The following is a 55,641-nucleotide window of genomic DNA, read 5'->3' on the forward strand; positions in this document are numbered from 1 at the left end:
GCTGGCCAGCGCGGTGATCGGCCGCCCTGACGCGCTGCGCGGCCAACAGCCGGTGGCCTTCGTCGTGCTCAAGCCCGGCCGCAGCGAAGATGCCGAGACCCTGACCGCGTGGTGCAGGGAGGCCATGGCCAGCTACAAGGTGCCGGAAATCCGCGTGGTCGCGGCGCTGCCGATGACCGCCACTGGCAAGGTGAAGAAGAACGAACTGGAGAGTCTGCTGTGAGTGCGCCCTTTCAAGCCATGCTGATTGCGAACCGCGGCGAGATCGCCATTCGTATCGCCCGCGCCTGCGCCGACCTGGGCATTCGCTCGGTGGCGGTATTCGCCGAAGACGACAGCGCCAGCCTGCATACGCGTCAGGCCGATCTCGCCGTGCCGCTGCGCGGGCGTGGCGTAGCGGCCTACCTGGACATGCAGCAGCTGATCGACGTGGCCCGTGCCCAGGGTTGCGAGGCGATCCATCCCGGCTACGGCTTTCTCGCCGAGAACGCCGAGTTCGCCAGGCGCTGCCAGGCTGCCGGCCTGACCTTTATCGGTCCGCCGCCGGAGGTGCTCGAACTGTTCGGCGACAAGGCCGCCGCCCGCGCGTTGGCCGAACGCTGCGGCGTACCGCTGGTTGGCGGCATCAACCGTGCGGTGACCCTCAGCGAGGCGCAGGCCTTTCTCGCCGAGCATGGTGCGGTGATGCTCAAGGCGCTGGCCGGCGGCGGCGGGCGTGGCATGCGTGCGGTCTTCGAGCCGGCCGAGCTGGACGCGGCCTATGCGCGCTGCCAGTCGGAGGCGCAGGCGGCGTTCGGCAACGGCGCCCTGTATGTCGAGCAATTGGTAGGCCAGGCGCGGCATATCGAGGTGCAGGTGCTCGGCGACGGCAGCACGGTCAGCCATCTGTGGGAACGTGACTGCAGCCTGCAGCGGCGCAACCAGAAACTGCTGGAAATCGCCCCCAGCCCCGACCTCGATGCCGAGCTGCGTAAGGCGATCATCGACTGCGCCCTGCAGCTGGCCGGCGCGCTGAACTACCGAGGTATTGGCACCTTCGAGTTTCTCCTCGATGAGCGTCAGCCCGGCACGTTCTACTTTATGGAAGCCAACCCACGGGTACAGGTGGAGCATACGGTGACCGAGCAGGTCACCGGCGTCGACCTGCTGCATGCGCAAATCCGCTTGCTGGCCGGCGCTTCCCTCGACCAGCTGGGCCTGCGCCAGCCGCCGGCCGTGCAGGGTTGTGCCGTGCAGCTACGCATCAACCTGGAAACCCTGCACCCCGACGGCAGCACGCGCCCGGCTGTCGGCACCCTCAGCGCTTACCAGCCACCCAGCGGCCCTGGTCTGCGCGTGGACGGCTACGGCTACGCCGGTTACCCGGTCAGCCCCAGCTACGACTCGCTGCTGGCCAAGCTGATCGCCACTGCGCCCGACTACCCGGCCGCCCTGCGCCGCGCCTACCGCGCGCTGTGCGAGTTCCGCCTGGACGGCGTGGCGAGCAACCTGCATCTATTGCAAAACCTGCTGCGTCTGCCCGAGGTGCAGGGCAATCAGGTCAGCACGCGTTTTGTCGAGAGCCGCCTGGACGAGCTGCTCGCTGCCCAGCCCGAGGCGCACGCCCACCACTATTTCGCCGCCGGCCAGGCACCGGCCACGGCCGGCCCGCGGGCGGTCGACGCGCCGCCTGGTAGCCAGCCGCTGAACACGTCGAGCAGCGGCGTGCTGGTGTGCTTTGAGGTGGCCGAGGGCGATGCGGTGGCTGTCGGCCAGATCGTCGCCGTGCTGGAAGCGATGAAGATGGAGTTTGAGGTGCGTGCCAGCCATAGCGGCATCGTCCGCGCCTTGGCCGCCCAGCCGGGCGATGCCCTGGCCGAAGGCCAGGTACTGTTGTTCCTTGAGCCGGCCGAGGTGGCCGCCGAGCAAGGCCTCAGCGAACAGAGCCTGGACCTGACGCATATCCGCGCCGACCTGGCGGAGGTGCTCGAGCGCCACGCGCGTCTCACCGACCAACGCCGCCCGCAAGCCGTGGCCAAGCGGCGCAAGACCGGCCAGCGCACGGCGCGCGAGAACCTCGCCGATCTGCTGGATGACGGCAGCTTCAGCGAATACGGCGCCCTGGCCCTGGCCGCACAACGTCGCCGGCGTTCGGCCGAGGAACTCATGGAGCTCAGCCCGGCCGACGGTCTGGTCGCTGGCATCGGCACGATCAACGCCGCCCAGTTCGGCACGCACAGGGCGCGCTGCATGGCCCTAGCCTACGACTACACGGTGTTTGCCGGCACCCAGGGGGTGATCAACCACAAGAAGACCGACCGCATGCTGCAACTGGCCGAACAGTGGCGCCTGCCGTTGGTGCTGTTTGCCGAGGGCGGCGGCGGTCGCCCGGGTGATAGCGACTTCGTCGGCGTGGCCGGGCTGGACTGCCACACCTTCGTGGCCATGGCCCGCCTGTCGGGGTTGGTGCCTACGGTGGGCATCGCTTCCGGGCGCTGCTTTGCCGGTAATGCCGCATTGCTGGGCTGTTGCGACGTGATCATCGCCACGGATAACGCCAGTATCGGCATGGCCGGTCCGGCGATGATCGAAGGTGGCGGCCTCGGCAGTTTCAGGCCCGAGGAGGTGGGGCCGGTGTCGGTGCAGGGGCCCAACGGGGTGATCGATGTGCGGGTGGCCGACGAGGCTGAAGCCGTCGCTGTAGCCAAGCAGTACTTGTCCTACTTCCAGGGGCCGCTGGCCGACTGGGCGTGCGCCGACCAGCGCGAGCTGCGCCAGGTGATCCCGGAAAACCGCCTGCGCGTCTACGACATCCGCCGGGTGATCGAGCTGCTGGCCGATCGCGACTCGCTGCTGGAGCTGCGCCGCCAGTTCGCCCCGGGGCTGATTACCGCGCTGATCCGCATCGAAGGGCAGCCATTCGGCCTGATCGCCAACAACCCCGCGCACCTGGGCGGGGCCATCGACGCATTGGCCGGCGACAAGGCCGCGCGCTTCATGCAGCTGTGCGATGCCCATGACCTGCCGATCCTGTCCCTCTGCGATACGCCCGGCTTCATGGTCGGTCCGGAGGCGGAGCAACAGGGCACGGTGCGCCATGTCGCGCGCATGTTCGTCGCCGCCGCCAGCCTCAGCGTGCCGTTCTTCACTGTGGTGCTGCGCAAGGGCTACGGTTTGGGCGCGCAGGCCATGGCCGCCGGCAGCTTCCACTCGCCGCTGTTCACCATCGCCTGGCCCAGTGGCGAATTCGGCGCCATGGGCCTGGAAGGCGCGGTGCGTTTGGGCTTTGCCAAGGAACTGGCGGCTCAGCCAGACGCCGCGGCACAACAGGCACTGTTCGACACGCTGGTGGCCAAGGCCTACGCAAACGGCAAAGGACTGAACATGGCCAGTTACCTGGAGATCGATGCGGTGATCGACCCGGCGGAAACCCGCGCCTGGTTGCGCCGTGGTCTGCAGGCAGCCGGTCAGCCGACCGTGCGTACCGGCAAGAAGCGGCCCTGCGTGGATACCTTCTAGAGCGAATAGGCACGCTGGCGCCGGCGCCGGCTGGCGATCTGCGTTTCCAGCTCCAGCAGGTTGTCCCAGCCTTGCTGGCGCGCCTTGCTGAACAGGATCAGCGCCAGTTCGGCGGTGACCAGCGCGTCGGCGCTGGCAGTGTGGCGTTGCAGGACCTGCAGGCCGAAATGGCTGATCCAGTCGTCCAGACCGCCACGCCCCACTTGTGCCTGCGGGCAGAGGATGGGCGCCAGCTCGGCCAAGTCGATAAAGTGATGGCGCAACGTGTAGCCCAGGCTTTGTTTGAGGGCGCGGGCCAGCATGCGCTGGTCGAAGGGCGCATGGAAGCCCAGTACGGGGCTGTCGCCGAGGAACTCCATGAAGTCCAGCAGCGCCTCGCAGGGCTGCAGGCCGGCGGCGATGGTGCTGGGTGCCAGGCCATGGATGAGGATGCTTTCGCTGACCTTGTGGTCCTGTTGCAGGGTGCTGGCGTACTGGCAACCGAGGTCGATGGCGCCATCTTCGATGACCACCGCGCCGATCGACAGTACCTGGTCGCGCTGGGTATTCAGCCCGGTGGTTTCCAGATCCAGTACCACCAGGCGCTGCTCGCGCAGAGGCCGCCGATCAGCCGCCTGGGCTGGCGGCAGGGCGTCGCGGCGGGCACGCTGCTGCTCGTCGAGGTCGGCGCCCTGGCGCCCGCTGAGCCAGTCGAAGAACTGTTTCATAGCTGGTAGCGCAAGGCCAGGCTGCTTTGCAGGCGTTGTGCCTGGCGAAAGGATTCGCGCAGGATGCGCCTGTCCAGATGGTTGAGGTCGTCCGGGTCGATGCGGTTGGAGTACGCCTGAGCGGCACGCGCCTGGGCCTGGTGGTGCTGCATGCGGATCAGCTGGATGTAGTGATAGGCCTCCTCATAGGCTGCGCCGTCCTGCGCCTCGATGATGCCGCGCTGGGTCAGCTGGCGCAGGCGCTCGAGGGTGCTGATGGCCTCTACGCCATGGGCCAGGGCGAGCAGGCGGGCACCGTCGACGAAAGGGGTGAGGCCCTGCACCTTGAGGTCCAGGGTGTCCTTTTCCGCCCCCTTGCGCGCCACGCTGAAGTCGCGGAACAGGCCGCCGAGCGGTGGTTTCTGGCGCAGCGCGTTCTCGGCCAGCATGCGCTGGAACAGGCTGTTGTCGCCAACCCGCTGGAGTAGCTCATGGCGCAGTTGCTGGCAGCCTTGTTCCGGCCCCCAGACCACGCGCAGGTCAAAGTAGATGCTGGAGGCCAGCAGGTTTTCCGGGGTGGCGGCATCGACAAAGCGTGCGAAACGCTGGCTCCACTCCTGACGCGACAGGCACAGCTCGGGGTTGCCGGCCATGATGTTGCCCTTGCACAAGCTGAAGTCGCATTGCGCGAGGGCCTGGTTGATGCGTTGGGCGAGTGGCAGCAGGCGCTGGCGGATCGCTTCGGGCGTTTCCCCTTCTGGCGTTTCGAAGAGGATGCCGTTGTCCTGGTCGGTGTGCAGGGTCTGTTCGCGGCGCCCCTCGCTGCCGAACACCAGCCAGCTGAACGGCAGGCCGGGGTCACCCTGTTCCTCGATGCACAGCTCGATGACCCGGCAGACCGTGTGGTCGTTGAGCAGGGTGATCAGGTGGGTGATCTGCGCCGAGCTGGCGCCATGGGCGAGCATGCGGTCGACCAGTTGGCGGATGTCGCTGCGCAGTGCGGCGAGGGTTTCGATGCGCCCGGCATGGCGGATGGTGCGTGCCAGGTGCACCAGATCGACCCGTTGCAGGGAGAACAGATCGCGTTCGGAGACCACGCCGCACAACTGCCCGTCCTGTACCAGGCAGACGTGGGCAATGTGTCGCTCGGTCATCGCGATGGCCGCGTCGAAGGCGCTGGCCTGCGGTGGCAGGTGGAAGGGGTTGGCGGTCATCAGCTGGCTGATTGGCTGCTGCAGGTCGATACCGCTGCGTGCGATGGCGCTACGCAGGTCGCGCAAGGTAAAGATGCCCAGCGGATGTTGCACGGCGTCGACGATGACGATGCTGCCGACTTGCTGTTCGTGCATCAGACGCACGGCCTCCTGTAGCGGCTGCTCGGGGCTGCAGGTCAGCGGCTGGCGCATGGCCAGCTCGGCGAGGCTGGTTTCCAGCGAGTACTGTGCGCCGAGACTTTCCGCCGCGCGCAGCTGCACCTGCTGGTTGACCTGGTCGAGCAGGCTGCTGACGCCGCGCAGGGCAAAGTCGCGAAAGGGATTGGAGCTGGCGAACAGTTTGATGAAGGCCGGTTTGCCCAGCAGCAGGCAGAAGGTGTCTTCGGCAGCCAGGTGCTCGGTGCGGGTGGCACGTTCGCCAATCAGCGCGGCCAGCGGGAAACATTCGCCGGTGGTGATCTCGAAGGTGGTCTCCGTACCGCGCTTGGCGGTATGCGGGCGTTCGCCATGCACGCGGCCCTGCTTGACGATGTAGAAGTGCTCCACGGTGCCGTCGCTGGGCTTGATGATGGAGTCCCCGGCGGCATAAAAGCGCAGCTGGCAGTGTTCTACCAGGTAGCCGAGGTGGGCGACATCCATCTGATTGAAGGGCGGGAATTTCTGCAGGAACTCCAGGGTGCCCTGGATATTCTGCAGCACGGCCTGCCGGCCGGCTTCGGCAAACGCATCCGTCTTGCTCATGCAGTGCATCTCCCGCTGCTGTTTGTCACTATGCTCAATCCGTCGTGCCCGGCGGGCCATTACACCTAAGTCTAGTCGGTCGAGCACGGTGCGGGCTGCGGGTACAGCGCCCATGAAAAAGGCCGATGCAAGCATCGGCCTTGGGACACGCCAGGACGCTGCTCAGGGCAGGGTGAACAGCACCTTGACCGAGTCGTTGACCGCAGCGGCGTCGACGTAACCGATGGCATCGGCTTCGCCGGCGACCTTGGCAACGACGTCGGCATCACCGCCGACACTGGGCAGCGGCTGGCCCTTGCCGGTGAACACCAGGCCCGACCAGTAGGACTTCAACTGGGCTTCGTTCTTGCTGGTGACCTTGGTGTAGAAGGCTTCCTTGGTGGCATTCCAGCCAGCCTGGTCATAACCCTTCATGGACTTGTCCTTGCCCAGGAAGATGTTGGCGACTTCGGCCTGGGAGGGTGCCTTGGCGGCGCCCGGGTTGACGATGACCGCGACTTCGGCCTGGGCCAGGCCGGCCAGGGCCAGGCCCAGAGCGGCGCTGAGGAGACGAACGGACTGCTTCATGGACTGGCTCCTCAGAATACGAAGTCGACGCCGACGGAGATGATGTCGCCGTCGTAGTTGCGGGCCGGTACGCCGGCCAGGCCGCCGCTGCGCTCGAAAGCTTCGTTCTCGAACAGCTCCTGCTTGCCGCGCACGAACACGCCATCGTAGCCGCCGCTGGTGTCGACGCGCTTGTACTCGGTCTTCAGCACCACGGTGGGGGCGATGTTGTAGTTCAGACCCAGGGTCCAGGAGTTCTGCCGGCCTTCGTTCTCGTCGAGCTGGGCATAGGTGACGTGGGCCAGGAAGTCGCCGAAGCGGCGGCCACCCATCAGGTAAAACGAGTCGATGCTGGCATTGTTGTCATTTTCGGTGACGCGGGTGGTCCACTCGTTGGCGGTCAGCCAGGTACCGTTGTCGTACTGGTAGCCGATCGACGTGAACTTGCCCTTGTCTTTCTTCAGCTCAAGCAGTTGCAGGTAGGTAGGGGTGCCGGAGGCGTTGACCACGCCATCGATGGTGGTGGAGATGTCCGCCTCGACATAGCCAACCCGGAAGGTCCCGTAATCGTTGGTAGCCAGGCTGACGTTAGCGCCAAACAGCTTGCCGTAGTCGATGCTGAACAGGTCGTCATAGGCGAAGTAATCGCGGTTCTTGGCCTGGCCGGCGGCGACCTGGAAGGTCACCGAGCCGTAGGACAGCGGCAGGGTGTAGACGACGTCGGCCCCTTCGTAGTTGCTCAGCTGGACCTGGCTGTAGACTTCATCAGGCAGGCGCAGCCAGGGGTAGCTGAAGCCGACATCGAGGCTTTCCGAATACATGTACACCGGGCTGCGCAGGCGGCCGGCACGCACCATCAGCTGGTCGTTGGCCTGCCAGGACAGGTAGGCCCACTCCAGGTTGGCCTGCCACTCGTCCTGCAGCGGTTTGGCGGTAGCCTGCAGGGTTACGCCAAGGGTATCGGTCAGGCCATAGTTGAGCTGGGCACCGAACTTGGACAGCTGGTCGCCGCGCCAGGAATCGGTGGTTTGTCCGCTCACGCCATAGCTGCGGCCCTGATCTTCGCCGCCGAGGTGGGTGATGCCGACGCTGCCGAAGTAGTTGAGGCGATACTCGCCCTGCTCCAGGGCGAATACCGGTGCGCTGGCCAGGCAGATAGCCAGCGGCAGCAGTTTCATTTTCATCATGGGGGTCATGCTCCTGTGTTTCAGGTTAAACGCGAAATTGCGCCGTTGCCGCGCGCAGGTGATCTCCGGTGTTGACCAACTGCTCACCAAGGCGTGCGGTGGCTTCGGCGCCATGGGCGGTTGCTTGGGCATCCTGCTGCAACACTTGGGTGTCTTGCTGGATCGACGCGGACAGGCCGATCTGCTCATGGGTGAACTGGGCAATCCCGGCATTCAGTTCATTGATCTGACTGACGGCCTGGGCGATGGCTTCCAGTAGCTCGGTGGCTTGCGCCGAACGTTCGATGCTATGGCGGGCTTTCTCGCCATTGCTGGTCATTACGTTGAGCACGTTGTTGGCGCTGTTCTGCAGGCGCTGGATGATTTGCTGAATTTCCGCCGTCGATGCGGCAGTTTTCTGCGCGAGGTTGCGTACCTCGTCAGCCACCACGGCGAAGCCACGACCCTGCTCGCCGGCACGCGCTGCCTCGATGGCCGCGTTGAGCGCCAGCAGATTGGTCTGTTCGGCGATGCTGCGGATTACGGTGAGTACCGAGCCAACCTGCTGGGTTTCTTCTTCCAGCTGCTCCATGGCCTGTACGGCGCCCATCACGCTGTTGCCCAGGTCGTTGATGCTGCTCGACAGGCTGCCGATATTGTCGCGTGCGCTGCTGGCTTGGCGGCTGGCCGCGCCGGCCTGTTCGGAAGCCTGCTGCGAGCGCTGCGCGACTTCCTGGATGCTGCCGGTCATGGTCTGGATATCACGCCCGATGGATTCGGTATGGCCCTGCTGCGAGCGTGAATTGCCCTGGGCTTCCTGGGTCAGCTGGTAGAGCTCCTTGGATACGTTGCCGAGCGGTGCCGCGGCGTCGATGATCTGCCGGATGGTGCCCTGCAGCTTGTCGAGGAAGCCATTGAACAGTTCGATCATGGCGCCGATTTCGTCATGTGCCTCGACGGTCACACGGCGAGTCAGGTCGCCATCGCCCTGGGCAATGGCGCGCAGTGAGGCGATGACCCCATGTACGTTGGCCATGATGCCGCGGATCACCAGCAGAGCACCGGCGCTGACCACCAGCACCAGCAGCACGGCCAGTATGATGCCGGTGCGAGTTGTGCTGGCATTGCCTTCGCGGGCCTGGGCCAGGGTATGTTGGAAGTTCTCCAGAGCCTGCTGGCGGAACTGCTCGGCAACGCGTTGGGCCGCTTGCAGGTCGCTGGACATGCGATCCAGGTTGGGGCGCAGGTCTTCGAAATCGGCACTGCCGGCAATCAGTTGCTCCGAGGCGGCCAGGGCATTGTCGGCGTAGCGTTTTACGGCGGCCTGCCAGTCCTGTAGCCCCTTGCTGAGCTGTGCGTCATCCTGGGTCAACGGCTTGAGGCTGTCATGCAGGCTGGCGATTTCCTTGAGCACGCCGCGCGCCTCGTCCAGTGTGGTCAGCTCGCCCGCGGCCACGGCACTGTTGAGCAGTGCGGGAAGGCGCGAGAACTGGAAGATCGCCGCGTCGGCCCGCTCCAGCGTCGGGTAACTGGTGCTTTCCAGGGCCAGCAGGCGTTGGTCGTTGTGCGACAGTTGCAGCGCGGTGTAGACCACGAAAAGCAACAGGCCGAGCAGGGCAATGGCCGGTAGCAGGGTCAGCTTCAGCGACAGGGAGAGGTTCTTCAGCATGGCAGTGCTCGCAAAGGGACGACGGGCCTTCAGGTGACTAAAAGGTCGTTCAGGGTCATTCCCTAACCTTTCTCGCCTGCCATGGACATGCCCATCGTAGCCTGAATCGTGCCTATTGCTATAGCCCAACTCCCCTGGGTATGCCTTTTTTTTGGGCCTTTTTGCTACGAAAGTGCAAGCGACTGCCCCTTCATGGGGCAGTCAAGGTGGTGGTGCGGGTACCTTGGGCTAATCGGCAAGCTCCAGCAGTTGTGTGATTCGCTGCATATCCAGTACGCCGGAGAGCGCCTGTTGTCCGCCGTGTCCGTCGAACAGCAGGGTGCGTGGCAATTCGCCGCGCCAGCGTGGGTCGAGGGCGTAGGCCATGGCCTCGGGAGCCTCGTCGGCATAGGCGTAGTGCTGCCCGTCCAGGCCATGGCTGGCCAGCAGTGCGGCATGCTCGGCAAGCCGCGGCTCGCTGGCCACGGTGATCAGCCGTAACTGCGGGTAGGCCTGCTGGGCTTGGCGGAAGTGGGCGAGGTTCTGCTTGCAGTAGCCGCACTCCAGCGACCACAGGGCGATCAGCGTGGGTTGCTGATACTGACTGGCCTCGACCAGTGCGGCCGCCTGCTGGCGGTCGAGGGTGTCGACGCGCGGGGCGGCGAGCAGCGGCAGGTTGCACAGAGCGAGCAGCAGGCCGGCAGGAAAAAGACGCGACATCATGGCAATGGGTACCCCTTGAGGCCGTGATCGGTGCTGTGCCAGACCGGCAGCAGCTGGTTGCCGACCCGGAGCAGGCGTGGGTGGTCGGACGGGCCCTGGCTGCTGGCCAGGGGTACGCGGCGAAAGTGTTCGCCGCCATCCTCGGAAATTTCCGCGAGCAGCTGGGTACGCTGGCCGTCAAACTCTTTCCACAGCAGGACTACGCGCTGGCCGAGGCTGGCCACTGCGCCGTGTCCGGCGCGCGGGCCACCGAGGCTGCGCTGGCCGAGCACCTGGCCGTCGGCCAGCTGGCCGTAGAACAGCGGCCCCTGTTCGCCGTGCGGACTGAACCACAGCGCATGCAGCCGGCCCTGGCTGTCTTCGGCCAGGGCCGGGCCGTGGTGCGGACAGGCATCCACTTGCCAGCCGTCGAAGGTGGCGCGGCGCAGCTCGCCTGGCCGCTCGCGGCCCAGTGGCAGTAGCGCGTGATCACGCTGGCCCTGCTCGAACAGCTGGCGCCAGAACAGCAGCAGGCTGCCATCGGCGCGTTCGGCGAGCGCCAGGCGGCAGCACTGGCAGCTGTGGTCGACCAGTTTGTACTCGGCGACGAACTGCCGGCCGCCATCATCCGAGTGGCTGGCATACAGCGCCGAGCCCTGGTAGGCAGGGTTGTCGAGGCGCTCGCGGCCGTCGATCCACACCAGCCAGAGGCGTCCGTTGCGGTCCAGATGCTGGCGCACGAAGCTGTGTCCGGTGAGACGCTGGTCGCGATGCACCGTGCGCGGTGCGCTGAAGTCGCGGCCATTCTCGGCGCGGGCGAAGCGGATATCGCCGGTAAAGCGTTCGGCAAACCGCCGCGACCAGCTGACATACAGCGCGCCCTGCGCGGATACGGACAGTTGCGGGGCGTTCTCGGCGTCATCGGCAATCGCTTCGGCCTGGCTGTTGACCTGGCTGTGTGCCTGCCAGTGCTGACCGAGGTCGTTGCTGCGCAGGATCTGCACATGCCCGTCGCGAACCCGTGCGGCATACAGTGCACCATCGCTGCCGGCGGCCAGGCCGACACCCAGTCCGGGCTGCGGGTTGCCCATGGCCGCGGCCAGCAGGGGGATCGCGCTGAGCAGGCCAGGGGCCAGCCAGCGACAAAACGTTTTCAACATGACGAACTCCTTGTCGGTTTTACCAGCGGAGCTGCAGGCCCAGGGTGACGTTGCGCGGCAGGCCGGCGTTGTAGCTGGGTTCGCCGCTGTTGAGCGCGGAGGTTTCCGCGTAGCGCTTGTCCTGCAGGTTGTTGATGGCGGCATAGACCTCCATCTGCGAGCTGAGCAGGTAGTTGCCGCGCAGGTGCAGCAGGTCGTGCCCGGGATAGCGGCTGGTGTTCTGCGCGTCGCGCCAGTAGCTGCCCAGGCGCTGCCACTCCAGTTCCAGGCGGCCACCGTTGAGCAGCGCCGGGCGGTAGCTCAGGCGGTTGTTGGCGATCAGGCGGGGCGCCGCCTCCATCTCGTTGCCGGTGTAGTCGCTGCTGTTCGACAGCTGCCAGTCTGCATAGCTGTGCTTGGCGTAGGACAGGCTGGCCTCCCAGCGCCAGGCATCGGCCAGTGGCAGGCCCAGACCCAGCTCGACGCCGCGGTGCAGGGTCTTGCCGGCGTTGGTGGCCCGTCGCTGGTTGGTTACCGGGTCCTGGTAGTTGAGGATGTCGTTGCGCTTGGTCATGTGGTACAGCGCCAGCTCGTAGTCCAGCTCAGCCAGGTAGCCGCGCAGACCGACTTCGTAGTTGTCGACGATGATCGGCTTGAGGTCGAGCAGCGCCTCGGCGGCGGCTTGCGCACGGCTCGCCGAGCTTTCCCGCGAACCACGGAACACCTGGCTTTCCGAGGGGGTGCGGAAGGCGTTGCTGTAGGCCAGGAACGCGCTGAGCTGCGGGCTGAAGGCGTAGGTCGCGCCCAGCTTGGGGCTCAGGTGCTGATAGCGCACGGTGCTGCTGGCCGCGTGGCCATACCAGCCATTGCCGGGGAAGGCTCCCGGCACGCCCTGGCTGGCGCTGGCCTGGCCGCCGTTGAAGTGGTTGTCATAGTCGTACTGCATCTGGTCGAAACGCAGGCCGGCGGTGAGGCGCAGGGCCTCGCTGGGCGACAGCTCGCCGTGCAGGTAGGGCGACAGGCTCTGGAAGGTGACGTCGTAATCGTAGATGCGTACGGGGGCACGCTGCGGGTCCAGCTGGTAGTCGATGGCGCCGTAGGCGTTGCTCCGGCGCAGCAGGGCGATGGAGTCTTCTTCGCGCGAACCGGGGCTGTAGTCGTAGTCCAGGCCGACGATCAGCCGGGCTCGCCAGGGCTCGAAGTCCACCCGGTACTTGCTGAGGAAGCCAAAGGAGCGGTTGGCGGTGGTGTACTGGCTGGGGTCGTAGCTCACCGACCAGCTGGGAATGATGTCCATGCTGTTGTCGCGCAGATAGGGGGTGAACGACAACAGGGTCTGCTCGTCGAGCTGGTAGTCGAAGGCGCTGGACAGACGCCAGGCTTCTACCTGGCGGGTGGAGAAGGGGATGTTGTTGTGGCGCGGGTCGGCGTGGTACTGCGCCTGGTTGAGCGTGCCGACATGCGCCTGGTCGATTTGTGAGTAGCTGAAGACGCTTTTCACCCGCAGGGCATCGTTGTGCTGGTGATCCCAGCGCAGCAGGGCGCTTTGCCGGTCATAACCGGCGTGCTCTTGCCAGCCGTCCATGCGTGTCAGGTTGAGGGTGGCACGCAGGCCGTCGCGTGCGTTGCTGTCGCCGGCATCCAGCAACAGGCGCCGCCAGCCGTAACTGCCCAGTTCACTGGTCAGGGCGAACTCGGCTTCGGGCGGCGGTTCCGGGGTCAGCACGTTAACGATCCCGCCGATCGCATCGGAGCCATACAGGGCGCTGCCCGGCCCCTTGCTGACTTCGATGCCGCCGGCCTGCGGCACGTTGATCTCGTACAGCGCGTTATGGTTGAAAAAGCCGGTGGAGCGGGTCGGGATGCCATCCTCGAGAAACAGGTAGACCGGTGCGGTGGTCAGCGGCTGGCGAATGGCCGTGGAGTGGCCTTCGCCGGACAGGTTGCTCAGGCGTACGCCGGGCATGCGGTTGAGCACTTCGCTGGGGTGGCGCGGGCGCTGCTCCTGGATATCCAGGGCGTCCACCTGACTGATGCTGGCGGGGATTTCACTGGTCTTCTGGGCTTCACGGGTGGCCGTGACGCTGATCTGCTCCAGGTGCAGAGCCTGTTCATCGGTATCTGTCGCGGGGCTGGCCTGGGCGCAGCAGGCCATGCCGGCCAGCAGGCCGGCGAGGGAAATCGAACGCATGGAAAATCCTGTCCTTTGGCACACGCACAGGGCGTGGCGGGCATGCAAGCGGGCTCCGGCAGGCCAGGTGCAGGCTGTGCCGGGCGAACGGGGTGCAGCAGGGGTCAGGCGGACAGGTGGGGCGGGGCACGCGACAGCGGTACCGGCCAGTGGCTGGCCTGCTGGTCAGGCGCACGGCTCATGGCCGGGCGGGGTGGGTGCTGCGCAATAAACAGCGACAGACCCAGTCCCAGCTTGCTGTGCGGCAGGCTGGCCAGGCTGCAGTGCAGGCTGCACCACAGGCACGGCAGGCTGTCGCTGAGCGGTGCTGTACCGTCCAGAGCAACCCGTTGATAGCCCTGTGCCGTACACAGCTCGACCCAGGTGGTGCCGCTGCTGTTCGCCGGCATCGGCAACCATGCCGCCAGGAGCAACGCCAGGCAGGCGAAGTAGCAGGTCAGCAGTTGGCGAGGGGCGTGGTTGGCAGGCATGGGCTAAGCCAAATGAGAAGTGCCTGCACTATAGGTAGCTGTTGCGGGCGAGGCAATCGACAGGCTTGTCAGTGATCAAGAAGTGCGGAAAAAACCGCGGCGGCAGGTTCGTCGTTGCCCGGCTAGGCTGTGAAGGACGTGGCTCGATGGAGAACAGGTTATGTACCGCGTGCCCTGGCTGCTGGGTGGTTGGTTCTGTGTGCTGGCGAGTGCGTTTGCCGAGCCGCCTGCAGCGATCCTGCAGCGCGCCCTGGACGAGCTGCAGCCGAGTAGCTTGAGCCGTGCCGAGCAGCAGGCCGAGCTGGAGTGGTTCATCGCCGCAGCGCGTCCCCTGCAGGGACTGCAGATTCGCGTGATTGCCGAGCGGATTGCCACCCACGAGTACGAAGCTTTTGTCCTGGCACCGCTGTTCAGCGAGCTGACGGGTATTCGCGTTATCCACGAGATCAGTGGCGAGGATGACGTGGTCAACAAGCTGCGTGCCCAGCAGCGCACCGGCTTGCCGCTATACGATGCCTTCATCAGCGACAGTGATTTGCTCGGCCAGCACTTCCGCGATGGCCAGGTATTGGCGCTGACCGACTTCATGGCGGGCCAGGGTGCGGCGTTCACGCTGCCCAGCCTGGCACTGGATGACTTCATCGGCCTGCCGTTCGTGACGGCGCCGGATGGCAAGCTCTACCAGTTGCCTGACCAGCAGTTTGCCAACCTCTATTGGTACCGGCAGGACTGGTTCGAACGAGCGGAATTGCGCCAGGCCTTCCAGGAACGCTATGGCTATGCGCTGGACGTGCCGCAGAACTGGTCGGCCTATGCGGACATTGCCGAGTTCTTCAGTGAGCAGGTACGCGAGCTGGATGGGCGGCGTGTCTACGGGCACATGGACTATGGCGCCTACGACCCCTCACTGGGCTGGCGACTGTCGGATGCCTGGCTGGGCATGGCCGGGGTTGCCGACGTCGGCCTGCCCAACGGCGTGCCGGTGGATGACTGGGGACTGCGTGTCGAGGGCTGCCGGCCTGCCGGGGCGAGCATGCAGCGCGGCGGTGCGCTGGATAGTCCGGCAGCGGTCTATGCGCTGCGCCAGTACATCGACTGGTTGCAGCGCTTTGCGCCGCCAGAAGCGCGCCAGATGAACTTCAACCAGGCGGGTAGCGTTGCGGCACAGGGACAGATTGCCCAGCAAATCTTCTGGTACACCGCCTTTACTGCCGATTACACCCGGCCAGGCAGTCCGGTGGTGGACGAACAGGGACTGCCACGCTGGCGCGTAGCCCCTTCGCCACGTGGGGCCTATTGGCGCGAGGGCATGAAGTCGGGGTATCAGGATGTCGGTGCCTGGACGCTGCTCAAGGGCAGCGAACCCGCCCGGCAACAGGCCGCCTGGTTGTATGCGCAATTTGTCGTATCGCGCAGTGTGTCCCTGCGCAAGACCCTGGTAGGGCTGACGCCAATCCGCCGTTCCGATCTCGACTCGCCTGCCATGCAGGCAGCAGCCCCGCGTCTTGGCGGGCTGGTGGAGTTCTATCGCAGTGCAGCCGCACGTCGCTGGACGCCGACCGGCGCCAATGTGCCGGACTATAGTGGCATGGCCAGCCTGTGGTGGCGTTATCTGTATCCGGCGCTGGACGGCCGGCAATCTGCGCAACAGGCCCTGCAGGCGCTGGCCGGAGCGTTTGATGAGCATCTGGCCCGGCTGTCCGGCAGCCAGGCGCATGCCTGTGCGCCGCGCCTGAACAGCCGCAGTGACCCGCAGCACTGGTTGCGTCAGCCGGGGGCGCCCTGGCCGGCGCTGGCTGACGAGCAGCCAGCAGGGCGCACGCTGCCCTATGCGGAGGCCTTGCATGCCTGGGACTGAACGGATCTGGCGCGCGTTATGCCTGCTTTGTGCCTGCTGGCTGGTGCCCTGCGCCCAGGCCGAGCTGCGCCTGTATGCCTGGGAGCGTCCGCCGCTGGTGATGCGTGATGCGCAGGGCGTGGCCCGGGGCCTGGTGCCCGAGTTGCTCGAGGCCATGTTTGCCCGCGCCGGGTTGGCCTATACCGTGGAGTTTTTGCCGTTGCAGCGGGCTCTGCGCCAGGTGCAGCAAGATCCGCAGGCGCGCAGTTGCGTGGTGCTGGTCGAGCGCCAGCAGGAGCGCGAAGCGCGCTTCCTGTGGGTAGGGCCCTTGCTGATTTCGCGCCTGGCACTCTATGCACGGGCCGATGACGCTCTGCAGCTGGCCAGCTTGCCCCAGGCCAAGGCCTGGTCGATTCTCAGTCATCAGGGTTCAGGGGCGGGTGAGTACCTGCAGCGCATGGGCTTGCAGGTGCATTACTCGAATCATGAGGCACTGAATATCGGCATGCTCCGGCATCAGCGCGCACGATTGTGGGCCACCAGCCGTGCGGTGGCGGAGCAGGGGGCGGGTGGCTTGGCGTTGCGTGAGGTGCTGCCGTTTCTGACGCTGATGGAAGACCTGGCCTGCCATCCGCATCTGCCGGACGAACAGCTACAGGCGCTGCGTCAGGCGTTGCAGGCACTCTACGTGGAGGGGCAGGTTCAGGCACTGTATCGTCGGCATGGCGTGGCCCTGCATTGAAAACGCAAGAGCCGCCCCGAAGGGCGGCTCTTGGTGGACGCGCGAGCGAGCTTACAGGCCGTTCTTGGCCTTGAACTCGCGGCGACGGCGGTGCAGTACCGGCTCGGTGTAGCCATTCGGCTGCTTGGTGCCCTCGACGATCAGCTCCAGGGAAGCCTGGAAGGCGATGTTGTTGTCGAAGTCCGGCGCCATCGGCTTGTAGGCGGCATCGCCGGCGTTCTGGCGATCCACTACCAGGGCCATGCGCTTCATGCTTTCCAGCACCTGCGCTTCGCTGATGATGCCGTGACGCAACCAGTTGGCCAGCAGCTGGCTGGAGATACGCAGGGTGGCGCGGTCTTCCATCAGGCCGATGTCATTGATGTCCGGCACCTTGGAGCAGCCAACGCCCTGATCGATCCAGCGCACCACGTAACCGAGGATGCCCTGCACGTTGTTGTCGATTTCGTTCTGGATTTCCTCGGCCGACCAGTTGGTGTCCTTGGCCAGCGGAATGCTCAGGATGTCATCGACCGAGGCGAAGGTGCGCTTGGCCAGCTCCTGCTGACGCTCGAACACGTTGACCTTGTGGTAGTGCAGCACGTGCAGTGCGGCGGCGGTCGGCGAAGGTACCCAGGCGGTGTTGGCACCGGCCAGCGGGTGACCGATCTTCTGCTCGAGCATGGCGGCCATCAGGTCGGGCATGGCCCACATGCCCTTGCCGATCTGCGCGCGGCCGGACAGGCCACAGTTCAGGCCGTGGTCGACGTTCCAGTTCTCGTAGGCAGCGATCCACTTCTCGCTCTTCATGGCGGCCTTGCGCACCATCGCGCCGGCTTCCATGGAGGTGTGGATTTCGTCACCGGTACGGTCGAGGAAGCCGGTGTTGATGAACACCACGCGCTCGCTGGCGGCCTTGATGCACGCCTTGAGGTTGACGGTGGTGCGGCGCTCTTCGTCCATGATGCCGACCTTGAGGGTGTTGCGGGCCATGCCCAGCACGTCCTCGATGCGGTCGAACAGTTCGTTGGCGAAGGCCACTTCTTCCGGGCCGTGCATCTTCGGCTTGACGATGTACACCGAGCCGGTACGGGTGTTGCGACGGCTGGTGTTGCCCTTCAGGTTGTGCAGGGCGATCATGCTGGTGACCAGGCCGTCCATGATGCCTTCCGGTACCTCGAAACCATCCTTGTCGATGATCGCGTCGTTGGTCATCAGGTGGCCGACGTTGCGGATGAACAGCATCGAGCGGCCGTGCAGGCTCAGCTCGCTGCCATCGGCGGCGGTGTAGACGCGGTCGGCGTTCATGGTGCGGGTGAAGGTCTTGCCACCCTTGGCAACGGCCTCGGCCAGGTCGCCTTTCATCAGGCCCAGCCAGTTTTTGTAGGCGATGACCTTGTCATCGGCATCCACCGCGGCAACCGAGTCTTCGCAGTCCATGATGGTGGTCAGGGCGGCTTCCATCAGCACGTCCTTGACGCCGGCGGCGTCGGTCTGGCCGATCGGGCTGCTGGCGTCGATCTGGATCTCGAAGTGCAGGCCGTTGTTCTTCAGCAGCACGCCCTTGGGCGCGGCAGCTTCACCAACGTAGCCGACGAACTTCTCCGCCTGGGCCAGGCCGGTGGTGCTGCCGTCCTTGAGGCTGACGACCAGTTGGCCGTTGTCGACGCGGTAGCCGGTGGCGTCAACGTGCGAGCCGTTGGCCAGCGGGGCGGCTTCGTCGAGGAAGGCGCGGGCGAAGGCGATGACCTTGTCGCCGCGTACCTTGTTGTAACCCTGGCCCTTCTCGGCGCCGTTTTCTTCGCTGATGGCGTCGGTGCCGTACAGCGCGTCATACAGCGAGCCCCAGCGGGCGTTGGCGGCGTTCAGGGCGAAGCGGGCGTTCATGATCGGCACCACCAGCTGCGGGCCGGCCATGGTGGCGATCTCGGCGTCGACGTTCTCGGTGGTGACCTTGAAGTCTGCCGGTTCGGGCAGCAGGTAGCCGATTTCCTGGAGGAACGCCTTGTAGGCTACGGCGTCATGCGCCTGGCCCTTGCGTGCCTGGTGCCAGGCATCAATTTTTGCCTGGATTTCGTCGCGCTTGGCCAGCAGCGCGCGGTTCTTCGGCGCCAGGTCGTGGATGACGCTGGCGGCACCCGCCCAGAAGGCTTCGGCGGCGACGCCGGTGCCGGGAATGGCTTCGTTGGTGACGAAGTCGTAAAGGGCTTTGGCGACCTGCAGGCCACCGACTTGAACGCGCTCAGTCATTGCTTGCCTCACTTGATTGCAAACGGCTTGGAACCTGGCCTGCTTGCGGCCATGTAGTACGGGTCGGCGGATACTACAGGATGACGCGGGAAAAATCAGGGGGCGTGGCCGGGCAATTGACTGTCGGCAGGCCTTTGCCCGGGCCTATACTCGGGCGCATCCACCACTCTGCCACCGAGGATATCGCCATGCAGGTTACCCAGGCCCGACTGGCCGATGAGCCGGCGCTGCGCCCGCTGTTCGCCGCCTATCTGCAGTTCTACCAGGTGCCTCGCGCGGATGCAGAGATTCGCGCGTTCCTCGAGCAGCGCCTGCAGCGGGGCGACTCGCATATCCTCCTGGCGCGTGATGAGCAGGGCCAGGCATTGGGCTTCGTGCAACTCTATCCGCTGTTTTCCTCGCTGGCCATGCGCCCGGCCTGGTTGCTCAATGACCTGTTCGTCGCGCCGCCGGCGCGCCGCCAGGGTGTGGCCCAGGCGTTGCTGCAGGCAGCCCAGGCGTTGGGCCTGGCCAGCGGGGCCTGTGGCCTGCAGCTGGAAACCGCGCGCGACAACCTGGCCGCACAAGCCTTGTACGAGCGGCTGGGGTTTGTTCGCGACGAGCAGTTCTTTACCTACTGGCTGGCTTTGCCGGCCGCTGTTTGCAAGGAGTAGTCCATGGAACATCTGGTGTTGACCGTGATTGCCGCCGACCAGCCCGGCCTGGTGGAAAAGTTGGCCAGTTGTATCGCCGAGCAGGGTGGCAACTGGCTGGAAAGCCGTATGGCGCGCATGGCCGGGCAGTTTGCCGGGATTCTCAGTGTGGCCGTGCCGGCGACGCAGCAGGCGGCGCTGGTCGAGGCCTTGCAGGCGCTGGCCGGCGCGGGTATCCGTGTACAGCTGGCGAGCAGTGGTGTAGCGCCTGAACAGGCGGTGCGACATATCAGTCTTGATCTGCTGGGCAATGACCGCCCGGGTATTGTTCGTGACATCACCCGTTTGCTGAGCAGCCATGCCATCAACGTCGAAGATCTGCAGACCGAGGTGTTGCCGGCACCGATGAGCAGCGATTTGCTGTTCCACGCCGTGGCGCGCCTGGCGGTGCCGCAGGGGTTGACCCTAGAGCAGTTGCAGGCGCAGTTGGAAACCTTGGCCGATGAACTGATGGTTGAGCTGAACCTGCAGGCGGACTGACTATCCCCAGGCGGGGTGGATGAGCTTGTGGATAAGCTGGGGAGTTCGCCGGCCAGCCCGCGATGCTCGGGGGTTGTACGCAACTGGCTGAAAAACGAGCAAATTTTCCGGGTTATCGACAAAACATGGGGATCGTTCTGTGGATAACCGCGGGATGAATCCCTCCAGCCCCGATGCCCCCTGGCCTGGCCGGCATTGCTGGTTTTTTAGCCGCTGCTGCGCGCCTGCAGACCCTGGCGCTTGAGTTGACGCCACAGGTCCAGGCTGTACAGCAGCAGGCCGGCCCAGATGCAGGCAAAGGCCAGCAGGCGGCTGCGGTCGAGCGCTTCCCCATAGACCTGTACGGCCAGCAGCAGCACCAGGGTGGGTGCCAGGTACTGCAGGAAACCCAGTGTGGCGTAGGGCAGGTGGCGTGCTGCAGCGTTGAAGCACAGCAGGGGTACCAGGGTGATCGGGCCGGCTGCAGCCAGCCACAGGGCCTGGCTGTCGCTCCAGAATGCCGGTTGGCTACTTTGCGCCGCAGGGTGCAGATACAGCCAGGCCAGTGCCAGCGGCAGCAGCAGCCAGGTTTCCACGACCAGGCCGGGTAGCGCGGCGACCGGGGCCTGCTTGCGGATCAGGCCGTAGAAGGCAAAGCTCAAGGCCAGTAGCAGGGAGACCCAGGGCAGGCTACCCAGTTGCCAGAGCTGCTGCAGCACGCCCAGTGCCGCCAGCGCCACGGCCAGCCATTGCAGGCGGCGTAGCCGTTCGCCGAGCAGCAACATACCCAGTAGCACGTTGACCAGCGGGTTGATGTAGTAGCCCAGGCTGGCTTCGAGCATGCGGTCGTTGTTCACCGCCCAGACATAGATCAGCCAGTTGCAGGCAATCAGCAGGCTGCTGGCCGCCAGTACCCACCACAACCTGGGTTGTGCGCGTAGCTGGCGCAGCCAGCCGGGGTGTTTCCACAGCAGCAGGAGCAGGGCGCCACCCAGGGCTGACCAGAGCACCCGGTGGACAATGATTTCCAGTGCGGGGATGGCCTGCAGGGTCTTGAAGTACAGCGGGAACAGGCCCCAGATGATGTAGGCGGTGATGCCAAGGGCAAGGCCGCGGCGGGTTGAGCTGGCCATCGGGGATTCCAGTGTGCATGCAGGTGGTCATTCTAGTCCCCGAGCCAGAGCCTTGTCCGGGAGTTTTCCTGGCTGATGCGACAAATTGCCTCTCTGCTCGATTAGTTGGCCTGTTCTTGTCCGGGCGCAAGGATGGACTGTGCGCTTTTGTCGCGTAATACGCGCACTTCAATCCAGCAGGAGCGTGCGTTGTGAATTCAATCAAATACTTGGCCTTGTCCGTGGCGCTGGCGTTTACCGGCCAGGTACTGGCGGATGGGGCCGACGGCCTGTCACGCGTCAAGGTCGATCTGCTGGCGCCGCCGCAGGTGCATGCTCATCAGCAGGTAGCTCCTCAGGAGCCTCGCGTCGTGCAGTTCCGCCTGGTGGTCGAGGAAAAGAAAATGGTCATCGATGACCAGGGCACCACCTTGCAGGCCATGACCTTCAATGGCTCGATGCCAGGGCCGACCATGGTGGTGCATGAGGGCGATTATGTTGAGCTGACCCTGGTCAATCCGGCCAGCAACAGCATGCCGCACAACATTGATCTGCATGCCGCTACCGGTGCTCTGGGCGGCGCCGGTCTGACCCTGGTGGCACCCGGTCAGGAAGCCGTGTTGCGTTTCAAGGCCGACCGTACCGGTACCTTTGTCTACCACTGCGCGCCGGAAGGCATGGTGGCCTGGCACGTGCTGGCCGGGATGAGTGGCACGCTGATGGTATTGCCGCGTGACGGCCTCAAGGACGCCGCCGGTAAGCCGCTGCATTACGACCGTGCCTACACCATCGGGGAATTCGACCTGTATATCCCCAAGGACAAGGACGGCAAGTATAAGGACTACAAGACCCTGCTCGACAGCTATGGCGATACCCGCGCCACCATGCGCGGGCTGATTCCCAGTCACGTGGTGTTCAATGGTCGGGTGGGTGCGCTCACCGGCAAGAACGCGCTGACCGCCAAGGTCGGCGAGTCGGTGCTGTTTATCCACTCGCAGGCCAATCGTGATACGCGTCCGCACCTGATTGGCGGCCATGGTGACTGGGTCTGGGAAACCGGCAAGTTCGACAACCCGCCGCAGAAGAATCTGGAAACCTGGTTCGTACGCGGTGGCTCGGCCGGCGTGGCGCTGTACACCTTCCGTCAGCCGGGTGTGTATGCGTATGTGAACCATAACCTGATCGAGGCCATGGAGCTCGGTGCAGCGGGGCATGTCATGGTGGAAGGCGAGTGGGACGACGACTTGATGAAGCAGGTCAAGGCGCCGGGCCCGATCACCGCTGAGGAGTAAGTCGCTGATGAGTCGCCAGGCGCTGGGCTGGTTTTCGCTGGGGGTGCTGTTGTTGGCCGGTTGCGGCCAGTCCTTCAGCGAGCCGGAGCTGGTCCGGGTGCCTGGTGGTCTGGCGCGCTATCACCTGCCGGGTAACAGCCAGGTGTACGAAGAGCATCTGGCGGGCTTTGCCATCATGCGTCGTCAGGTCAGTCAGGCTGAGTATGCGGCCTGTGTGGCAGAGGCAGCGTGCCCGCCCGCCAGTGCAGAGCGCCCGCTCGCCGACTCGCCAGTCTTGCCGGCGGTAGGGCTTAGCTGGCAGGACGCCCAGGCCTATGCGGCCTGGCTGTCGCGGCGCAGTGGCGAGCATTACCGCCTGCCGCGGCATGGCGAGTGGGTGCTGGCTGCCGCCTCGGCCTATGTCGAGGAAGCGCCGGTTAGCGATGATCCGGACAATCCGGCACGTCGCTGGCTGGCTGAATATGCACAGCGTGCCAGCCGAGAGCGTCTACCCAGGACGCTCAAGGCATTTGGTGGCTATGGGCAGAACGAGCATGGCCTGCAGGACATGGCGGGCAATGTCTGGGAGTGGACAGATACCTGCTTCTCACGCAATGCCGGCGAGTTCTGTGGCATTCGTATTGCGGCGGGTCGCCACCCCAGCGTGCTGGCGGACTTCGAGCGCAATCCGATCAGCGGGGCGTGTTCGGTAGGTCAGCCGCCGACTCACCTGGGCGTACGCCTGGTGCGTGAGACGGTCTCAGAGGAATAGGCGCAGCGGTGGCTCGTCCAGTGCCGCCAGCTGTTCGCGCAGAGTCAGAATCTGCTCACCCCAATAACGCTCGCTGCCAAACCACGGGAAGCTCTGCGGAAAGGCCGGATCGTCCCAGCGGCGCGCCAGCCAGGCGCTGTAATGCATCAGGCGCAGACTGCGCAGGCCTTCGATCAGCGGCAGTTCGCGGCTGTCGAAATCGTGGAATTCCTGGTAGCCCTCGATCAGCTCGGCCAACTGGCCCAGGCGTTCCTCGCGGCTGCCGGCGAGCATCATCCACAGATCCTGGACGGCCGGTCCCATGCGGCAGTCATCGAGGTCGACGATGTGAAAACTCTCGTCGCGGCACAGCAGGTTGCCGGGGTGGCAGTCGCCATGCAGGCGGATGGCCTGCGCCGGATGGGCGGCGAACAGGGCGTCAAGGCGTTTGAGCAGGTCGCGGGCTACCGACTCGTAAGCCGCTAACAGGCTGCGCGGAATGAACCGGCCGTCGAGCAGTGTCTCCAGCGAGGCATGGCCGAAGCTGGCTGCGGTCAGTGCCTCGCGGTGCTCGAAGGGGCGCAGGGCAGCCACTGCATGCAGGCGGCCGAGCAACTGGCCAAGGCGGTACAGCTGGTCGAGATTGCCCGGCTCGGGTGCCCGTCCGCCGCGCCGCGGGAACAGCGCAAAGCGGAAACCCGCATGCTCGAAGAGGCTGCTGCCGTCGAGTTGCAGGGGGGCGACCACCGGGATGTCCAGGGCGGCCAGCTCGGCGCTGAATTGATGCTCTTCGCGAATGGCTGCATCGCTCCAGCGTTGCGGGCGGTAGAACTTGGCGATCAGCGGTGCCTCGCCTTCGAGGCCGACCTGATACACACGGTTCTCGTAGCTGTTCAACGCCAGTACGCGGGCATCGCTGAGGTAGCCCAGGCTTTCCACGGCATCCAGCACCAGGTCGGGAGTGAGGCTGGCAAACGGATGGGACATGTGGCGTGCTCCTTGGGCGCGGGGGCACGCAGTGTAGCGCCTGTCTGCGGTTCAGTCCTGCGGCCTGGGCGTACGCGCCAGGCAATACACGTCTACCCGGCTGGCACCGGCCTGCAGCAGCAGGCGCGCCAGGCAGGTCGCGGTGGCGCCGGTGGTCAGTACATCGTCAACCAGGGCTACCGGGCGGCCGGCCAGCAGGCTGCTCTGTTGCACGCGAAAGGCCTGGCGCAGGTTGCGCCGCCGGGTGTGTGCATCCAGGCCCTGTTGTGCGGGGGTGTCACGGATACGTTGCAGACATTGGCTATTCACCGCGATATGCAGGTGCTGGCCCAGCCATTGGGCGAGCATCTGCGCCTGGTTGAAGCCGCGTTGGCGTTGTCGCTGGCGACTGAGTGGTACGGGCAGCAGCCACTGCGGGCGAGGCAGGCCTTCGTTGAAGGCGTGCTGCAGGTGCTCGGCCAGTTGCTCGGCGAGCAGGCGGCCGTAGTTCCACTGGGCCTGGTGCTTGAAGCGGGTGATCAGGCTGTCGACCGGGAAGGCATAGCGCCAGGCAGCCTGCACTTGGCTGAAGGGGGGAGGGCTGCGCAGACAGGCCGCACAATACTGGCCGCTGCTGGGCAGGGGGAGGGCACATTGCAGGCAGTGGCCTTGCAGCCAGGGCAGTTCGGCCTGGCAGTCGCTGCACAAACCATGGCGACTATCGGTATGGCTGCCACATAGCTGGCAGAATTGGTCGATTTTTAGCCATTGGTTGACTCGCATTGTTCTGCTTGGTTGACAGCTCATCGTGCTTCCTTGACGATTGCTCATCCGTGAATGCCAGTCAGCCTAGCAGTTGTTGCGCGCTGTGCTGGCCAGTCCTGTCTGCCATGAGGAATGTCGCCGCGATGAGCGTCAGCCAGCCTGTTACCCGCCACGATTGGACGCTCGCCGAGGTCAAGGCGTTGTTCCAGCAACCCTTCAACGACCTGCTGTTCCAGGCGCAGAGCGTGCATCGCCAGCATTTCGATGCCAACCGTGTGCAGGTCTCCACCCTGCTATCGATCAAGACCGGTGCCTGTCCGGAAGACTGCAAGTACTGCCCGCAGTCCGGCCACTACAACACCGGCCTGGACAAGGAAAAGCTGCTGGAAGTGCAGAAGGTGCTGGAGGCGGCGGCGGAGGCCAAGGCCATCGGTTCGACGCGTTTCTGCATGGGAGCGGCCTGGAAGCATCCCACGGCCAAGGACATGCCCTATGTGCTGAAAATGGTCGAGGGCGTCAAGGCGCTGGGCCTGGAAACCTGCATGACCCTCGGCAAGCTCGATAGGGAACAGACTCAGGCGCTGGCTGCCGCCGGCCTGGACTACTACAACCACAACCTGGATACCTCGCCGGAGTTTTACGGCAATATCATCACCACCCGTACCTACTCCGAGCGCCTGGAAACCCTGGCCCATGTGCGTGAGGCGGGGATGAAGATTTGCTCCGGCGGCATCCTCGGCATGGGCGAGTCACTGGATGACCGCGCCGGCCTGCTGATCCAGCTGGCCAACCTGCCGGAACACCCGGAGTCCGTGCCGATCAATATGCTGGTCAAGGTCAAGGGCACGCCGCTGGCTGAGGCGCAGGATGTCGATCCGTTCGACTTCATCCGCATGCTCGCCGTGGCGCGGATCATGATGCCGAAATCCCATGTGCGCCTGTCTGCCGGGCGTGAGCAAATGAATGAGCAGATGCAGGCGCTGGCCTTCCTGGCGGGTGCCAACTCAATCTTCTATGGCGAGAAACTGCTGACCACCGGCAACCCGCAGGCCGACAAGGACATGCAGTTGTTTGCGCGTCTGGGTATTCAGCCGGAGGCACGCGAGGAGCATGCCGACGAGGTACACCAGGCCGCCATCGAGCAGGCGCTGATCGAGCAGCGTGATTCCAAGCTGTTCTACTCGGCCGTTTAACGGCAGCAGCAGGCTGCACGGCCCCGGCGCGAGAGTTTGTCGTCTGGGTCGTGGGGCTTGCCGCCTGGAGCTTTTGTAATGTCTTTCGATCTCGCTACGCGTCTCGCCGAGCGCCGCGCCGCCCATCTGTATCGCCAGCGACCGCTGCTCGAATCGCCGCAGGGGCCGCAGGTGCGGGTCGACGGCCGTGAGCTGCTGGCCTTTTGCTCCAACGACTACCTGGGACTGGCCAATCACCCTGAAGTGATCCAGGCCATGCGCGATGGTGCCGCGCAGTGGGGCGTCGGCGGTGGCGCCTCGCATCTGGTAATCGGCCACAGCACGCCGCATCACCAGCTTGAAGAGGCCTTGGCCGAGTTCACCGGGCGGCCGCGCGCGCTGCTGTTCTCCACCGGCTACATGGCCAATCTGGCGGCGGTGACGGCGCTGGTCGGGCAGGGCGACACGGTGCTGGAGGATCGTCTCAACCACGCGTCGCTGCTGGACGCGGGGCTGCTGTCCGGCGCGCGCTTCTCGCGCTATCTGCACAACGACGCGGCCAGCCTGGCCAGCCGTCTGGAGAAAGCCACGGGCAATACCCTGGTGGTCAGCGATGGCGTGTTCAGCATGGATGGCGACCTCGCCGACCTGCCGGCACTGTGTGCCGCCGCACGGCAGAAAGGCGCCTGGCTGATGGTCGACGATGCCCATGGCTTCGGTCCGCTGGGCGCTACGGGCGGCGGTATCGTCGAGCATTACGGCCTGGGGATCGAGGAGGTGCCGGTGCTGGTCGGCACCCTGGGCAAGGGCTTCGGTACTGCCGGGGCCTTCGTCGCCGGCAGTGAGGAGCTGATCGAGACGCTGATTCAGTTCGCCCGCCCCTACATCTATACCACCAGCCAGCCGCCGGCCGTGGCCTGCGCCACCTTGAAGAGCCTGCAACTGCTGCAGACGGAAAGCTGGCGCCGCGAGCATCTCAACCGGCTGATCGCCCGCTTCCGTAGTGGCGCTGCGGAAATCGGCCTGCGCCTGATGGACAGTCCGACGCCTATCCAGCCGATCCTGGTCGGCGACAGCGAGCGTGCACTGTGGCTGTCTGCGCTGCTCAGGGAGCGTGGCCTGCTGGTCGGCGCCATCCGCCCGCCGACCGTGCCGGCCGGCAGCGCGCGGCTGCGTGTGACCCTCTCTGCCGCGCACAGCGCAGCACAGCTGGAGCAACTGCTGGACGCCCTGGCCGAGTGCTGGCCGTTGGTGAGTGAACATGACTGAGCGACTGATCCTGTTGCCGGGCTGGGGCCTGGGCAGCCTGCCGCTGGACGTGCTGGCCGAAGCCCTGCGTGGCCTCGACCCGGCGCTCAGGGTGGAGATCGAGCCGTTGCCCGAACTGCGTCGCGGTGAGCCACGCGACTGGCTCCTGGAGCTGGATGAGCGCCTGCCGCCACACACCTGGCTGGGCGGCTGGTCGCTCGGCGGCATGCTGGCCAGCGAACTGGCGGCGCTGCGCGGCGAGCGTTGTCGCGGGCTGCTGACGCTGGCCAGTAATCCCTGCTTCGTCGCTGCGGAGGACTGGCCCTGTGGTATGCCTGAGGACACCTTCGCGGCCTTCGTTGCCGGCTGCGCCGAGCATCCGGCGGCCACCCTCAAGCGCTTCTGCCTGCTCTGCAGCCAGGGGGCGCTTGAAGCGCGAACGCTGGCCCGGCAACTGCAGAGTGGCGCTCCGCAGCTCTCGCACGAGGTACTGCTAGCCGGGCTGGAGGTGTTGGGCAGTTTCGATGCGCGCAGCGCCTTGCAGCGCTTTGCCGGCGCGCAACTGCACCTGTTGGGCGTTGCCGATGCACTGGTGCCGGCGGAGCTGGCCGGCGCCTTGCGGATTTTGCAGCCCAACAGCCAGGTGGGTCTGATCGACGGCGCCAGCCACGCTTTTCCCCTGGAATATCCACATGAGGTAGCGGCGGCCATGCAAGCCTTTATGCGTGAGGCGGCCGATGACTGAGCATGTGCTGCCGGACAAGCGCCGGGTGGCCGAGTCCTTTTCCCGGGCCGCAGCGAGCTACGACAGCGTGGCGGCTCTGCAGCGCGCGGTGGGTGCGCAGCTCCTGGAATACCTGCCAGCACACCGGCCGGCGCGTTGGCTGGACCTGGGCAGCGGTACTGGACATTTCACCCGTTGCCTGGCCGCGCGTTATCCGGAGGCCGAGGGTGTGGCCCTGGACCTGGCCGAAGGCATGCTGCGCCATGCCCGACCGCAGGGCGGGGCTGGCTGTTTCATCGCTGGGGATGCCGAGCAGCTGCCGCTGCGTGACGATAGCTGCGAGCTGATCTTCTCCAGCCTGGCCGTGCAATGGTGTGGCGACTTCGCCGCGGTGCTGGGCGAGGCCCGTCGCGTACTGCGTCCAAGGGGTGTGCTGGCCTTCAGCAGCCTGTGTGTCGGCACCCTGCAGGAGCTGCGTGACAGCTGGCAAGCCGTGGATGGCTTTGTGCACGTCAATCGCTTCCGACATTTTGCCGATTACCAGGCGCTGTGCGCGGCCAGTGGCCTGCAGGTGCTGACGTTGCAGCAGCAGGCGCGGCGGCTGCACTTTCCTGACCTGCGTGCCCTGACGCATGAGCTCAAGGCGCTGGGCGCGCACAACCTCAACCCAGGACGTCCCGATGGCCTGACCGGGCGTGCGCGGATCCGTGCGCTGGTCGAGGCCTACGAGCAGTTCCGCCAGCCTGCGGGCCTGCCGGCTACCTATCAGATTGTCTATGGCGTGCTGCGGCGGCCCGCCTGAGGGCGGCGTGCCTGGCGATTTCGAGGAGTGACCGTTATGCCACAAGCCTACTTCGTGACCGGCACGGACACCGAGATCGGCAAGACCACCATCGCGGCCGGACTGCTGCACGCTGCGCGTCTGGCCGGGCTGAGCACGGCGGCGGCCAAGCCGGTGGCTTCCGGCTGCGAGCAGACGAGCGAGGGACTGCGCAATGAGGATGCGCTGGCGCTGCTTGGGCAATGCACGCTGGCGCTCGACTATACGGAGGTCAATCCATTCGCCTTCGCGCCGGCCATCGCGCCACACCTGGCGGCACGCGAAGCGGCTGTTGAACTGAGTGTGGCGCGGCTGCAACCGGCTGTGCAGCAGGTGCTGGCGCGTGGTGCCGATTTCACCCTGGTCGAAGGCGCCGGTGGCTGGCGTGTACCGCTGGCCGGGCGTGAGACCCTGGCCGACCTGGCGGTAGCGCTCGACCTGCCGGTGATCCTGGTGGTGGGCGTGCGTCTGGGATGTATCAATCATGCCGTGTTGAGCGCCGAAGCCATCGCCCGCGACGGCCTGCGGCTGGCTGGCTGGGTCGCCAATATCGTCGACCCACAGACCTCGCGCCTGGAGGAAAACCTGGCGACGCTGGCCGAGCGCCTGCCGGCCCCCTGCCTGGGTCGGGTGCCGCGTCTGGCCAGTGCCGTGCCGCACGCGGTAGCCAGTTACCTGCAGCTATCTATGCTTTCGCTATAAACGGTTACACAGCCATAGCACTTTGCTTGTACGAATTTTGAGCAGAGTCTGCTTCAATAGACCTGTGTCCCGTCCTGCATGATCAGGAGCTTCTTATGGAAATTTCCTCCAACGCTTTCAACTCCGGTCTCAACGCCATGCGTGCCGGTCAGCAGCGTATGGATCAGGCCGCCAGTGAAATTGCCCGTGGTGCGGTAGCTCCGCAGGGTGAAGCACAGGGCAGCCCTGCCCAGGCGCTGCCGCCTGCTCAGCCCAGTCAGGCCGCCGAGCGGGTAGATAATCAGGCGCTGGCCGAGAGCCTGGTTGAACTGAAAAGTGCGCGCAACGATGTCGAGGCGGGCGCCCGGGTTGTCGCCACTGCCGACGAAATGCTCGGCACCCTGGTCGATACCCGCGCCTGACACCGCGCCCTGCGTTGTGCAGGGCGGTTCGGTGCCTGGGGGGTCGGCGTCGAGTGACTGATCATGCTGATCGGCAGCCCATTACCCTTAGCCGTGCCATTGGCATCCGGTCTGGACAAGCGTGTTGCAATGACAGCTGGTCCGCCCGCCAGCCCGGCGTTGGCCGAGGACTCTTCCTCTGCTACGGCTGAATCTCCCGCCGCCGTGCAGCGCGCTGCCGGTTCCGGCGACCCCCGCGAACAATCGCCCGGTGATCCGGCCGAGCAGGCGCAACAACAGCGCGAGCTGCTGCAGGTACGCCAGTTGGCCAGTCGTGAGCGCGAAGTGATCGCCCATGAACAGGCACACAGTGCGGTGGGTGGTCGATACGCCGGGGCACCCAGCTACAGCTACACGCGTGGGCCGGACGGGCGCAGCTACATCAGCGGTGGCGAGGTCAGTATCGATGTCAGCCCGGTGCCGAATGATCCTGAAGCGACCCTGCGCAAGATGGAGGTGGTGCAGCGCGCCGCCCTCGCTCCTGCCGAGCCTTCCGGGCAGGATCTGCGCGTAGCGGCCGCGGCGCGGGCCATTGCCGCGCAGGCGCGAGCCGAGTTGGCCGAGCAACAGCGTGCCGAACAGCAGGCTGCCCAGGCGGAGCGCCAGGCCCGTGCCGACGCGGCCGAACAGGCGACGCGTGAAGCTGCCGCCGAAGAGTCGGTCGACGCTCAGCCGGCAATGCGCCTGCCGCCTCCGCCCAGTCTGGAGCTGTATCTGCTGCTTGGACGTCCTCTGGCGCCCGACACTTCGTTTCGCGCACGGGCCTGAGCAGCGTATCGGGCAATTTCTGCTATGTTCAATGGATGCTGCAGAACCTGCCAGGCAGATGCTTGACAGTGGCTTGGCGTAAACGTATGTTTCAAACGCCTGTTTGACTGCCCGTCGAAAGCGATGGTGCGGACATCGAAAAAGTTGTTGCTGACAGTGGCCGGAGTGCCGGTCTTCTCAACCAGAAACCCTTCGCAGAGGTTTACCGATATGCCTGATTACAAGGCCCCCTTGCGTGATATTCGCTTCGTACGTGACGAACTGCTCGGCTATGAAGCGCACTATCAGAGCCTGCCGGCTTGCCAAGATGCTACCCCGGACATGGTTAACGCCATTCTCGAAGAAGGCGCCAAGTTCTGTGAGCAGGTGATCGCTCCGCTGAACCGTGTAGGTGACATCGAAGGCTGCACCTGGTCCCCTGAAGGCGTGAAGACCCCGACGGGCTTCAAGGAAGCCTACCAGCAGTTCGTCGAAGGCGGCTGGCCGAGCCTGGCGCATGACGTCGAGCACGGCGGTCAAGGCCTGCCGGAGTCCCTGGGCCTGGCTATCAGCGAAATGGTTGGTGAAGCCAACTGGTCGTGGGGCATGTACCCGGGCCTGTCGCACGGCGCGATGAACACCATCTCCGAGCACGGTACCGACGAGCAGAAGCACGTCTACCTGACCAAGCTGGTTTCCGGCGAGTGGACCGGCACCATGTGTCTGACCGAACCGCACTGCGGTACCGACCTGGGCATGCTGCGCACCAAGGCTGAGCCGCAGGCTGACGGCAGCTACAAAGTTTCCGGCACCAAGATCTTCATCTCTGCCGGTGAGCACGACATGTCGGGCAACATCGTGCACATCGTGCTGGCCCGTCTGCCCGACGCCCCGCAGGGCACCAAGGGTATCTCGCTGTTCATCGTACCGAAGTTCCTGCCCAACGCCGACGGCACTGCCGGTGCGCGTAACGCCGTGTCCTGTGGCTCGATCGAGCACAAGATGGGCATCCACGGTAACGCCACCTGCGTAATGAACTTCGACGGCGCCACCGGCTACCTGATTGGCCCAGCCAACAAGGGCCTGAACTGCATGTTCACCTTCATGAACACCGCTCGTCTGGGTACCGCCCTGCAGGGTCTGGCCCACGCCGAAATCGGCTTCCAGGGTGGCCTGAAGTACGCTCGTGAGCGTCTGCAGATGCGTTCCCTGACCGGCCCGAAAGCGCCGGACAAGGCGGCTGACCCGATCATCGTCCACCCGGACGTACGTCGCATGCTGCTGACCATGAAGGCTTTCGCCGAAGGTAACCGCGCCATGGTTTACTTCGCGGCCAAGCAGGTCGACCTGGTCAAGTACAGCCAGAACGAAGAAGAGAAGAAAGCCGCTGACGAGCTGCTGGCCTTCCTGACTCCGATCGCCAAGGCGTTCATGACCGAAGTCGGCTTCGAAGCAGCTTCGCACGGCATGCAGATCTATGGCGGCCACGGCTTCATCGCCGAGTGGGGCATGGAGCAGAACATGCGCGATTGCCGTATCTCGATGATGTACGAAGGCACTACCGGTGTTCAGGCCCTCGACCTGCTGGGTCGCAAGGTGCTGATGACCCAGGGTGGCGCGCTGAAGAACTTCACCAAGATCGTGCACAAGTTCTGCCAGGCCAACGAAGGCAACGATTCCGTCAAGGAATTCGTCGAGCCGCTGGCCAAGCTGAACAAGGAGTGGGGCGACATCACCATGAAGATCGGCATGGCTGCGATGAAAGATCGCGAAGAAGTCGGTGCCGCTTCCGTGGATTACCTGATGTACTCCGGCTACGCCTGCCTGGCCTACTTCTGGGCCGACATGGCGCGCCTGGCCGCCGAGAAGCTGGCTGCCGGTACCGGCGACGAAGCCTTCTACAAGGCCAAGCTGCAGACCGCTCGCTTCTACTTCGCGCGCATCCTGCCGCGCACCCGTACTCACGTAGAAGCCATGCTGTCTGGCGCCAACAACCTGATGGACATGGCCGAAGAAGACTTCGCGCTGGGTTACTAAGGGTTGCTTGAGTAAAAAAGAACCCCGCCATGCTGGCGGGGTTTTTTTATGGGTTTTTCCAGGCAATGCGCGGTAGATCAGTGCAGGTCGTGACTGCTTGGCTGCTAGGGGTGAGCGGTGAAACGCTTGCAGACCTTACAGTCCTAACCTGACTCTATGTCTTTGAAACGTTGTTAAGCTAAACTGCCGGCCCTGCAAAACCGGCCGATTGGCTTTCACCCTGGTTTTTTCGAGGAAATACCCGTGGCAGATTACAAAGCTCCTCTGCGCGATATGCGCTTCGTACTCAATGAAGTCTTTGAAGTGTCCAAGCTCTGGGCACAGTTGCCTGGCCTGGCCGAAGTCGTCGATGAGGAAACCGCCGCCGCCATTCTCGAAGAGGCGGGCAAAGTCACTGCCGGCAGCATCGCTCCGTTGAATCGCAGCGGTGACGAAGAAGGCTGCTCCTGGGTAGACGGTGCGGTGAAAACCCCGGCCGGTTTCCCCGAGGCCTACCAGACCTACGCCGATGGTGGCTGGGTAGGTGTGGGCGGCTCGCCGGAGTTCGGCGGCATGGGCATGCCCAAGGTAATCGGCGCGCAAGTCGAAGAAATGGTCAACTCGGCCAACCTGTCCTTTGGCCTGTACCCGATGCTGACCGCCGGTGCCTGCCTGTCGATCCTCAACCACGCCAGCGAAGAGCTGAAGCAGCAGTACCTGCCGAACATGTACGCCGGTGTGTGGGCTGGCTCCATGTGCCTGACCGAGCCGCATGCCGGTACTGACCTGGGCATCATCCGCACCAAGGCCGAGCCGCAGGCCGATGGCAGCTACAAGATCACCGGCACCAAGATCTTCATCACCGGTGGTGAGCATGACCTGACCGAGAACATCATTCACCTGGTACTGGCCAAGCTGCCGGATGCCCCGGCCGGCCCGAAAGGTATTTCGCTGTTCCTGGTGCCGAAGGTGATGGTCAATGCCGATGGTTCGCTGGGTGAGAAGAACAGCCTGGGCTGTGGCTCCATCGAACACAAGATGGGCATCAAGGCTTCGGCCACCTGCGTGATGAACTTCGACGGCGCCACCGGCTACCTGGTTGGCGAAGTCAACAAGGGCCTCAACGCCATGTTCACCATGATGAACTACGAGCGTCTGGGCGTGGGTATCCAGGGGCTGGCGCTGGGCGAGCGTTCCTACCAGAGCGCCATCGAGTACGCCCGTGATCGTATCCAGAGCCGTGCACCGACCGGTCCGGTCGCCAAGGACAAGGCCGCCGACCCGATCATCGTGCATCCGGACGTGCGCCGCATGCTGCTGACCATGAAGGCGCTGAACGAAGGTGGCCGTGCTTTCTCCAGCTACGTTGCCATGCAGCTCGACACCGCCAAGTACAGTGAAGATGCCACTGTGGCCAAGCGTGCCGAGGAGCTGGTTGCCCTGCTGACCCCGGTTGCCAAGGCCTTCCTCACCGACATGGGGCTGGAAACCACCGTGCACGGCCAGCAGATCTTCGGCGGCCACGGTTTCATCCGCGAGTGGGGCCAGGAGCAGCTGATCCGCGACTGCCGTATCACGCAGATCTACGAAGGCACCAACGGCATCCAGTCGCTGGACCTGATGGGGCGTAAGATCGTTGGCAGCGGTGGCAGCTTCTACAAGCACTTCTCTGACGAAATGAAGGCCTTCATCGGCAGTGCCGATGCCAGCCTGGCCGAGTTTGTCGAGCCGCTCAAGGCTGCCGTGAGCAACCTGGACGCCCTGACTGCCTGGGTCATCGAGCGCGCCAAGGCCAACCCGAACGAAATCGGTGCCGCTTCGGTGGAGTACCTGCAGGTGTTCGGCTACACCGCCTATGCCTACATGTGGGCACTGATGGCGCGTGCCGCCCTGGCCAAGCAGGATCAGGACGAGTTCTACGTGAGCAAGCTGGGTACCGCGCGCTTCTTCTTCGCCCGCTTGTTGCCGCGTATTCACTCGCTGAGTGCTTCGGTCAAGGCGGGCAGCGAGTCGCTGTACCTGCTCGACGCCGCGCAGTTCTGAGCCTAGGCGGCGCCTTGCGTCGCTCATAAAAAACAGGCCCGCCAGAGATGGCGGGCCTGTTTTTTTGTGCCGGATTATTCCCGGCCCAGGGTGTCGGCCAGCGCCGGGTTGTCGATAAAGCGATTGCGCGTGCCCTGAATCTGCGCAATGCGTTCATTGCGCGCCTGCTCCTCGCTGTCCGGCGGGTCCATGCGGTGCCAGGCCTTGAGCTCTTCGAGGTTACCGGGCAGGCGCAGGTTGTACTCCTCGTGCATGTAGAACATCGCCCGTGCCACGTTGCCTTTCGCTGTGTCTGGCGGCTCGATGGTCTTGTGCTTGATCTTCACCGCGCAGTCGAGATCGGCAAAACGTGGCTCGACTTGCTCAGCCAGTGTGCCAAAAGCGGCGCCGCGGCGTGCCTGTTCCACACGGGTGAGTGCCGGGTAGTAGTTGTGCAAGTCGGCCAGCATGTAGGGGTATTTGGGGTTGACGAGCGTGCACTGGTTGCTGGTCGCGCAGCGCATGGCCTGCTTGATCTGCCGTTCACTGAATACGGCGGCGGCTGTGAAGGTGCTGTGTGCGCCACTAAAAGGCGTAGCGCAATACAGTGTGGTGCCGCCCTGGGGATAGAGCGACCAGAAGTGCTGGGCAATGGCCTGTTCGGCATCGTCTAGCTGGTTTTGCCCGCTGGCCAGTGCAGCAGGACTGCTCAGGGCCAGGCAGGAGAGAGCGATAGCGAGTGAGCGCATGCGAAGAACCTTTGTTATATGGCCTGTGGCCTTGTTGTCGGTGGTGCGTCATGCGGCATGCGTGGAACCAGGCTGGAGGGTTCGCGGTGCATGGCATTTGTCGGACAATTTCAGTCTAACAAGAGCTTCGTCACAAGTGAAACCGCTAGTGCTTGGCATTTTCGCAGTCGTCTTCGCGCTAGGCGCAGCCGTGTAAGCCTTGGCTTACACGGTGTGGTGCATTTTGCCACTATGGCCTTACTGGCGCCCTGCGTAACATTGCCAGCACAAGGACGACGCGCAGGACGCGCCACGGAGTACAGGGATTGCGAGGATTGCCATCAGGACGATGGCCGAGCATGGAAGCCGCAACATTCTGCAGAACCCCGCTAGTCGGGGTTTTTCTTTGCCTGGGAATTGCCAGTCGTAGCTCCGCGGCCTGTCTCCTGCAGATGGCGCAGAGCGACATCAATCAGCGCCAGCAATTCATCGATGGCCAGTGTCGCGCACTGGAAGTAAGCCTTGGCGGCTATCCCAGGTTGCTCAACATTCAATAGTTCCTGGTCGATACAGCGCAGGAAGCTCAACACCGTCTGCTCTCCGCGCATCAGGTTGAAGCGTCTGCATTGCTCATGGTTGTGCAGGGTGGTGAAGGCGCTACGCGACAGTTGCTCGATCTTCTGTTTCAGGAAGCGCAGGCGTACCCGCTGCTCGGCACTGCTGTGCCGTGCGGCAGCGATTCCCGTACCCAATGCGCGCGCTTGCCCGGCCCACTCGGCTGCCTGGATCACCTCATGCCAGATGCACGGCAGGTAGGACAGCTCGCTGCGGCCCTGGCTCAGGTCGAACTCGCTGGCAATGTCCTCCATCAGAAAGATGGCGTTACGGATGATCAGGTGATGCTGGGCCAGGTTATTGGCCGGGTCGCTGTTGCGCACGTCGCGCAGGCGCGACCAGTGATCGAACAGGCTGGCCCAGGCGGTCTGCTGGTTACCGGACAAGCGTGTCGCCTGCAGCAGGTGATCGTCGACCTGCAGGCGCACGGCAGCCAAGTCCTGGCTGAGACTGCTGTCCCCGCATAACAGGCCATTGCTCAGTCCGCGGTGGCGCTGCCAGCCGCCGATCAGCTCGCGTAGCAGGCTGAGCTGGGTGATGTTCAAGCGGAGCTGGCGCTGTTGGCGCTGCTGCAGGCGCCGATGCAGCGGGTAGAGCAGCGCGCAGAGCAACGCGACGCCAAGCGCCAGGCCGGGTAGGGTGATCCAGGCAGACACGTCGTGCATGCTGTTTACCTCGTCAGATGTGCCAGGTGATGAGCGATGCTGCGCGCCTGGTCGGCCGCCTGCAGGTTGTCGGCATTACCGCGCCGCACGCGGTCGGCCAGTTCGGCGATTTCTGCCACGGCCTTGCCCTGTTGCTCGGTGCTCACGGCGACCTGCTCGACCTGCCCGGTCAGCTGGCCGGTCCACTCCTGCACGGTATCCAGTTGGTTGCGCACGCTGGCCGAGCGCGCCGCACTGCGCTCGGCTTGTTCGCTGAGCGCGGCCATCTGCTGGCTGGCGTTAGCAATGTGCTGCTGTATCTGCTCGATATTGCGGCTGATCTCATTGGCTGAATCCTGGCTGTGCTGGGCCAGGCGGCGCACCTCGTCGGCGACTACTGCAAAGCCACGCCCACTTTCCCCGGCACGGGCGGCCTCGATGGCGGCGTTGAGCGCGAGCAGGTTGGTTTGCGTGGCGATGCCGCGAATAGTCCCGGACATCTCGCTGATGGTCTGCGAGTAGGCGTTCAACTGCTGGAACAGGTTGTTGGTAGCCACCGCCTGCTCGTCCATGCGGGTGACCTGCTGCACCAGATTGGTGAGCTGTTCGATGCTGTGCTGCAGTTCGGCGCTGGCTTGCTCGCTGGTTTGCTGCGCCGTTGCGGCCAGTCCCGCGACCTCAACGATGCTCACATTCAGCTGCTCGACCGCTGCGGCGGCGACGGTGGCCGCCTCGCTTTGTGCCTGTGCATTGTGTGTCACCTGGGCGGCGCTGTGCTCCAGCTCCTGCGAGGAGTGCGAGATTTCATCCAGGCGTTGCTGCAACAGTTGTTGTTCGCGCTGCTCTAACAGCCGCTCGTGCTGCCAATGCTGGCGCAGCGGCTCCAGCAGGTCGCCGCTGCCGGTGGGGGTTGGCTCGCGTAGGGTGTGCAAGGCGTGGAACAGGCGTTGCAGGCACGCCAGGCTCAGGTAGGCAGACAGCAGGCTGAGCCACGCCGCGCCGTAACCCGGCCACAGCCATAAGCCCAGCAGGCTGAACGCACCCAGGCTGGCAAGCGCCAGCAGAGTGCGCTGCGGGCCGAGCACGCGCAGCAGCAGAAAGGCTGGATAGGTGATCCCGTTCATCTGGCAGAACTCCCTGGATAGCGCGAGGCACACCAGGTTTACGCAAGAGTGATGCCAGCTGGCCAGTACGCGCTCAGTCAGTCCTTGCTGTCAGGCGGGGCAATGCGCTTGCCAGGACGTCGCAGCAGCAGCGGCGCCTGGCTATGGTGCTGTGCGCCATGGCGTGCCTGATTGATCAGCTGTGGAATCAGCGTGCCCTCCGGCAGATGCCGCCAGAGGCGGCTGGGCAGGTGTTGTTTGAGCGCGCGCGGATTAACGCGCGCCGGATTGAAGGTGCTGCTGTAGTAGGCCTGCCACAGCGCTTGCCCCTCGCTGTCAGGCTGCGTGGCCCAGACCTGCCATTGGCGCGGGCAGTGGCGATGATGGTGCAGGCGCTGGCCATCCCAGTGCACGCCGTCTGCAGGCGTGGCAATCAGCCAGCGTTGCTGGCCCAGGCGCTCGCTGAAGTGCCTGCTGGCCCAGGCGAGAATGTCATGGCGAGGCTCGAACCAGGCCAACAGGTCCACCTCGCTAACGGCGGGTGCCGGCTGAAAGCGCACAAAGGCGTGCAGGTGGTGTGCCTCGCGGCGTACGGCCTTGATGCGTCGCTGCAGTTCGCTGCCGTCAGGGTCGCCAGCCAGAGCCGCACTGCGCTGGCCATGCACAACACGCCATAGCACGCGATAGAGCAGGCTCCAGCGTGCCTCGCCACGGTAGCGTGCGGCGCACTCCAGCTGTTGTAGAAGTTGTGCCGGTACGCGCAAGTGGCCGGTGCTGGCCGGCAGGGCGGCCTGACCATGATCGAACAGGCCAGGGCAGCTGTCGGCGTCCTGCCAGTGCAACTGATGCGGCGCCAGGCCCTGCAGCAAGGCCTGGCGTGCAACCTCACGCCAACCGGCGAAGGTGCCATCGACATACAGCGTACGCATTACCAGAGTGCCAATTGTGCCGGGCTGTCGCGCAGTTGCTGACGCAGGCTGGCGGACTCCTGCTCGGCCTGGCTGGGGCGATAGTCGGCGGTAATGATGAAGGGGCGCGCCTTGTCCAGCACGCAGCGCAGGTGCAGCAGGTCGGCCAGACGAATACGTCGCTCGCGGCGCAAGGCTACCAGGCGTCGGGCGCTGAGCATGCCGATGCCTGGCACGCGGGCTATCTGTTGCTGCTCGGCACGATTCAGGTCGAGCGGAAATTGCTCGCGGTGCGCCAGCGCCCAGGCCAACTTGGGATCGATATCCAAGGCCAGATTGCCCGGCCCGCCGAGCAGTTCGCGGGCCTGGAAACCGTACCCGCGCATCAGGAAATCGGCCTGATAAAGGCGGTGTTCGCGTAGCAGTGGCGGCGCGGCAAAGGGCACGGTCTTCGGGCTGTGTGGTATCGGGCTGAACGCCGAGTAGTAGACACGTCGCAAGCGATAGCTGCGATACAGGGTCTGGGCGTTGTGCAGGATGGTGCTGTCGTCGGTCGCGTCGGCACCGATGATCATCTGTGTGCTCTGTCCAGCCGGAGCAAAACGCGGCGCGCGGCGTTCCTGTTGAGCCTGTTGCTCACCGTGATGAATCTGCTGCATGGCCTGGCGAATACTCACCACACGCTTTTCCGGTGCCAGTTGCACCAGGCTGCGCTCGGTCGGCAGTTCGATATTCACGCTGAGCCGATCCGCATAACGCCCGGCTTCGGCAATCAGTTCGGGGGCGGCATCGGGAATGGTCTTCAAGTGGATATAGCCACGGAACAGATGTTCCTCGCGCAACAGGCGTGCCACGCGAACCAATTGCTCCATGGTGTAGTCGGCGGAACGGATGATGCCTGAGCTGAGAAACAAGCCACTGATGTAGTTGCGCTTGTAGAAGTCCAGGGTCAGCTGCACCACCTCTTCCGGGCTGAAACGCGCGCGCGGCACATCACTCGAACGACGATTGATGCAGTACTGGCAGTCGTACAGGCAGAAATTGGTCAGGAGGATTTTCAGCAAGGCAATGCAGCGCCCGTCCGGGGTAAAGCTGTGACAGATCCCCGCACCATTGGTCGAACCCAGCCCAGCCTTACCTTTGGAGCTGCGCGTGGGCGCGCCACTGCTGGCGCAGGAAACGTCGTACTTGGCTGCATCGGCGAGGATGGTGAGTTTGTCCAACAGCTGCATGGCGATCACGATTAATTGTATACTGTATATTCGTACAGTATACGTAGAGCCTGCTGCCTGACAAGCAGGTAGGCCCTCCCAGTCCCGCAGTGGGCTGGCTAGCTAGGCGCACGCTGAAAAAAGCCACGCAGCGCGGCTTGCAAGATGGTGGGTACACACTCTCCAGAAAGATCAGGTACCTGCAGAAATATCATTGCCACGGCTATTTCTAGTGCTTGGGTGGGGAACGAGACCGCGTGCGTTTTCAGGTTTCACTTTCTGCGTCGGGCCGGGGGGCTAATATCTGGCGCCAGTCTATTATTTCGCTCACGGGGGGTGACTAAAGCCTGCCCTTAATTCAGACCTTAGGTGGCTCATGCCTCTCTCGCCTGAGTCTCCCGCCAGCGACTCGGTTGCCCTGCAGGTGCGCACCGACCGGCTGCAACTGCTGTTTCGTCAGTCTTTCCTCGCCACATTTGGCAGTGTGGGGGGAGCAACGGTGCTGTCCTGGTTGCAGCACGATCTGGGCAACCACGCCGTTATCGCCCCCTGGCTCATTGCCCTGTGTCTGGCCGGCATGGTTCGACTCAGTCTGTTTTGGGCTTACCACCGCAGCGCCCCACATAACCGCACGCCTGCCCGCTGGGAAGGCGTGTATTGGGTGACGCTTGTAGTCACGTCCGCAATCTGGGGCATCGGTGCTTTTCTGCTGATGTCCCGCGACAGTTTGCTGTCACAGGTCATGACCCTCTTTTTTGCGATCGGCATGGCCGGCAGCGCCATTTCGGCCTATTCGGCTTATCGCTCCATGACCCTCGCCGCCGTGGCGCTGGTGCTGCTACCCACAACGCTGTGGCTGTTCACCGAACCGGGCACCGAACAACGGCTGCTGGCCGTGACCACTCTGGCCTTTTCCATCTTCGTCATGCGTGCCACCCGCGAACTGTCCGATGCACTGGGCTCTCTGCTGTGGCTGCGCCGCGAACTGGAGATCCAGCACCGCATCGCCAGCAATGCCGCGCGCACCGACGAACTGACTGGGCTGAACAACCTGCGCGCTTTCAAGGAGCAGGCCGATGCGATGTTCTCTTACACCCGCCGCCACGGCTTGCCGCTCTGCGCGCTCATGCTCGACATCGACCACTTCAAACAGATCAACGACACCCACGGTCACGCTACGGGGGACCGGGTGCTGCACGCGGTGGCGAAACGACTGAAAGCAACCTTGCGTGAAGCCGACCTCTGCGGTCGACTGGGCGGCGAGGAGTTTGCAGTGCTGCTTGCCGGCACGGAATGGCATGAAGCACTGGCGATCGCTGAAAAGCTGCGCCTAGCTTTTTTGCTCTGTATGTCCTGCAGGCGTGGTCATGTCTGATGGTTTTTCATCGCTATAGCGCAGGTATTCAAAGCCCGGGAGCTCGTAAAGACGGCCGGTGGACACATGCTTGGGAGGCTCAAATACGTGGCCAGCCTTGATCATCTCGGCCTCGATTGCGTCGGTGATGAACAAAGGCTCTTCAATCAATGGGGTGTCGTTCATGCCTATTCCTTTGGCGGGCGGTCTGTAGTGACACTCGATTATGCGAATTTTAGCGGCTAAAGCAGGCAGGGGATTTTAGCTGCTAAATTTTGGCCATGACCTGAGAGGTGCCGGTATGCAGGATCGAGATGAGCTTGAGGGTGTCTTGGAGCGCTATGCCCTAGGGAAAACCGCAGTGGCCAACGCGATTCGCGAGAACAAGCGGCTTGGCCTGGGTGATGCAGAGCCACCGACTGAGGAGGAGGTTGCGGCAGAGATTGCTGCGCTGGACTTCTCGCGCTGGAAATCTGTTCCAGTGGCATAGCGGTAGCCCCGGGCGGGGCTACCTGATTTTAGCCGCTAAAATTTCTCGTCTCGGCGGCCGCGATTAACGAACTCGGCAATCTCGTCTTCTGGCGAGCCACCGCTTTCGCTTCCTGGCCCGATGCTGTTGGGCTGATCGTCCTCCTGGCCCCGAATGGCTGCTGCCATCTGGCCGCCGAGGGTCTGCTGGGCTTGCTCCATAAAGTTACTGCCGAGCTTGGCGGCTTTCTCCCCGATAACTGCACCTGCACCTTTGGCAAGTTCAGCAGTGGTGCTTACGGCTAGTTTGGCGGGTTGCTGTAGCGCACTGCCGCCAGAGTCCCCCATGGCCTCGGCCAGCGGGCTGCCCGATCTGTTGCCATCTGCCCCTGCAGAGCCTTGGAAAATGGGCATGCCGCCGTCATCCATCGCTCCCTGCGCTTTCTGCATTGCTGCTTTGATGGCTGAAACGCCCCCAGCCACATTCTGGGCTCCGGCCATAGCAGTGGAGCCTGCCATGCTCATCGCGGCAGAAGCCATGCCGACCGTTCCCATTTCCTCTTCGGCGCTTAGTCTGCGGTCGCGCCCATCACCAGGGCTTGGTTTGCGGATATTCAATACTGGATTGAAGGTGAGCCCCAGGCCCCACTCCTGAATCGCCACGGTGAATAAGTGGCTAAGCAGGGCAAGCTCCAGGCGCACGGTGTTGTTGCTGGTAGGGGCGCCGCGCTTGCTCAGGGTGCCTAGGCGGGTGTCGCGGTAGTTGGCGATGATCTCGGCGGAGAGGGCGGCCAGGGAGTATTTGCCCAGGTGCTGGATCAGCTGCTTGGCTTTGGTGGCTTCAGCCTTGCGCGTGGTGGGTTTCTTGCTGGGCGTCACCTCGGCCAGATAGCGTTCAAGGGCCTTCTCCAGAGTCATGCGCTCGGAGCCGCTGCGCTGGATGTACACGCCCCTGACCATTTCATCTTCGGTGCGGCGCGCCCAGTCTTCGGCATCACGTTTGGTTCGGAAGGTTTTAGTGTTGGTCGGCCAGCCAGTTTTGCGCACCAAGGCTTTCCAGGTGCCGGCTTCGGTTTTGATAATGGTGGCCATGTTTTTGAGCTCCAAAGGCGTGCGGCTGCACCAGCACTGTACCGAATTTGTACCTTTGGACTATAGGACTGTTTCGCAGCGTTGCGCTGCAGAAACTAAAAAGCCGCGCAGTGCGCGGCTTTGGAGTTGGTGGGCCCACACGGACTCGAACCGTGGACCAAAGGATTATGAGTCCTCTGCTCTAACCGACTGAGCTATAGGCCCTCAGAAGGAGGCGCGATTATAACCACGGGCTGGGAGGCCTGCCAGTTATCGGGCGGCATAAAGCAAAATCCCCGGCGGGCCGGGGATTTTGTGTTTACTCGTCGAGGAAGGAGCGTAGGTGCTCGCTGCGTGACGGGTGGCGTAGCTTGCGCAGGGCCTTGGCTTCGATCTGGCGGATACGCTCGCGGGTGACATCGAACTGCTTGCCGACTTCCTCGAGGGTGTGGTCGGTGTTCATGTCGATACCGAAGCGCATGCGCAATACCTTGGCTTCGCGGGCGGTGAGTCCGGAAAGCACGTCGCGGGTGGCTTCCTTGAGGCTTTCCACGGTGGCTACGTCGATCGGCGACTGCATGGTGCTGTCTTCGATGAAGTCACCCAGGTGCGAGTCTTCGTCGTCACCGATGGGCGTTTCCATGGAGATTGGCTCCTTGGCGATCTTCAGTACCTTGCGGATCTTGTCCTCGGGCATGTCCATGCGCTCACCCAGCTCTTCCGGGGTGGGCTCGCGGCCCATTTCCTGGAGCATCTGGCGGGAGATGCGGTTGAGCTTGTTGATCGTCTCGATCATGTGCACCGGAATACGGATGGTGCGCGCCTGGTCGGCGATCGAGCGGGTGATGGCCTGGCGAATCCACCAGGTGGCGTAGGTGGAGAACTTGTAGCCGCGACGGTATTCGAACTTGTCCACGGCTTTCATCAGGCCGATGTTGCCTTCCTGGATCAGGTCGAGGAATTGCAGGCCGCGGTTGGTGTACTTCTTGGCGATGGAGATGACCAGGCGCAGGTTGGCCTCGACCATTTCCTTTTTGGCGCGGCGTGCCTTGGCTTCGCCGATCGACATGCGGCGGTTGACGTCCTTGATCTCGGCGATGGTCAGTTCGACTTCGCTCTGCAGGTCGAGCAGCTTCTGCTGATTACGCTTGATCTCGTCACTCAGCTCGGCCAGGGCGGCAGCGTACTTGGCTTTGCCCTTGCTGAGGCCATCGACCCATTCCAGGTCAACTTCGTTGCCGGGGAACAGCTTGAGGAAGTCACTGCGCGGCATGCGTGCGTCGCGTACGCAGAGTTGCATGATCGCGCGTTCCTGCTGGCGCACGCGCTCCAGGGCGCTGCGCACGCCGGCGACCAATACGTCGAACTGTTTCGGCACCAGCTTGATGGGCATGAACAGCTCGGCCAGGGCCAGCAGTTCGGCATCGGCCTGCTTGCTGCCGCGACCGTGCTTCTTCAGGGCTTTCTTGGCCTTGACCAGTTGCTCGGCTACTGCACCAAAGCGGCGCGCGGCTTCTTCCGGGTCCGGACCGCCGTCGCCTTCTTCTTCCTCGGCGTCGCCGTCTTCTTCGTCTTCGTCGTCCTTGTCCTTGTCGACGCTGTCGTCTTTGAGTTCGACAGGCTCGACTTCGGCTTCCGGCACGCTGCCGTCATCCGGATCGATGTAGCCGCTGAGGACATCGGACAGGCGGCCACCTTCGCTGGTGACACGCTGGTATTCGGCAAGGATGCCGTCGACGCTGCCGGGGAAATGGGCGATGGCGCTCATCACCTCGCGGATGCCTTCCTCGATGCGTTTGGCGATTTCGATCTCGCCTTCGCGGGTCAGCAGTTCCACGGTGCCCATTTCACGCATGTACATGCGTACCGGGTCGGTGGTGCGGCCGATATCGGTTTCCACGGCAGCCAGGGCTGCAGCGGCTTCTTCGGCGGCGGCTTCGTCAGTATCGGCTTCGGCCAGGAGCAGGGCATCCGCATCCGGGGCGCTTTCGAATACGTTGATGCCCATGTCGTTGATCATGCGGATGATGTCTTCGACCTGTTCCGGATCGGAGATATCTTCCGGCAGGTGGTCGTTGACCTCGGCATAAGTCAGGTAACCCTGCTCACGGCCGCGGGCGATCAATTCTTTGAGGCGGGATTGCTGTTGCGCTTTTCCGGACATAACACCCTATCCACTGAAGGTCTTGGCGGGCAAAAAACAAGCCGGGGATTATACCCGAGCCGTTGGGTCAGACGCCAGTTTGGCTCTTGTCGCTGCTCTGCACGCGGCTGAAATGCTCGCGCAACAGTTCTTTTTCTTCCGTGCTCAGTTCGCCGGGGCTCTTTTGCAGGATGGCCTGCACGGCGTTTTCGCGTTGTAGGCGCTGCTGGCTTGCGGAGAGTGTAGTAATGGTGTCGAAAAACTGCTGTTCAAGGTTGTCGCTGTCGATCAGCCATTCCTTTTCTGCCAGGGCGCGCAGCAGGCGGCCCTGTTCGGTGCCGTGCCAGCGGGCGAGCAGTTGCAGGCTGTGCAGTTGTGGATTTTTCTGCAGGGCCTCGATCAGCGCGACCAGCAATTGCGCGTAGAGGTCGCTGCCGCCGGCGAAGTGACTGGCGTCATCGACGCGCTGGGCCAGTTGCGGGTAGCGCAGCAGGGTGCGTACGGCGGTCAGTGTGGGTGACTCGACGCTGACCGCCTGGCGCGGTGGGAGTGGCGGCTGGCGGCGCCCCTTGCCGGACCAGGGACGCTCGCTCTTCCAGCTTGTGCGGGGGGCGGTTGCCGGTGCGTCGTTGCTGAGCGGGCTGGCTGGATAGTCGTCGTAGGACGGCTGGGCGTTGTAATAGTGGCTGAGGTCGTCAGGCTCGTGCTGCGTGGGTGCGCTGGCGGACGGCGCCTGACGGGCAGCCGGTGTGTGCTCGGCACTCAGGCCGGTAATTTCGCTGAGGCGCTGGCGCATCAGGGTGCGCAGGTTGTTGCCGGGAATGCGCTCGATCAGTGGGGCAGCGAGGGTGGCCAGGTGTGCCTTGCCTTCCAGGGAGCGCGGGTCGGCTTCTTCGCTGAGTTGCTGAAAGAAGTAGTCGGCGAGGGATAGGGCTTGCTGTTGCAGGCGGTCGCGAAAACGCTCGCTGCCTTCGGCACGCACCAGGCTGTCCGGGTCTTCGCCTTCGGGAAGGAAGAGAAAGCGTGCGCGGCGTCCGTCCTGCAGGTTGGGCAGTACGGCTTCCAGGGCGCGCCAGGCGGCCTTGCGTCCGGCGCCGTCACCGTCGAAGCAGAACAGTACGCTGGGTACCAGGCGGAACAGGCGCTTGATGTGTTCTTCGCTGGTGGCGGTGCCCAGGGTGGCAACGGCGTTGCGCAGGCCTTGCTGGGCCAGGGCGATGACGTCCATGTAGCCTTCCACGACCATGATTTCGTCGAGTTGGCGGTTGTGCTGGCGTGCTTCGTAGAGGCCGTAGAGTTCCTGGCCTTTGTGGAACACCGGGGTTTCCGGGGAGTTCAGGTACTTCGGCTTGTCGTCGCCCAGCACGCGCCCGCCAAAGGCGATGACGCGCCCGCGGCTGTCGCGGATGGGGAACATCACGCGGTCACGGAAGCGGTCGTAGCGTTTTCCGCTTTCGCTGTTTTCCACCAGCAGGCCGGCATCCAGCAGGGCTTTCTGCTGCAGGTTGTCGCCGCCAAACTGGCGCATCAGGTTGTCCCAGCCGGGCGGCGCAAAGCCCAGGGCGAAGTCGCGGGCGATGCTGCCGGACAGGCCGCGGCCTTTCAGGTAGTCGACGGCTGCTTTGCGGGCTGGATGGCTTTTCAGGGCGGCGCGGTAGTATTCGGCGGCGGCGCTGAGTAGCGGGTAGAGCGGTGAGTCGCTGGGTTGGCGTGGCTGTTGCGGGCTGCGGCTGTCCTCGCGGGGCACGTCTATGCCGGCACGCTTGGCGAGGTCCTCGACGGCCTGGGGGAAATCCAGGTGGTCGTGGTCCATGATGAAGCCGAGGGCGTTGCCGCCGGCGCCGCAGCCAAAGCAGTAGTAGAACTGTTTGTCCGGGCTGACGGTGAAGGAGGGGGTCTTTTCCTTGTGGAACGGACAGCAGGCGCTGTAGTTCTTGCCGGTCTTCTTCAGTTGGATGCGTGAACTGACCACATCGACGATGTCGGTGCGGTTGAGCAGGTCATCAATGAAGCTCTGGGGTATCAGGCCGGCCATGGGGGTCACTGCAAGCGTATGTGGGTGAAGCGGGAACGCGCAGCTGGTGCATGCCACAAATGCAAAACCCGGCCGGAGCCGGGTTTGCCAAAGCCTTAGGCGGCGTTACTGATCAACTCAGTACAGGCGCTCGCGGCGGCGCTGTTCGCGCTGCACTTTCTTGGCGTGACGCTTAACGGCTGCGGCCGCTTTGCGCTTGCGCTCGGTGGTCGGCTTTTCGTAGAACTCGCGCGAACGCACTTCAGCCAGTACGCCGGCTTTTTCGCAGGAGCGCTTGAAGCGACGCAGAGCTACGTCGAAGGGTTCGTTCTCTTTAACTTTGACGGCTGGCATCCAGGTCGTACCTTCATTAATTACCGGTGGTGAACGCGCTCCCGGCAAACGGCACGGGATACGTCGGTTTTCAAGGGTTGCGGATATTACCGCGTTGTACCAGCGAATGCAAAGCCTTGCTTAGAAAAGCGCTGGTCTGGGCGGGGGGTGGGCATTATGATGCGCGCCTTCGTAACGCGCCAGCGGGTTGTGCAGCATGCCCCGCGTTGCGCCCGCTGGGTGCAGGTGCGTTGTTCAGATTCGGCTTATTTCAAGGTTGACGGCTCATGCGAGTGCTGGGACTGGAAACTTCCTGCGATGAAACCGGCGTGGCGCTGTATGACAGCGAGCGCGGCCTGCTGGCCGATGCGCTGTTCAGCCAGATCGATCTGCACCGGGTGTATGGCGGCGTGGTGCCCGAGCTGGCTTCGCGTGATCACGTCAAGCGCATGCTGCCGCTGATCCGCCAGGTGCTCGACGAGGCGGGTTGCACGCCGGACGATATTGATGCGTTGGCCTATACCGCCGGGCCGGGCTTGGTCGGCGCGCTGCTGGTGGGTGCCTCCTGCGCCCAGGCGCTGGCTTTTGCCTGGGGCATTCCGGCGGTGGGTGTGCATCATATGGAAGGCCATCTGCTGGCGCCGATGCTCGAAGAGCAGCCGCCCGCCTTTCCGTTCGTCGCCTTGCTGGTATCCGGCGGCCATACCCAGTTGGTGCGCGTCGATGGCATTGGCCGCTACCAGCTGCTCGGCGAGTCACTGGACGATGCTGCCGGCGAGGCGTTTGACAAGACCGCCAAGCTGATGGGCCTGCCCTACCCGGGCGGGCCGGAGATTGCGCGCCTGGCCGAGCAGGGCGTGGCGGGGCGTTTTGTCTTCCCGCGACCGATGACCGACCGGCCGGGGCTGGATTTCAGCTTCAGCGGCCTGAAGACCTTTGCCCTGAACACCTGGCAACGCTGCCAGGCCGAAGGTGATGCCAGCGAGCAGAGCCGCGCCGATGTGGCGCTGGCCTTCCAGCAGGCGGTGGTGGAGACCCTGACCATCAAATGTCGTCGCGCCCTCAAGCAGACGGGCCTGACCAGCCTGGTGATCGCCGGTGGGGTGAGTGCCAACCGGGCGTTGCGCGAGTCGCTGCAGCAGATGCTCGGTGAAATGCGTGGCCAGGTGTTTTATGCGCGCCCACGCTTCTGCACGGACAATGGGGCGATGATCGCTTATGCCGGGTGCCAGCGTCTGCTGGCCGGGCAAAAGGAAGACCTGGCGATCAAGGTGCAGGCGCGCTGGCCCATGGAGAGCCTGCCGCCACTATGAATGCGCTGCAGGTGAACGCTTAGAAATGTCGCTCACGGCCGTCGAGCAGATCGCGTAAATTGCTGCGGTGTCGCCACACGATCAGTCCGGTCAGTACGCTCATGGGCAGCAGGGCCGCCGGTTGTTGCCAGGCCAGTAGCGGCAGGGTCAGCGGTGTAGCGGTGAGTGAGGCGAGTGAGCTGGTGCGGGTCAGGCTGAAAGTCAGCAGCCATACCGACAGGGCCAGTAGTGCCGCCGGCAGGTAAAGACCGAACAGCATGCCGGCGGCAGTGGCTACGCCCTTGCCGCCACGGAAATTGAAATACAGCGGATAGAGATGCCCGAGCACCGCCGCCAGGCCGACCCAGGCCTGTTGCTGCAGGCTCAGGCCCAGTTCAGCGGCGATCAGCACGGGCAGCAAGCCTTTGCCCAGATCGCCGAGCAGGGTGAACAAGGCGGCCTTGCGCCCGGCCATGCGCAGCATGTTGCTGGCCCCGGGGTTGCCAGAGCCACCCAGGCGTGGATCAGCGTTGCCGAACAGCTGGCTGATCAGGATGGCAAAGGACAGTGAGCCGAGCAGGTAGGCAAGCAGTACCAGCAGCCAAAACATGGTTTCCATTCCCGGGGCGGTTGAGCCCCGATTCTAGCGGGGCATGAGCAGGGTGGACACAGTCTTTATCGAGGGTTTGCAGGTCGACACGGTGATTGGCGTGTATGACTGGGAGCGCGGCATTCGCCAGTGCCTGCTGCTGGACCTGAGCATGGCCTGGGATAACCGTGCCGCTGCCGCCCACGACGCGCTGGCGGATGCCCTGGATTATGCCGCGGTTAGCGCGCGCATCCTGGCGTTTGCCGAGGAGGCGCGCTTCGAGCTGGTGGAAACCTTCGCCGAGCGCCTGGCCGAGGTGTTGCTGCGTGAGTTCGCCATGACCTGGCTGCGCCTGCGCGTAGGCAAGCCGGGTGCTGTGCCGGAGGCTCGCATGGTCGGGGTGGAGATCGAGCGCGGGAGCCGCTGATGCGCGTCTATCTGGGCCTGGGTAGCAATATCGAGCGCGAGCGCAACCTGTGCGCCGGACTCGATGCGTTGCAGCAGCTGTTCGGCGAGCTGCACTGTTCGCCGGTGTTCGAAAGTGCCCCGGTGGGGATTCGCAGCGGCCCGTTCTTCAATCTGGTCGTGGCAGTGGAGTGTGCGTTGCCACTGGCCGAGCTGGATCAGCGCTTGAAGGCCATCGAAGCGGCGAATGGTCGCTATGCCGAGGATCGCCGCGGCCTGCCGCTGGATATCGACGTGCTGCTGTACGGCGAGCAGGTCGGCGAGTTCGATGGACTGCTGCTGCCGCGTGCGGAAATCCTGCGCAATGCCTTCGTTCTCTGGCCGCTGGCACTGCTGGCGCCCGATGTACTGCATCCGCAGGTGCAGCAGCCGTTTGCCGAACTCTGGGCGCAGGCGCGGATCGATCAGCAGCTGGCCCCGGTGGCTTTTGCCTGGCAGGGCCGTCAGCTCACGCCGGCGGCGCTGTTGGCAGACTAAATGCCTGCTTGTAGCGCTTGAGCGCCTGCAGGCGCTGCTCCGCGAGGGCCTTGCCCAACTCCGCACCGAACAACCCCTGGGCGACCAGTTCGCGGGCGCTGACCGCCTGGGCAGCCTGCAGGGCGCCTTGCAGGTAGCGGGCCTGCGGGTAGTCGCGCTCCTCGAACCCCAGGCGGCCACGGGCATCCATCTCGCAGGCGGCGAGGAACAGTTGCCAGCGTTCCGGGCGGCGCAGGGCATCCAGCGCCTGCAGCAGTTCCAGCACGGTGTTCGGACGCAGCTCCAGCGCCCTGTGGCAATGGGTGTGGTACTCGCCGGTGAGCAGGGCCAGCTCGGCGCAGTCGCGGGGCACGCGCAGGCGCTGGTTGACCTGCTTGATGGCTGCCAGGCCACGGGTTTCATGGGCGATATGGCGGGGCCACTGCGCGCGTGGCGTGCTGCCCTTGCCCAGGTCATGCAGCAGGCAGGCCCAGCGCACGGCCAGTGGCTGGGCAAAGCGCGCGCATTGCTGGAGCACCATCAGGGTATGCAGCCCGCTATCCACCTCGGGGTGATGGGTCGCGTTCTGCGGCACGCCAAACAGTGCCTGCAATTCCGGCAGGAGCACCTTGAGGGCCCCGCAATCCTTGAGTACCTGGATGAACACGTCGGGGTGGGGCTCCTGCAGGGCGCGGGAGATTTCCTTCCAGCTACGCTCGGCGGTCAGGCTGCTCAGCTCGCCGGAGCGTGCCAGGCGCCGCATCAGACCGAGGGTTTCCTCGGCGACACGAAAGCCCAGGCCCGCATAGCGGGCGGCAAAACGCGCCACGCGCAGCACACGCAGCGGGTCTTCGGCAAAGGCCGGGGAGACATGGCGCAGCACGCGCTGTTGCAGATCGCGCTGGCCGCCATAGGGGTCGATGACATGCCCTTGCGCGTCTTCGGCCATGGCGTTGACGGTCAGGTCGCGGCGCAGCAGGTCCTCTTCCAGGGTAACGTCGGGGCTGGCGTGGAAGACAAAGCCAGCATAGCCCTTGCCGCTCTTGCGCTCGGTGCGGGCCAGGGCATATTCCTCGCCGCTCTGCGGGTGGAGAAACACCGGGAAATCATCGCCCACCGGGCGAAAACCCTGGGCCAGCAATTGCTCGGCCGTGGCGCCGACCACCAGCCAATCGATGTCGTGCACGGGCCGCCCCAGCAGCCTGTCACGTACCGCGCCGCCCACCTTGTAAATTTGCATGCCGCTCTCCTCTGTCGGCGGCAAGCTTGCAGCGCCGAGGGCGGACCTGCAAGCGTGCGCTTACAGCGCCATGCTGCTCTGGCTTTCCTGCGGCTCGGCGCGTGGCGGCATGTGCAGGGTTTCTATCAGCTGCTCGCCCTGATGGCTTTCCAGGTGAATGTCGAAGCCCCACAAACGGTGCAGGTGCTTGAGTACCGCCTGGCTCGATTCGCCCAGCGGACGACGGTCATGCCGGCTATGCCGCAGGGTCAGCGAGCGATCGCCGCGGCGGTCGACACTCCAGATCTGCACGTTGGGTTCGCGGTTGCCCAGGTTGTACTGGGCGGCGAGGGTTTCGCGCAGGTGGCGGTAGCCGCTGTCATCATGGATGGCACTGACCTGCAGGCTGTCCTGCTGGTCATCGTCGAGCACGCTGAACAGGCGCAGGTCACGCATGACCTTGGGTGACAGGTATTGCAGGATGAAACTCTCGTCCTTGAAGTTCTGCATGGCGAATTTGAGGGTGCTCAGCCAGTCGCTGCCTGCGATCTCGGGGAACCAGCGGCGATCTTCCTCGTTGGGCTGTTCGCAGATGCGGCGGATGTCGCGGTACATGGCAAAGCCCAGGGCATAGGGGTTGATGCCGCTGTACCAGGGGCTGTCGAAAGCGGGCTGGAGGACCACGCCGCTGTGGTACTGGAGGAACTCCAGCATGAAGCCGTCGCTGACCAGGCCTTCGTCATACAGGTCGTTGATCAGCGTGTAGTGCCAGAAGGTGGCCCAGCCTTCATTCATCACCTGCGTCTGGCGTTGCGGGTAGAAGTACTGCGCCAGCTTGCGCACGATACGGATCACCTCGCGTTGCCAGGGCTCCAGCAGCGGTGCGTGCTTTTCCAGGAAGTACAGGATGTTTTCCTGGGGCTCGGCCGGCCAGCGCTGCGCCTGCTCCTCGTTGTGCCGCCCGCTCGCCTTGGGAATGGTGCGCCACAGGTCGTTGATCTGCCGTTGCAGGTGCTCTTCACGCTCGCTTTGCCGGCGCCGCTCTTCTTCGGCGGAGATCGGGTAGGGTCGTTTGTAGCGGTCCACGCCGTAGTTCATCAGGGCGTGGCAGGAGTCCAGCAATTCCTCGACGGCATCGATGCCGTGGCGTTCCTCGCACTGGCTGATGTACTGCTTGGCGAAGACCAGGTAGTCGATGATCGAGCTGGCATCGGTCCAGCTGCGGAACAGGTAGTTGCCCTTGAAGAAGCTGTTGTGGCCGTAGCAGGCATGGGCGATGACCAGCGCCTGCATGCACAGGGTATTTTCTTCCATCAGGTAGGCGATGCAGGGATCGGAGTTGATCACGATCTCGTAGGCCAGGCCCATCTGGCCGCGTTTGTAGCCCTTTTCCGTGGCGAGAAACTGCTTGCCGTAGGACCAGTGATGGTAGCCGATGGGCATGCCGACCGAGGCGTAGGCGTCCATCATTTGCTCGGCGCTGATGATCTCGATCTGGTTGGGGTAGATGTCCAGTGCATAGCGCTCGGCAAGGCGGGCGATTTCCTGGTCGTAACGGCGGATCAGCTCGAAGCTCCACTCCGAGTCCGTGGAAATGGGCTGGCGGCTGCGCGGGTTCATGCGTCGATCCTCCGCTGGAACAGTTCACGGAATACCGGGTAGATGTCGGCTGCCGAGACGATTTGCTGCTGGGCGAAGCTGTCGGGGAAGGCCGCTGCAACCTGCTGGTACTCGTCCCACAGCGCCTGGTGTTCACGCGGGGTGATTTCCACGTAGCTGAAGTACTGCATGCTGGGCATGATTTGCCGGAGAAGCAGGTCGCGGCAGAGCGGCGAGTCGTCGTTCCAGTTGTCGCCGTCGGAAGCCTGCGCGGCATACAGGTTCCATTCGTGCGCCGGGTAGCGGGTCTGCATGATCTCCTGCATCAGCTTGAGTGCGCTGGAGACGATGGTGCCGCCGGTTTCCCGTGAGTAGAAAAACTCGTCCTCGTCGACTTCGCGGGCGCTGGTGTGATGGCGGATGAATACCACCTCGATCTTGTCGTAGCTGCGCTTGAGGAACAGGTAGAGGAGGATGAAGAAGCGCTTGGCGATGTCCTTGGTGGCCTGGGTCATGGAGCCGGAAACATCCATCAGGCAGAACATCACGGCCTTGGAACTGGGGTTGGGCTGCTTGCTCAGCAGGTTGTACTTGAGATCGAAGGTGTCGAGAAACGGCACCTTGTCGATGCGCCGGCGCAAGGCGGCAATCTCTTCCTCCAGACGGGCCAGGCTGGGCTGATCCGTGCTGCCTGCCTCACGTAGCGCGGCAAGCTCCGCCAGGGCTGCCTTGAGCCGGGCGCGGCTGCTGCCGGTGAGGGCGATGCGCCGGGCATGCGCGGCGCGCAGCGAGCGGACGATGTTGATCCGCGAGGGATTGCCGTCGCTGCTGATGCCGGCACGTACCGTCTTGAAGGTGTCGCAGCCGCTGAGGTGGCGCTTGATCAGGTTAGGCAGGGCCAGGCCCTCGAACATGAAGTCGAGAAACTCGTCCTGGGTGATCTGGAAAACGAATTCGTCCAGGCCTTCGCCCTGGTTGCCAGCCTTGCCGCTGCCCTGTCCGGCACCGCCGCCCTTGGGGCGGGCGATGCGCTCGCCCTGGGTGAACTCGCGGTTACCAGGGTGCACACGATCCTGCCGACCACCCTGGCCGTGGTGCAGCACGGGTTGGTCGATATCGCGGCTGGGAATGCTGATCTGTTCGCCGTGCTCCATGTCGGTAATGGAGCGACGACTGACGGCTTCCTCGACGGCTTTCTTGATGTGCTCGCGGTAGCGGCGCAAAAAGCGCTGGCGGTTGACCGTGCTCTTGTTCTTGCCATTCAGGCGTCGATCGATCACGTGGCTCATAGGCCCCTCCGGACTACGGCCGGAGGCTGGCGGCTGGACGAGGCGTCGCGTGTTCGTCCAGCTTCCGGCCTCGGGCCTTGAGCGGCTTTTGGGTTACTGCGATTTGCGTACCCGCAGATACCACTCGGAGAGCAGGCGTACCTGCTTCTCGGTATAGCCGCGCTCGACCATACGGGTAACGAAGTCGTTGTGCTTCTTCTGGTCCTCCTTGCTGGCTTTGGCATTGAAGCTGATGACCGGCAGCAGGTCCTCGGTGTTGGAGAACATCTTCTTCTCGATCACCACGCGTAGCTTCTCGTAGGACAGCCAGCTGGGGTTCTTGCCGTTGTGGTTGGCCCGTGCACGCAGCACGAAGTTGACGATTTCGTTGCGGAAATCCTTCGGGTTGCTGATGCCGGCAGGCTTCTCGATTTTCTCAAGCTCCTCGTTGAGGGCCATGCGGTTGAGGATCTCGCCGGTCTCCGGGTCGCGGTATTCCTGATCCTGAATCCAGAAGTCGGCGTACAGCACGTAGCGGTCGAAAATGTTCTGCCCGTACTCGCTGTAGGACTCCAGGTAGGCGGTCTGGATTTCCTTGCCGATGAACTCCACATAGCGCGGTGCCAGGTATTCCTTGAGGAAACGCAGGTAGCGCTCGCGGGTCTCTGCGGGGAACTGTTCCTGCTCGATCTGCTGTTCCAGCACATAGAGCAGGTGTACCGGGTTGGCGGCGATCTCGTGCGGGTCGAAGTTGAACACCTTGGAGAGGATCTTGAAGGCAAAGCGCGTCGACAGCCCGGTCATGCCCTCGTCGACGCCGGCGCTGTCGCGGTACTCCTGCAATGACTTGGCCTTGGGATCGATGTCCTTGAGGTTCTCGCCGTCATACACGCGCATCTTGGAGAACAGGTTGGAGTTTTCCGGCTCCTTGAGACGCGACAGCACGGAGAACTGCGCGAGCAGTTTGAGGGTGTCCGGTGCGCAGTGGGCATGGGCCAGCGAGCTGTTGGCCAGCAGTTTGTCGTAGATGCGGATTTCATCGCTGACCCGCAGGCAGTAGGGCACCTTGACGATGTAGATGCGGTCGATGAACGCCTCGTTGTTCTTGTTGTTGCGGAAACTGTGCCATTCCGACTCGTTGGAGTGAGCCAGCAGGATGCCGGAGAACGGCAGGGCGCCAAGTCCCTCGGTGCTGTTGTAGTTGCCCTCCTGGGTGGCGGTGAGCAGCGGGTGCAACACCTTGATGGGTGCCTTGAACATCTCGACGAACTCCATCAGGCCCTGATTGGCCCGGCACAGCGCGCCGGAGTAGCTGTAGGCATCGGCGTCGTTCTGCGGGTACTCCTCCAGCTTGCGGATATCCACCTTGCCGACCAGTGCAGAGATGTCCTGGTTGTTCTCGTCGCCCGGCTCGGTCTTGGCCACGGCAATCTGGTTGAGTATCG

General features: G+C 64.1%; 50 protein-coding genes and 1 tRNA gene (2 of these 51 only partly in view). 22 read left to right on the forward strand and 29 right to left on the reverse strand.

Annotated features, from left to right (window positions below; genetic code table 11):
* Nucleotides 1-223: the 3' end of an AMP-binding protein gene (locus CW360_RS15705; protein ID WP_101194335.1), read on the forward strand. The gene continues 1,469 nt to the left of window position 1, outside the view; only the last 223 of its 1,692 coding nucleotides appear in the window; its start codon lies beyond the left edge, outside the window; it ends in the stop codon at nucleotides 221-223.
* Nucleotides 220-3,498 (forward strand): carboxyl transferase domain-containing protein, encoded by a 3,279-nt coding sequence (locus CW360_RS15710; RefSeq protein WP_101194336.1) that lies wholly within the window; start codon nucleotides 220-222, stop codon nucleotides 3,496-3,498. The genes CW360_RS15705 and CW360_RS15710 overlap by 4 nt, the downstream gene beginning before the upstream one ends.
* Here the strand turns inward: CW360_RS15710 and CW360_RS15715 are convergent.
* The 9 genes from CW360_RS15715 to CW360_RS15755 all read right to left on the reverse strand — a co-directional run bounded on the left by CW360_RS15715 (nucleotide 3,495) and on the right by CW360_RS15755 (nucleotide 14,001).
* Entirely contained in the window at nucleotides 3,495-4,205 is a 711-nt protein-coding gene (locus CW360_RS15715; protein ID WP_101194337.1) for a 3'-5' exonuclease, read from the reverse strand. The genes CW360_RS15710 and CW360_RS15715 overlap by 4 nt on opposite strands.
* The gene (locus CW360_RS15720) at nucleotides 4,202-6,139 is read right to left on the reverse strand and encodes a putative nucleotidyltransferase substrate binding domain-containing protein (protein WP_101194338.1); all 1,938 of its coding nucleotides are present in this window, start codon (nucleotides 6,137-6,139) and stop codon (nucleotides 4,202-4,204) included. Before CW360_RS15720 ends, CW360_RS15715 begins: the two co-directional genes overlap by 4 nt.
* Nucleotides 6,140-6,301: 162 nt before the next feature.
* Nucleotides 6,302-6,706, reverse strand: a complete 405-nt coding sequence (locus CW360_RS15725) for a type 2 periplasmic-binding domain-containing protein (protein ID WP_093984739.1) — start codon at nucleotides 6,704-6,706, stop codon at nucleotides 6,302-6,304.
* 11 nt (nucleotides 6,707-6,717) lie between these two features.
* Nucleotides 6,718-7,872 carry a porin family protein gene (locus CW360_RS15730; RefSeq protein ID WP_101194339.1) on the reverse strand — a complete coding sequence of 385 codons (1,155 nt, stop codon included), beginning with the start codon at nucleotides 7,870-7,872 and terminating at the stop codon, nucleotides 6,718-6,720.
* A 25-nt stretch (nucleotides 7,873-7,897) separates the two neighbouring features.
* A complete protein-coding gene (locus CW360_RS15735) occupies nucleotides 7,898-9,520 on the reverse strand; it encodes a methyl-accepting chemotaxis protein (RefSeq protein WP_101194340.1) in 1,623 nt (540 codons plus the stop codon).
* 228 nt (nucleotides 9,521-9,748) lie between these two features.
* A complete protein-coding gene (locus tag CW360_RS15740) occupies nucleotides 9,749-10,222 on the reverse strand; it encodes a TlpA family protein disulfide reductase (RefSeq protein ID WP_101194341.1) in 474 nt (157 codons plus the stop codon).
* Entirely contained in the window at nucleotides 10,219-11,361 is a 1,143-nt protein-coding gene (locus CW360_RS15745; RefSeq protein ID WP_101194342.1) for a sialidase family protein, read from the reverse strand. Before CW360_RS15745 ends, CW360_RS15740 begins: the two co-directional genes overlap by 4 nt.
* Before the next feature lie 19 nt (nucleotides 11,362-11,380).
* The gene (locus CW360_RS15750) at nucleotides 11,381-13,531 is read right to left on the reverse strand and encodes a TonB-dependent receptor (protein WP_101194343.1); all 2,151 of its coding nucleotides are present in this window, start codon (nucleotides 13,529-13,531) and stop codon (nucleotides 11,381-11,383) included.
* 104 nt (nucleotides 13,532-13,635) lie between these two features.
* Nucleotides 13,636-14,001: a hypothetical protein gene (locus tag CW360_RS15755; protein ID WP_093984745.1), complete on the reverse strand. Its 366-nt coding sequence runs from the start codon at nucleotides 13,999-14,001 to the stop codon at nucleotides 13,636-13,638.
* A 160-nt stretch (nucleotides 14,002-14,161) separates the two neighbouring features.
* Between CW360_RS15755 and CW360_RS15760 the strand changes: the two genes are divergently transcribed.
* Nucleotides 14,162-15,859: an ABC transporter substrate-binding protein gene (locus CW360_RS15760; protein WP_101194344.1), complete on the forward strand. Its 1,698-nt coding sequence runs from the start codon at nucleotides 14,162-14,164 to the stop codon at nucleotides 15,857-15,859.
* Nucleotides 15,846-16,580, forward strand: a complete 735-nt coding sequence (locus CW360_RS15765; RefSeq protein WP_157825315.1) for a substrate-binding periplasmic protein — start codon at nucleotides 15,846-15,848, stop codon at nucleotides 16,578-16,580. The genes CW360_RS15760 and CW360_RS15765 overlap by 14 nt, the downstream gene beginning before the upstream one ends.
* A gap of 51 nt (nucleotides 16,581-16,631) precedes the next feature.
* On the opposite strand, the gene CW360_RS15770 is transcribed toward CW360_RS15765, so the two are convergent.
* A complete protein-coding gene (locus CW360_RS15770) occupies nucleotides 16,632-18,809 on the reverse strand; it encodes a malate synthase G (protein WP_101194346.1) in 2,178 nt (725 codons plus the stop codon).
* Between the two features lie 188 nt (nucleotides 18,810-18,997).
* Here CW360_RS15770 and CW360_RS15775 point away from each other — a divergent pair, with 188 nt between their 5' ends.
* A complete protein-coding gene (locus tag CW360_RS15775; protein ID WP_101194347.1) occupies nucleotides 18,998-19,462 on the forward strand; it encodes a GNAT family N-acetyltransferase in 465 nt (154 codons plus the stop codon).
* A 3-nt stretch (nucleotides 19,463-19,465) separates the two neighbouring features.
* Nucleotides 19,466-19,981: a glycine cleavage system transcriptional repressor gene (locus CW360_RS15780; RefSeq protein WP_101194348.1), complete on the forward strand. Its 516-nt coding sequence runs from the start codon at nucleotides 19,466-19,468 to the stop codon at nucleotides 19,979-19,981.
* A gap of 206 nt (nucleotides 19,982-20,187) precedes the next feature.
* Here CW360_RS15780 and rarD read toward each other — a convergent pair whose 3' ends face one another.
* Entirely contained in the window at nucleotides 20,188-21,093 is a 906-nt protein-coding gene (rarD, locus tag CW360_RS15785) for an EamA family transporter RarD (RefSeq protein ID WP_101194349.1), read from the reverse strand.
* Nucleotides 21,094-21,284: 191 nt separating this feature from the next.
* Here rarD and nirK point away from each other — a divergent pair, with 191 nt between their 5' ends.
* Both nirK and CW360_RS15795 read left to right on the forward strand, forming a co-directional pair.
* Nucleotides 21,285-22,364 (forward strand): copper-containing nitrite reductase, encoded by a 1,080-nt coding sequence (nirK, locus tag CW360_RS15790; protein ID WP_093984752.1) that lies wholly within the window; start codon nucleotides 21,285-21,287, stop codon nucleotides 22,362-22,364.
* A 7-nt stretch (nucleotides 22,365-22,371) separates the two neighbouring features.
* On the forward strand, nucleotides 22,372-23,115 hold the full coding sequence (locus CW360_RS15795; protein ID WP_093984753.1) for an SUMF1/EgtB/PvdO family nonheme iron enzyme: 744 nt from the start codon (nucleotides 22,372-22,374) through the stop codon (nucleotides 23,113-23,115).
* Here CW360_RS15795 and CW360_RS15800 read toward each other — a convergent pair.
* Complete coding sequence (locus tag CW360_RS15800; RefSeq protein WP_101194350.1) at nucleotides 23,104-24,081, reverse strand: serine/threonine protein kinase; 978 nt, start codon at nucleotides 24,079-24,081, stop codon at nucleotides 23,104-23,106. The two genes, CW360_RS15795 and CW360_RS15800, sit on opposite strands and share 12 nt — an antisense overlap.
* A 51-nt stretch (nucleotides 24,082-24,132) precedes the next feature.
* Nucleotides 24,133-24,843 (reverse strand): ComFC family protein, encoded by a 711-nt coding sequence (locus CW360_RS15805; RefSeq protein WP_229727189.1) that lies wholly within the window; start codon nucleotides 24,841-24,843, stop codon nucleotides 24,133-24,135.
* A gap of 125 nt (nucleotides 24,844-24,968) precedes the next feature.
* Here CW360_RS15805 and bioB point away from each other — a divergent pair, with 125 nt between their 5' ends.
* The 9 genes from bioB (at nucleotide 24,969) to CW360_RS15850 (ending at nucleotide 34,737) form a co-directional block, all read left to right on the forward strand.
* Nucleotides 24,969-26,018 carry a biotin synthase BioB gene (gene bioB / locus CW360_RS15810; RefSeq protein WP_101194351.1) on the forward strand — a complete coding sequence of 350 codons (1,050 nt, stop codon included), beginning with the start codon at nucleotides 24,969-24,971 and terminating at the stop codon, nucleotides 26,016-26,018.
* Nucleotides 26,019-26,096: 78 nt separating this feature from the next.
* Nucleotides 26,097-27,266 carry an 8-amino-7-oxononanoate synthase gene (gene bioF, locus CW360_RS15815; RefSeq protein WP_101194352.1) on the forward strand — a complete coding sequence of 390 codons (1,170 nt, stop codon included), beginning with the start codon at nucleotides 26,097-26,099 and terminating at the stop codon, nucleotides 27,264-27,266.
* Nucleotides 27,259-27,990, forward strand: a complete 732-nt coding sequence (locus CW360_RS15820; RefSeq protein ID WP_101194353.1) for an alpha/beta fold hydrolase — start codon at nucleotides 27,259-27,261, stop codon at nucleotides 27,988-27,990. The genes bioF and CW360_RS15820 overlap by 8 nt, the downstream gene beginning before the upstream one ends.
* Nucleotides 27,983-28,771, forward strand: a complete 789-nt coding sequence (gene bioC / locus CW360_RS15825) for a malonyl-ACP O-methyltransferase BioC (protein ID WP_101194354.1) — start codon at nucleotides 27,983-27,985, stop codon at nucleotides 28,769-28,771. Before CW360_RS15820 ends, bioC begins: the two co-directional genes overlap by 8 nt.
* A gap of 36 nt (nucleotides 28,772-28,807) precedes the next feature.
* Nucleotides 28,808-29,491, forward strand: a complete 684-nt coding sequence (gene bioD / locus CW360_RS15830) for a dethiobiotin synthase (RefSeq protein WP_101194355.1) — start codon at nucleotides 28,808-28,810, stop codon at nucleotides 29,489-29,491.
* 95 nt (nucleotides 29,492-29,586) lie between these two features.
* Entirely contained in the window at nucleotides 29,587-29,892 is a 306-nt protein-coding gene (locus tag CW360_RS15835; RefSeq protein WP_093984761.1) for a hypothetical protein, read from the forward strand.
* Between the two features lie 129 nt (nucleotides 29,893-30,021).
* Nucleotides 30,022-30,699: a putative metalloprotease CJM1_0395 family protein gene (locus tag CW360_RS15840; protein ID WP_245874737.1), complete on the forward strand. Its 678-nt coding sequence runs from the start codon at nucleotides 30,022-30,024 to the stop codon at nucleotides 30,697-30,699.
* Nucleotides 30,700-30,909: 210 nt separating this feature from the next.
* Nucleotides 30,910-32,715 carry a phenylacyl-CoA dehydrogenase gene (locus tag CW360_RS15845; RefSeq protein ID WP_093984763.1) on the forward strand — a complete coding sequence of 602 codons (1,806 nt, stop codon included), beginning with the start codon at nucleotides 30,910-30,912 and terminating at the stop codon, nucleotides 32,713-32,715.
* A gap of 243 nt (nucleotides 32,716-32,958) precedes the next feature.
* Nucleotides 32,959-34,737 (forward strand): acyl-CoA dehydrogenase C-terminal domain-containing protein, encoded by a 1,779-nt coding sequence (locus CW360_RS15850; RefSeq protein WP_101194357.1) that lies wholly within the window; start codon nucleotides 32,959-32,961, stop codon nucleotides 34,735-34,737.
* A 74-nt stretch (nucleotides 34,738-34,811) separates the two neighbouring features.
* Here the strand turns inward: CW360_RS15850 and CW360_RS15855 are convergent, their stop codons facing one another.
* The 5 genes from CW360_RS15855 to CW360_RS15875 all read right to left on the reverse strand — a co-directional run bounded on the left by CW360_RS15855 (nucleotide 34,812) and on the right by CW360_RS15875 (nucleotide 39,946).
* Nucleotides 34,812-35,465, reverse strand: a complete 654-nt coding sequence (locus tag CW360_RS15855) for an endonuclease (protein ID WP_101194358.1) — start codon at nucleotides 35,463-35,465, stop codon at nucleotides 34,812-34,814.
* Between the two features lie 368 nt (nucleotides 35,466-35,833).
* Nucleotides 35,834-36,724: a nitrate- and nitrite sensing domain-containing protein gene (locus tag CW360_RS15860; RefSeq protein ID WP_101194359.1), complete on the reverse strand. Its 891-nt coding sequence runs from the start codon at nucleotides 36,722-36,724 to the stop codon at nucleotides 35,834-35,836.
* Between the two features lie 5 nt (nucleotides 36,725-36,729).
* Nucleotides 36,730-37,827 carry a methyl-accepting chemotaxis protein gene (locus CW360_RS15865; protein ID WP_101194360.1) on the reverse strand — a complete coding sequence of 366 codons (1,098 nt, stop codon included), beginning with the start codon at nucleotides 37,825-37,827 and terminating at the stop codon, nucleotides 36,730-36,732.
* 77 nt (nucleotides 37,828-37,904) lie between these two features.
* Complete coding sequence (locus CW360_RS15870; RefSeq protein WP_101194361.1) at nucleotides 37,905-38,735, reverse strand: TIGR03915 family putative DNA repair protein; 831 nt, start codon at nucleotides 38,733-38,735, stop codon at nucleotides 37,905-37,907.
* Nucleotides 38,735-39,946, reverse strand: a complete 1,212-nt coding sequence (locus CW360_RS15875; RefSeq protein WP_101194397.1) for a putative DNA modification/repair radical SAM protein — start codon at nucleotides 39,944-39,946, stop codon at nucleotides 38,735-38,737. The genes CW360_RS15870 and CW360_RS15875 overlap by 1 nt, the downstream gene beginning before the upstream one ends.
* 355 nt (nucleotides 39,947-40,301) lie before the next feature.
* Here CW360_RS15875 and CW360_RS15880 point away from each other — a divergent pair, with 355 nt between their 5' ends.
* Nucleotides 40,302-41,300 (forward strand): GGDEF domain-containing protein, encoded by a 999-nt coding sequence (locus tag CW360_RS15880; RefSeq protein ID WP_101194362.1) that lies wholly within the window; start codon nucleotides 40,302-40,304, stop codon nucleotides 41,298-41,300.
* Here the strand turns inward: CW360_RS15880 and CW360_RS15885 are convergent.
* Entirely contained in the window at nucleotides 41,256-41,465 is a 210-nt protein-coding gene (locus tag CW360_RS15885) for a hypothetical protein (RefSeq protein ID WP_101194363.1), read from the reverse strand. The genes CW360_RS15880 and CW360_RS15885 overlap by 45 nt on opposite strands.
* A gap of 115 nt (nucleotides 41,466-41,580) precedes the next feature.
* On the opposite strand from CW360_RS15885, the gene CW360_RS15890 reads away from it, so the two are divergent.
* A complete protein-coding gene (locus CW360_RS15890; RefSeq protein WP_101194364.1) occupies nucleotides 41,581-41,769 on the forward strand; it encodes a hypothetical protein in 189 nt (62 codons plus the stop codon).
* 35 nt (nucleotides 41,770-41,804) lie between these two features.
* Here the strand turns inward: CW360_RS15890 and CW360_RS17150 are convergent, their stop codons facing one another.
* The 5 genes from CW360_RS17150 to rpsU form a co-directional block, all read right to left on the reverse strand.
* Nucleotides 41,805-42,839, reverse strand: coding sequence for a hypothetical protein (locus CW360_RS17150; RefSeq protein ID WP_245874738.1), 1,035 nt, complete (start codon nucleotides 42,837-42,839; stop codon nucleotides 41,805-41,807).
* Nucleotides 42,840-42,966: 127 nt separating this feature from the next.
* Nucleotides 42,967-43,043, reverse strand: a tRNA-Ile gene (locus CW360_RS15900).
* A gap of 94 nt (nucleotides 43,044-43,137) precedes the next feature.
* Nucleotides 43,138-44,982: an RNA polymerase sigma factor RpoD gene (gene rpoD, locus CW360_RS15905; RefSeq protein ID WP_101194365.1), complete on the reverse strand. Its 1,845-nt coding sequence runs from the start codon at nucleotides 44,980-44,982 to the stop codon at nucleotides 43,138-43,140.
* A 67-nt stretch (nucleotides 44,983-45,049) separates the two neighbouring features.
* Entirely contained in the window at nucleotides 45,050-46,996 is a 1,947-nt protein-coding gene (dnaG, locus tag CW360_RS15910; RefSeq protein ID WP_101194366.1) for a DNA primase, read from the reverse strand.
* A gap of 117 nt (nucleotides 46,997-47,113) precedes the next feature.
* Nucleotides 47,114-47,329: a 30S ribosomal protein S21 gene (gene rpsU, locus CW360_RS15915; RefSeq protein WP_021702507.1), complete on the reverse strand. Its 216-nt coding sequence runs from the start codon at nucleotides 47,327-47,329 to the stop codon at nucleotides 47,114-47,116.
* Between the two features lie 266 nt (nucleotides 47,330-47,595).
* Here rpsU and tsaD point away from each other — a divergent pair, with 266 nt between their 5' ends.
* On the forward strand, nucleotides 47,596-48,621 hold the full coding sequence (gene tsaD / locus CW360_RS15920) for a tRNA (adenosine(37)-N6)-threonylcarbamoyltransferase complex transferase subunit TsaD (protein ID WP_101194367.1): 1,026 nt from the start codon (nucleotides 47,596-47,598) through the stop codon (nucleotides 48,619-48,621).
* Nucleotides 48,622-48,640: 19 nt separating this feature from the next.
* Here tsaD and plsY read toward each other — a convergent pair whose 3' ends face one another.
* Complete coding sequence (gene plsY, locus CW360_RS15925) at nucleotides 48,641-49,210, reverse strand: glycerol-3-phosphate 1-O-acyltransferase PlsY (RefSeq protein WP_093984822.1); 570 nt, start codon at nucleotides 49,208-49,210, stop codon at nucleotides 48,641-48,643.
* Between the two features lie 52 nt (nucleotides 49,211-49,262).
* Between plsY and folB the strand changes: the two genes are divergently transcribed.
* Both folB and folK read left to right on the forward strand, forming a co-directional pair.
* Nucleotides 49,263-49,616 (forward strand): dihydroneopterin aldolase, encoded by a 354-nt coding sequence (folB, locus tag CW360_RS15930; protein ID WP_093984793.1) that lies wholly within the window; start codon nucleotides 49,263-49,265, stop codon nucleotides 49,614-49,616.
* The gene (gene folK / locus CW360_RS15935) at nucleotides 49,616-50,131 is read left to right on the forward strand and encodes a 2-amino-4-hydroxy-6-hydroxymethyldihydropteridine diphosphokinase (RefSeq protein ID WP_101194368.1); all 516 of its coding nucleotides are present in this window, start codon (nucleotides 49,616-49,618) and stop codon (nucleotides 50,129-50,131) included. The genes folB and folK overlap by 1 nt, the downstream gene beginning before the upstream one ends.
* On the opposite strand, the gene CW360_RS15940 is transcribed toward folK, so the two are convergent.
* From CW360_RS15940 to CW360_RS15955, 4 genes are all read right to left on the reverse strand, one after another.
* Nucleotides 50,103-51,350 carry a multifunctional CCA addition/repair protein gene (locus CW360_RS15940; protein ID WP_093984795.1) on the reverse strand — a complete coding sequence of 416 codons (1,248 nt, stop codon included), beginning with the start codon at nucleotides 51,348-51,350 and terminating at the stop codon, nucleotides 50,103-50,105. The genes folK and CW360_RS15940 overlap by 29 nt on opposite strands.
* Nucleotides 51,351-51,410: 60 nt before the next feature.
* Nucleotides 51,411-52,949: a SpoVR family protein gene (locus CW360_RS15945; protein ID WP_101194369.1), complete on the reverse strand. Its 1,539-nt coding sequence runs from the start codon at nucleotides 52,947-52,949 to the stop codon at nucleotides 51,411-51,413.
* Complete coding sequence (locus CW360_RS15950) at nucleotides 52,946-54,217, reverse strand: YeaH/YhbH family protein (protein ID WP_101194370.1); 1,272 nt, start codon at nucleotides 54,215-54,217, stop codon at nucleotides 52,946-52,948. Before CW360_RS15950 ends, CW360_RS15945 begins: the two co-directional genes overlap by 4 nt.
* A gap of 93 nt (nucleotides 54,218-54,310) precedes the next feature.
* Nucleotides 54,311-55,641, reverse strand: the 3' portion of a protein-coding gene (locus CW360_RS15955; RefSeq protein WP_093984798.1) for a PrkA family serine protein kinase. 592 nt of this gene lie beyond the right edge of the window; the window shows 1,331 of its 1,923 coding nt (coding positions 593-1,923); its start codon lies off the right edge, out of view; its stop codon occupies nucleotides 54,311-54,313.

This window comes from Pseudomonas fluvialis (assembly GCF_002835605.1).
Lineage (GTDB): Bacteria > Pseudomonadota > Gammaproteobacteria > Pseudomonadales > Pseudomonadaceae > Aquipseudomonas > Aquipseudomonas fluvialis.

What these genes read in the sequence shown, in the direction of transcription:
- CW360_RS15715 (WP_101194337.1), bottom strand. Translation starts at nt 4,205, where the DNA reads ATGAAACAGTTCTTCGACTGGCTCAGCGGGCGCCAGGGCGCCGACCTC.
- CW360_RS15720 (WP_101194338.1), bottom strand. Translation starts at nt 6,139, where the DNA reads ATGAGCAAGACGGATGCGTTTGCCGAAGCCGGCCGGCAGGCCGTGCTG.
- CW360_RS15725 (WP_093984739.1), bottom strand. Translation starts at nt 6,706, where the DNA reads ATGAAGCAGTCCGTTCGTCTCCTCAGCGCCGCTCTGGGCCTGGCCCTG.
- CW360_RS15730 (WP_101194339.1), bottom strand. Translation starts at nt 7,872, where the DNA reads ATGATGAAAATGAAACTGCTGCCGCTGGCTATCTGCCTGGCCAGCGCA.
- CW360_RS15735 (WP_101194340.1), bottom strand. Translation starts at nt 9,520, where the DNA reads ATGCTGAAGAACCTCTCCCTGTCGCTGAAGCTGACCCTGCTACCGGCC.
- CW360_RS15740 (WP_101194341.1), bottom strand. Translation starts at nt 10,222, where the DNA reads ATGATGTCGCGTCTTTTTCCTGCCGGCCTGCTGCTCGCTCTGTGCAAC.
- CW360_RS15745 (WP_101194342.1), bottom strand. Translation starts at nt 11,361, where the DNA reads ATGTTGAAAACGTTTTGTCGCTGGCTGGCCCCTGGCCTGCTCAGCGCG.
- CW360_RS15750 (WP_101194343.1), bottom strand. Translation starts at nt 13,531, where the DNA reads ATGCGTTCGATTTCCCTCGCCGGCCTGCTGGCCGGCATGGCCTGCTGC.
- CW360_RS15755 (WP_093984745.1), bottom strand. Translation starts at nt 14,001, where the DNA reads ATGCCTGCCAACCACGCCCCTCGCCAACTGCTGACCTGCTACTTCGCC.
- CW360_RS15760 (WP_101194344.1), top strand. Translation starts at nt 14,162, where the DNA reads ATGTACCGCGTGCCCTGGCTGCTGGGTGGTTGGTTCTGTGTGCTGGCG.
- CW360_RS15765 (WP_157825315.1), top strand. Translation starts at nt 15,846, where the DNA reads ATGCCTGGGACTGAACGGATCTGGCGCGCGTTATGCCTGCTTTGTGCC.
- CW360_RS15770 (WP_101194346.1), bottom strand. Translation starts at nt 18,809, where the DNA reads ATGACTGAGCGCGTTCAAGTCGGTGGCCTGCAGGTCGCCAAAGCCCTT.
- CW360_RS15775 (WP_101194347.1), top strand. Translation starts at nt 18,998, where the DNA reads ATGCAGGTTACCCAGGCCCGACTGGCCGATGAGCCGGCGCTGCGCCCG.
- CW360_RS15780 (WP_101194348.1), top strand. Translation starts at nt 19,466, where the DNA reads ATGGAACATCTGGTGTTGACCGTGATTGCCGCCGACCAGCCCGGCCTG.
- rarD (WP_101194349.1), bottom strand. Translation starts at nt 21,093, where the DNA reads ATGGCCAGCTCAACCCGCCGCGGCCTTGCCCTTGGCATCACCGCCTAC.
- CW360_RS15795 (WP_093984753.1), top strand. Translation starts at nt 22,372, where the DNA reads ATGAGTCGCCAGGCGCTGGGCTGGTTTTCGCTGGGGGTGCTGTTGTTG.
- CW360_RS15800 (WP_101194350.1), bottom strand. Translation starts at nt 24,081, where the DNA reads ATGTCCCATCCGTTTGCCAGCCTCACTCCCGACCTGGTGCTGGATGCC.
- CW360_RS15805 (WP_229727189.1), bottom strand. Translation starts at nt 24,843, where the DNA reads ATGCGAGTCAACCAATGGCTAAAAATCGACCAATTCTGCCAGCTATGT.
- bioB (WP_101194351.1), top strand. Translation starts at nt 24,969, where the DNA reads ATGAGCGTCAGCCAGCCTGTTACCCGCCACGATTGGACGCTCGCCGAG.
- bioF (WP_101194352.1), top strand. Translation starts at nt 26,097, where the DNA reads ATGTCTTTCGATCTCGCTACGCGTCTCGCCGAGCGCCGCGCCGCCCAT.
- CW360_RS15820 (WP_101194353.1), top strand. Translation starts at nt 27,259, where the DNA reads ATGACTGAGCGACTGATCCTGTTGCCGGGCTGGGGCCTGGGCAGCCTG.
- bioC (WP_101194354.1), top strand. Translation starts at nt 27,983, where the DNA reads ATGACTGAGCATGTGCTGCCGGACAAGCGCCGGGTGGCCGAGTCCTTT.
- bioD (WP_101194355.1), top strand. Translation starts at nt 28,808, where the DNA reads ATGCCACAAGCCTACTTCGTGACCGGCACGGACACCGAGATCGGCAAG.
- CW360_RS15835 (WP_093984761.1), top strand. Translation starts at nt 29,587, where the DNA reads ATGGAAATTTCCTCCAACGCTTTCAACTCCGGTCTCAACGCCATGCGT.
- CW360_RS15840 (WP_245874737.1), top strand. Translation starts at nt 30,022, where the DNA reads ATGACAGCTGGTCCGCCCGCCAGCCCGGCGTTGGCCGAGGACTCTTCC.
- CW360_RS15845 (WP_093984763.1), top strand. Translation starts at nt 30,910, where the DNA reads ATGCCTGATTACAAGGCCCCCTTGCGTGATATTCGCTTCGTACGTGAC.
- CW360_RS15855 (WP_101194358.1), bottom strand. Translation starts at nt 35,465, where the DNA reads ATGCGCTCACTCGCTATCGCTCTCTCCTGCCTGGCCCTGAGCAGTCCT.
- CW360_RS15860 (WP_101194359.1), bottom strand. Translation starts at nt 36,724, where the DNA reads ATGCACGACGTGTCTGCCTGGATCACCCTACCCGGCCTGGCGCTTGGC.
- CW360_RS15865 (WP_101194360.1), bottom strand. Translation starts at nt 37,827, where the DNA reads ATGAACGGGATCACCTATCCAGCCTTTCTGCTGCTGCGCGTGCTCGGC.
- CW360_RS15870 (WP_101194361.1), bottom strand. Translation starts at nt 38,735, where the DNA reads ATGCGTACGCTGTATGTCGATGGCACCTTCGCCGGTTGGCGTGAGGTT.
- CW360_RS15875 (WP_101194397.1), bottom strand. Translation starts at nt 39,946, where the DNA reads ATGCAGCTGTTGGACAAACTCACCATCCTCGCCGATGCAGCCAAGTAC.
- CW360_RS15880 (WP_101194362.1), top strand. Translation starts at nt 40,302, where the DNA reads ATGCCTCTCTCGCCTGAGTCTCCCGCCAGCGACTCGGTTGCCCTGCAG.
- CW360_RS15885 (WP_101194363.1), bottom strand. Translation starts at nt 41,465, where the DNA reads ATGAACGACACCCCATTGATTGAAGAGCCTTTGTTCATCACCGACGCA.
- CW360_RS15890 (WP_101194364.1), top strand. Translation starts at nt 41,581, where the DNA reads ATGCAGGATCGAGATGAGCTTGAGGGTGTCTTGGAGCGCTATGCCCTA.
- CW360_RS17150 (WP_245874738.1), bottom strand. Translation starts at nt 42,839, where the DNA reads ATGGCCACCATTATCAAAACCGAAGCCGGCACCTGGAAAGCCTTGGTG.
- rpoD (WP_101194365.1), bottom strand. Translation starts at nt 44,982, where the DNA reads ATGTCCGGAAAAGCGCAACAGCAATCCCGCCTCAAAGAATTGATCGCC.
- dnaG (WP_101194366.1), bottom strand. Translation starts at nt 46,996, where the DNA reads ATGGCCGGCCTGATACCCCAGAGCTTCATTGATGACCTGCTCAACCGC.
- rpsU (WP_021702507.1), bottom strand. Translation starts at nt 47,329, where the DNA reads ATGCCAGCCGTCAAAGTTAAAGAGAACGAACCCTTCGACGTAGCTCTG.
- tsaD (WP_101194367.1), top strand. Translation starts at nt 47,596, where the DNA reads ATGCGAGTGCTGGGACTGGAAACTTCCTGCGATGAAACCGGCGTGGCG.
- plsY (WP_093984822.1), bottom strand. Translation starts at nt 49,210, where the DNA reads ATGTTTTGGCTGCTGGTACTGCTTGCCTACCTGCTCGGCTCACTGTCC.
- folK (WP_101194368.1), top strand. Translation starts at nt 49,616, where the DNA reads ATGCGCGTCTATCTGGGCCTGGGTAGCAATATCGAGCGCGAGCGCAAC.
- CW360_RS15940 (WP_093984795.1), bottom strand. Translation starts at nt 51,350, where the DNA reads ATGCAAATTTACAAGGTGGGCGGCGCGGTACGTGACAGGCTGCTGGGG.
- CW360_RS15945 (WP_101194369.1), bottom strand. Translation starts at nt 52,949, where the DNA reads ATGAACCCGCGCAGCCGCCAGCCCATTTCCACGGACTCGGAGTGGAGC.
- CW360_RS15950 (WP_101194370.1), bottom strand. Translation starts at nt 54,217, where the DNA reads ATGAGCCACGTGATCGATCGACGCCTGAATGGCAAGAACAAGAGCACG.